This is a genomic window from Absicoccus intestinalis (assembly GCF_033971885.1).
Lineage (GTDB): Bacteria > Bacillota_I > Bacilli_A > Erysipelotrichales > Erysipelotrichaceae > Absicoccus > Absicoccus intestinalis.
In genome coordinates this window covers 1-44,527 of record NZ_JALBUS010000017.1, presented here as the reverse complement: position 1 = coordinate 44,527, position 44,527 = coordinate 1, and the positions used below count along the sequence as shown (strand labels likewise).

Genomic DNA, 44,527 nt, shown 5'->3' with positions numbered 1-44,527 from the left:
TTGACAACCTCCTATATTATTTTGTTTACGGCTGGCGGGCCATATTCATTGTAGTATAGGAGGTTGTCTTTTTTAACACTAAAAGGTCTACCACCACGCACATAGCGCGTGGTATTCGCTACGCAATAAAAAAAAAGCCCAAATGGGCTTTTTCTGTTGATTGGTTCCAAATTAACGTTTTGAGAACTGAGGTGCACGACGTGCTTTTTTCAAACCATATTTCTTACGTTCTTTTGCACGAGGGTCACGAGTAACGAAACCAGCTGCTTTCAATACTGGACGATAATCATCACTTGCTTGCATCAATGCACGTGTGATACCGTGACGCATTGCTCCAGCTTGACCAGTGAAACCACCACCATGTACATTGATCAATACATCAAATTGACCCGTTGTATTGGTAATTTCAAAAGGTGCCTTTACGACCATACGTAAAGTTTCCAATGGAAGATAATCTTCCAAGCTCTTTCCGTTTACTTCAAATTTACCTGTTCCTGGGCGCAAGAATACACGAGCAACAGATTTTTTACGGCGTCCTACGCCATGATATTGAACCATATTGTCTGCCATGATCTATTCCTCCTTATCCTTTCACCTTTAACTCAACAGGTTGTTGAGCTGCATGTGGATGTTCACTACCAGCATACACATACAAATGTCCACGTTGTACATCACCCAAACGAGTATGAGGCAACATTCCTTTAATTGCTCTTTCTACCCATTCTTCTGGATATTTTTCTTTCATTTCTTTTGCGGTACGAACACGCATACCACCAAAGAATCCAGAATGGTTATAATACTTTTCTGTTTGTAACTTGTTTCCAGTCATTTCAACTTTTGCTGCATTGATAACGATCACATAATCTCCACAATCCACATTTGGTGTATATGTAGGTTTATGTTTTCCTCTTAGTACATGTGCAGCTTTGGTAGCTAAACGACCCAAAGTTTCGCCTTCGCCATCAATCACATACCAAGTACGTTTTACGTCAGCAGGTTTTGCCATAGTAGTTTGACGCATAATTAATCTTCCTCCTATTTGAGCATTACCGGGGCTCAAAGGCTGAGATTAGCCAAATAATAGTTTAGTGAAACGAGCCCCAAAAGTCAACGATAAACTTTAATAATTTACTTTCATCAAATATAAACCTTGGGGCTGAGCATTATAACGACAAGCTTCTTTATTTTTTGCATCCAAGATCTTCTTGACATCCAGTGGTTCTAGCCGATGCTTACCCACTTCGATCAAAGTTCCCATCATCATTCGCACTTGATAGCGAAGAAACCCACTGCCTTCAAAAATAGTTCGAATATCCGATCCTTCCACTTGGATCTCAATGCGCGTGATGGTCTTTCGTTTGGGTTTCTTTTCCTCCACACGACTGGAACAAAAACTTGTGAAATCATGTGTTCCCAAAAGATAATGCGAAGCAGCTTTCATTGCTTCAATATCCAGATCCTGCCAAACCAATTGTTTATAACGATAGGAAAAAGGATCCTTGGCATTGGTCGTACAAATAAAGTCATAGCGTTTTGATCGAGCCGAAAAACGGGCATGAAAAGAATCCGGAACCTGTTCAATGGATTGGATCCGGATATCTTTTGGTAATCGCGTATTTAAAGCTTGAAAATAAGCTTGTGGCGACATCGAATCAAGAGGATCAAAGTGAAAGACTTGACCCCATGCATGTACTTTGGCATCCGTTCTCCCACTGGCGATGATCCTTGTTTCTTTTCGATTGATTTGCGATAACGCTTTTTCAATCACTTCTTGAATGCCTAATGCATTGGCTTGTTTCTGCCATCCGGCATAATTCCAGCCATCATAAGCAACAACAGCTTTATAGATCATAGAAGCACTCCGATCGCAATGGTTGCACCCAAAACGATACAGCTGCAGGTCAATCCTACATAATCGAAAGAGGTCATTTTTAATACTTTATATCTAGTTCTTTGTTTGTTGGGATCATATCCACGTGCTTCCATGGCATTGGCCAGCTGATCTGCACGATCAAAAGCCGATACAAACAATGGAACGATCAAAGATAAGATGGCTTTGATCTTTTCTTTGAAGGTACCATTTTCCATATCCACACCTCGACTGGCTTGTGCATTCATGATTCGTTGTGTTTCTTCGATCAAAGTAGGAATAAAACGCAAAGCAATACTGATCATCATCGCAATGATGTGAGCTGGAAGACCCATTTTTTCAAAGGGATGCAACAATTTTTCAATGCCTAACGTTAGATCTAAGGGTTTGGTCGTAGCGGTCAATACCGTCGTGATCACGATCATCATCATCAACCGAACGACAATATACAAAGTTTGATACACGGCTCCCGAATAAATATATACTGGTCCTAAGGTTGCCATTACGTAGCCGGTCCGAATCGCAAAGACGTTGATCACAAACAAAAAGATCATCATCCACATCATTGGTTTCATCGCACGAAAGGCATAACCAATGCTTAATTTTGATAAGACCAAACAAACCGCAATAAAAGCGGCAACGAGTACATAGCCCCAAGCACCAGCAGGAACAAAAATTGCAATCATCAAAAGCAGCATGATCATGATTTTCGAGCGGGGATCCATTTTGTGAACCACAGAATCCAAAGGCATATAACGTCCAAGTGCAATATTATTCATGGGCATTCACCTGCTTTTCTACACAATCCCCTAACGCTTCTAAGGTAAGAACATCGTCGGGAATCGTAAATCCTTTGGCTTGTAACGCCATTTTCAAGCGAATCAAAGCAGGGGGGTCGATGCCAATGCTTATCATCCAATCTGGATGTTCAAAAAAAGTTTTTACATCCGATTTATGTTTTAATTTACCATGATCTAGGACCATGACTTCATCACAATAATTCATGACATGATTCATATCATGGGTAACTAAGAGAACCGTTTTATTCAACTTTCGATTGAGATTCATGAATAAAGTCATCATTTCTTTGGCTCCTTGCGGATCCAGTCCCGCTGTGGGCTCATCCAACACCAAGACTTCGGGATCCAAGATCAAGATCCCTGCAATCGCCACTCTTCGTTTTTGTCCACCACTTAATTCAAAAGGCGAACGATCTAAATACGATTCATCCAAACCAACCAATGGCAAAACTTTTCGAACCAATTTCAATGCTTCTTCTTCAGGAGTTCCAAAGTTTTTCGGACCAAACGCAATATCCTTTTCAATCGTTTCTTCAAACAATTGATATTCAGGAAATTGAAAGACCAGTCCCACTTTTCGGCGTAATTCTTTGATATCTTTGATCTTTAATAAGGGTTGAATATGAAAGCCACAAATATCCAAACTACCACCTGTTGGTACCAATAAACCATTTAAATGTTGAACCAAAGTCGACTTACCTGAACCTGTCTGGCCAATGATCGCGGTTACTTTTCCTTGAGCAATGCTGCAATCAATGCCTTTTAAAGCGGCATGCTCAAAAGGCGTATTGGGATTATATACATGTTCTAATCCATTGATTTCAATTGACATAGAGCATCCACCACCTTATCTAATGTTAAAATATCCTCATGCAAGATTCCTTTGGATTGAAGATATTTGGAAAACTTTAACGCAAAGGGAATATCCAACTGCATGTTCTGTAATACAGACGGATGAGAGAATATTTCTTCTGGTGTTCCTTCCATCTCGATCATGCCTTGATTCATGACAATGACATGTTCGGACTGTGCGACTTCTTCCATATCATGGGTAATCGATAGAATCGTGATATCCCGCGAATGATGCAAATGATTGATTTCTTGATTAATGCTAGCCTTTCCTTGCGGATCCAACATGCTCGTTGATTCATCAAAAATGATAATTTCCGGTGCCATCGCAAGAATTCCGGCAATGGCTACGCGTTGTTTTTGTCCACCGGATAAATGCGTGGGCTCGGCATCTAAAAAATCAGTCATCCCCACAGCAGCAGCACTTTTTTCAATCAAATCTTGCATTTGTTCCTGGGGGACGCAATGATTCTCTAAACCAAAAGCAATATCATCAGCAACGGTAGAACCAATAAATTGATTATCCGGATTTTGAAAAACAATCCCAACATGGGATCGTAATTCATAAATGGTTTTTGGAGAAACAATTTGATCCAAGATCTTGATCGTACCACCTTTGGCCCCCAATAAACCAATGATCAATTTCGCAATTGTACTTTTTCCCGATCCATTATGACCAATGATGGTTGTATAACTACCCTTGGGAATGGTAAAAGAAACATCCTTTATCGTTTCCGTTTCTGAGGTATAGGCAAAGGAAAGATGAGATACTTCAATAGCATTTTCCATGGGACATCTCCTATCTATGCATAGCTTATTTATTATAAATAAAAAAAAGGGATAAAACAATATCCCTTAATCGTGCATTTCTTTAAAAGTTGCCTCCGCCTGCAAACTAATTTCTCCCAATTGTACCTGTAATAAGTTCAAATCATCTTCATCGAAATTGCCATTGTATTCAATTTCAACTTCTTGTTTTTCACTATCATACGAACTGGAAAGATCCAATTCTGCAGCTGCTTTTTGGAAAGTATGTGCATGATCCGCATCGGCAACCGTAAACGCGAAATATTTTGTTTGAGGTTCATGATTCTCCAAGCTATGAATCGCTTCTTTCATCTTATCGTCAGTACGACTTGGTACATCATAAACTATTGGTTCATCTTGATTGGGAACTAGAAATTCATCCAATTCCTCTTTCTTCGCTTTTTCTTTTTTTACTTTTTGGCTTACCGCAACACCAGCACCAGCTACGGCAGCCAATGTAACGATCCATTTTAAAAATTTCATTATGATTTACCCTTCTTTCGTTTTGTGATGGCTATACCATCGCCCTGATCATATAGTTTCGTTTCATAATCCGATAAAGCCATCAAGAACTCTCGATATCCTCTTATTTTTCGAACCAGTGCCTTTGTATTTCGATTGTGTGTCAGTTCTGGATGATCAACAAGACCATGAAAGTTCATGTTATCTGATACAATTATACCATTCTCTGATAATAAAGGACAAAATTTTGTAAAAAAACGAATATATTGGGCCTTGGCTGCATCGATAAAAATACAATCAAATGGACCTTTGGGTAGGGGTACTTCTAAGGCATCGCCCTCGATCAGTTGAATATTGGCATGATCTTGAAAATGGGATCGAGCTTGTTCGATCATTTGCGGATCACGTTCAATCGTGACTACACGCATAGGATCAACCAGATTGGCAATCACCAATGCAGTTCGTCCAATGGCAGTACCTATTTCTAAAAAAGAATGACAATCATATTCAATGATTTTTTGTTTCAGTAATTCTAAGCCTTCATCTTGAATAATGGGTACACCATGTTCCATGGCATATTGTTCTAACTCTTTGATTTCCGACATAATACCTCCACTTAAAAAAAGTGAAGTAGAAAGATCTACTTCACCAATTCAACGATGGCCATTGGCGCTGCATCGCCACGACGAATTCTCGTTTTGACAACGCGTGTGTATCCACCATTACGATCTGCATACGCAGGTCCAATTTCGTTAAACAATTTTTGTAAAGCGGTTGTTCCATTGTCATCCACTTCGACATCGCGAACATAAGCTGCGGCTCTACGACGAGCAGCCAAATCATTTTGTTTCGCTAATGTGATCAAGTGATCCATGACAGCAGATAATTCTTTCGCTTTCATTTCTGTCGTTTCTAATTGTTCTGCTTCGATCAAAGAAGTAGCCATGTTGCGCAACAAAGCCTTACGATGATCCGCAGTACGACCCAATTTACGATTCTGCATCGTGATCCTCCTATTTATTCATTGGATGCTCGGAAGCTCAATCCCAAAGCAGCCATTTTATCTTTCACTTCTTGAAGTGATTTTTTACCCAAATTACGAACATGGATCATTTCTTCTTCGGTTTTTTGTGTTAATTCATCCACCGTCGTAATACCAGCACGTTTTAAACAATTATAGGAACGAACACTCAATTCCAGATCTTCGATCATTTTCTGTTGCGCTGGATTGGCTTGTGTTTCCACTTCGATTTCTGGTGTTTCTTCTAAGTCGATGGTATCCTCATCCACATCGCGAATGATAGCTAAGTGATCACGCAAGATCTTACTAGCGATGGCCAAAGCCTCTGAAGGCTTTAATGTACCATCGGTCGTAATTCCCATCGTTAACTTATCGGCTTTTACACCATCAACATCCATTGTATCCACATGATATTCTACATTGGATACCGGTGCATACAATGAATCTGTATAAATCAAACCTAGAGGTTGATTATCCCCTTGATAAAGGTGTTTATTTGCTTCCGCACCGACATAACCACGACCTAATCGTGCTTGCATCGTTGCATAAATAGAACCACCATCAGCCACTGTACAAATATATAGATCCGGATTTAAGATGCTAACGCCGGTTGGACATTCAATGTCACGAGCATATACTTTATAAGGACCTTTTTTGTCAATGCGCAATGTGTAAATATCATTGTCATGCATATCGATTTTCAAGATCAATTGTTTTAAGTTTAAAATAATAGCGGATGCATCTTCCGTCACACCTTCGATTCCGGTAAATTCATGGTAAATACCATCAATCTGCAGATTGAAAATGGCTCCACCAGGAACGGAAGAAATCAATACACGACGTAATGCATTGCCTAATGGTCTTCCAAATTGATATTGAACTGGCTCAAAAACAAACTCTCCCTTGGTATCGTTTTCTTGAATGGTTTGAATGGTATAGTTTGTTGTCACAAGGGTACCTCCTTATTATTGATTCTTATCCACGAGGTCGTTTTGGTGGACGACATCCATTGTGTGGAATTGGTGTAACATCATTGATCATCTTGATCTCAAGTCCAGCAACTTGCAATGCTCGCACAGCCGCTTCTCGTCCTGGACCTGGTCCTTTGATCTCTACACTCACCGTCTTCATACCATGATCAGCTGCTGCTTTACCAGCGGCTTCACCAGCCAACTGAGCAGCATATGGTGTGCTCTTGCGGCTGCCTTTGAATCCTAAGGCTCCTGCACTGGACCATGATACCGCATTTCCTTGTTCATCTGTGATCGTTACGATCGTGTTATTGAAAGTTGAGTGGATATGTGCAACTCCACGCGCAACATTCTTTTTTGCACGACGTTTCGCTTTGGTTTTCTTCTGTGCCATACTCTACGCAACCTCCCTATTTCTTCTTGTTTGCCACTGTCTTGGCTTTTCCCTTACGCGTACGCGCATTGGTCTTCGTTCTTTGTCCTCGTACGGGCAATCCTTTTCTATGACGGATACCACGATAACAACCAATCTCCATCAATCGTTTGATGTTCAATTGAACTTCGCGTCGAAGATCTCCTTCGACTTTGATGTTGTCGATTTCTTTACGAATCGCATTCATCTGCTCATCGCTCAGATCTTTTACACGAATATCTTCACTGACTTTTGCGTTTTCCAATACTTTCTTCGCTGTACTGTTTCCAATGCCATAAATATAGGTCAATGAAACAACGACGCGCTTATTGTTTGGAATATCTACACCTGCAATACGTGCCATTTCTTCCTCCTGTTAGTTTCCTTGTCTCTGTTTGTGCTTAGGGTTCTCACAGATTACCATGACTCTTCCCTTACGTCGAATGACTCGACATTTATCGCACATTGGTTTTACGGATGGTCTTACTTTCATTTTTGTTTCCTTTCCAACCACATATTTATGCCCTGTTAAAATGCGTATGAATTCATGCGGATTTTAATAGAAATGTGGTAATTACTAAAACGCAAGAATTGCGCTTATATATTATAAGCGCAATCATTTAGATATTCAAGACTTTTTTAATTCGCGTCCAAATTTCATCTTTATCGCCCCATGCATCTACATGAGTAACCAATCCTTTTTCTTCATAGAAGCCAATGACTGGTTCGGTATTCTTTGCATATTCATCCAAACGCGTCTTTAATGATTCTTCATTATCATCTTTTCGTTGTGTCAGAGCGGTTCCATCATGATCACAAACGCCTTCGACTTTTGGCGGGTTTGAGTAGATATTGTAAATTTCGCCACATTTTGGACAACTACGACGACCTGTGATACGACGTGTCAATTCTTCAAATGGCACATCCATGACCAAAACCGATTCAACCGCAAGGTCAGTCCCTTTGGTCATTGCTTCAAATGCTATTGCCTGATCGATCGTACGAGGATATCCATCCAATAGATATCCATTCTTTTTATCCGTAAGATTTTCTAAATAGTCTTTGACCATTTTATTTGTGACAGAATCCGGAACTAATTTTCCTTGTTCTGTGTATGACTTAGCTTCCAATCCTAGGGGCGTTCCTTTCGAGATATTCTCACGGAAGATGTCACCTGTAGAAATGTGATTTAAATTTAATTCTTCGCGAAGCAAACGAGAGAATGTTCCTTTACCAGCTCCCGGTGCTCCCATAATCAACATATTCATTGTTCTACTCCTACTACTTGTATTTAGTCTTGATAATATTTTTTGTACGATTTTTGTGTAATCAAACCTTGAACTTGTCGTACTGTTTCAATCGCAACACCGACAACGATGATCAATCCCGTACCACCCAAAGCCATGCTGGATGGCATTTCTGGCCAAAGGATTGGCATGAGATGTGGCATGACCGAAATAACGGCCAAAGCAATGGATCCAAAAACAGTGATACGAGTCAAAATATGATTCACATAGGTTTTCGTTTCAGTGCCCGGACGTACATTCGGAATGTATGCACCCGATTTTCCAAGGTTTTCTGCTAATTTTTCTGGATCTACTTGCATCTTCGTATAGAAGAAGGTAAAGAAGATGATCAATACAACGTAAATCACAAGCGAATACCATGTACTTAATCCTAACCAATCCTGTACGGCATTCACAAAATCGGTCTTATCTAAAAAGGTGGCAATTTGTAGCGGTGCCATCATCAAAGAAGAAGCAAAGATGACTGGAATAACGCTTGCAGAATTGACTTTTAATGGTAAATAGTTTGAATCACTACGCTTGCTTAATTCAATGGAACTCGATGTATATTGAATAGGAATACGTCGTTCCGCCGTATTGATCAACGTGACAAAAATGATGATCAATAAATAAACAACGACATAGCCTACAAACAACCAAACCCCATTTTTTGTATTGGCACCAATCAAAGATTGCCAAGCAGAACTAAATTGACGAGGCATACGCCCAACGATACCTGCCATGATGACCATGGAGATACCATTACCAATACCTTTTAAAGAAATTTGGTCGCCAATCCAAACGAGGAATAAAGAACCGGCAGTAAAAATGGTCGATATATATAAAACTTTACTTAGTGTTACTCCGCCAACGATCAATGTGGTATATGTTTTAGAAAAACCATAAACCAAAGATATCGATTGGACAAATGCAAAGATAACAGCTAAATAACGAGTATATTTATCGATTTTCTTACGTCCTTGCGCACCACTTTTCGATAACTCTGTTAAAGATGGAATGACATCCATGCTCAGCAGCTGCATGATGATCGAAGCTGTGATATAGGGTGTTACACCAAGTGCGAAGATGGAGAATTGATCCAATCCACCACCACCCAAAAGGTTGATCATTTCAAATAAAGAGTTATTTTGTATACCAGCCATTAAATCTGCTGTATTGACATCAGGAATTGTAATGGTTGATCCGAATCGATACACAAAGAAGGCAAAGAGCGTAAACAAAATTCGATTACGAATATCTTTGTTTACTATCATTGCCTTAATGCTTCTAAACATTTTTAGATAACCTCAGCCGTTCCGCCTGCTTTTTCGATTGCTTCTTTAGCTGATGTTGAGAACTTAGCAGCTTGCACTGTCAATTTCTTCGTCAATTCACCATTACCTAAAATCTTCAATCCAGATAATTCTTTTTTGATAACTTTGTCTTCCAATAACAAAGCGGCATTGACAACGGTTCCATCATCGTATTTATTTAAAGTTTCAACATTAACGATCGCATATTCTTTACGATTGAAATTGGTGAAACCACGTTTAGGAAGACGTCGAGCTAATGTTGTTTGGCCACCTTCGAAACCTAAACGAACACCTCCGCCACTTCTTGATTTTTGACCTTTTTGACCACGTCCAGAAGTTTTACCATTGCCACTTCCTGGACCACGTCCCACACGGTTACGCTTGGAACGATGGCCATTTGATTTCATTTCTTCTAATTTCATTTGTACATCCTCCTAATTAACCGCGAATTTCGCTAACTTTCTTACCACGAATAGCTGCTACTTCTTCTACCGTGCGTAAGCTTTTCAAACCCTCAACCGTGGCACGAACCACATTGATTTTGGTACGAGAACCTAAGCATTTTGTGACAACATCACTAATACCTGCCAATTCCATGACAGCACGCGTTGCACCACCAGCAATAACACCAGTACCATCAGCAGCTGGATGCATAAAGACTTCTCCAGCACCGAATTTACCAGTTACAGCATGTGGAATTGTGTTGTTGATAACAGGGACAGTGAATACGTTCTTACGCGCATTTTCACTCGCCTTACGAATGGCATCAGGTACTTCGTTTGCTTTTCCAGTACCCATGCCAACACGACCATTGTGATCGCCCACAACAACCAAAGCAGCAAAGCGGAAACGACGTCCACCCTTAACAACTTTTGTTACACGGTTAATTTGAACAACTTGTTCTTCAAATTCATCGTGGTCTCTTCTTGGTTTTCTATTCATTGCCATGGTGTGACCTCCTAAAATTCCAAGCCTGCTTCACGAGCGGCTTCGGCTAATGCTTTAACACGACCTGTGTAAACATATCCACCACGGTCGAATACAACATGTTTGATTCCTTTTTCTTGGGCACGCTTTGCAATTTCAGCTCCAACTTGACGAGCTGCCTCCACGTTACCACCATTTTCTAATTTCATTTGTACACTGGAAGCACTAACCAATGTTGTGGCATTCACATCATCGATCACTTGCACTTCAATGTTTGCGTTACTTCTGAAAACATTCAAGCGTGGGCATTCAGGAGTTCCGCTAATTTTTGTACGTACACGTTTATGACGACGAATACGTTCTGCATTACGTGATTTTTTATTGACCATTTGTATTTATCTCCTTTCCCACTACTTACCAGCTGTTTTACCTTCCTTACGACGGATATGTTCTCCTTTATAACGGATACCTTTACCCTTGTAAGGTTCTGGTTTACGAGCAGCACGAACTTCCGCAGCAAATTCACCAACTTGTTGCTTATCGATTCCTTCAACTTTGATTTCCGTAGCACTTCCACAAGTACAAGTAATTCCTTCTGGAATATCGATCAATACTTTATGAGAGTAACCAATTTGCATTTCCAATTGTTTACCTTTAACAGCAGCACGGAATCCAATACCAACTAATTCTAAATCTTTGGTGAAACCTTCAGAAACTCCAACAACCATATTGTGCAATAAAGCACGAGTGGTTCCGTGTAATTGCTTAGTGCGTTTTTCATCATTTGGACGCTTTACAGTGACTACACCATCTTCGACTTGAATATCCATCAAATCCGAGAATGTACGAGTTAAAGTTCCCTTAGGTCCTTTAACAGTCACCTCATTCCCTTGGGCAACATCAACAGTTACTTTTTCAGGAATGGTAATCAGTTTATTCCCGATACGTGACATTTATTTTCCTCCTATTGTCTTACCATACATAAGCAAGAACTTCGCCACCAACGTGTTGTTTTCTTGCTTCACGATCTGTCATGACACCATTACTTGTTGAGATAATGGCAATTCCTAATCCGTTCAATACACGAGGCAATTCATCTGCATGTGCATAGACGCGAAGACCAGGTTTTGAAATACGACGAAGACCTGTGATGACACGTTGTTTATCTTCGGTATATTTCAACGTAATTGTTAATTCTTTGAATTGTCCATCTCCTTCGACTGCATAGTCTGTGATGAAACCTTCTTCTTTTAAGATCTTAGCAATTGCTTTCTTTTCTTTTGATACAGGCATGCTTACAACATCATGCTTTTGAACCAAAGCATTACGAATTCTTGTTAGCATATCTGCAATTGGATCTGTCATGTTCATTGCAATTTGCCTCCTTACCAGCTAGCCTTCTTCACACCAGGAATTTGACCTTGGTAAGCCAATTCTCTGAAGCAAATACGACATACTTTATATTTTCTTAATACGGCATGTGGACGTCCACAACGTTCGCAACGAGTATATTCACGAACTTTAAATTTTTGAGGACGTTGTTGTTTATTGATCATTGCTTTTTTAGCCATTTCATCATCCTCCTACTTCTTAAAAGGCATTCCCATACCTTTTAATAATGCCTTTGATTCTTCATTGGTATTGGCTGTTGTAACAATGACAACATCCATACCACGTGTACGATTCACTTTATCAAAATCAATTTCAGGGAAGATAATTTGTTCTTTGATACCCAATGTATAGTTTCCACGACCATCAAAACTTGTATCGCTTACACCACGGAAGTCACGAACACGAGGCAAAGAAATATTGAATAACTTATCTAAGAATTCATACATCTTTTCGGAACGTAAAGTAACTTTGCATCCAATTGGCATACCTTCACGCAGCTTAAAGTTCGCAATGGATTTTTTCGCCTTAGTAACAACAGGTGCTTGTCCAGTGATGGCTGCTAATTCTTCAACAGCTTCATCTAAATATTTTGAATTGGCAATGGCATCACCAACACCAATATTAACAACTACTTTTTCAATCTTAGGAACTTCCATGATTGAAGAATAGTTAAAATCTTTCATCATCTGAGGGACAACTTCATTTGTATATTTTTCATATAAACGATTCATAGATACCCTCCTACTTTACTTCCGCGCCAGTTTTCTTATAGACGCGAACTTTCTTTCCATCTTTTTCTTCCATGCGAATACGACTTGCTACTTTTGCTTTTTCATCGTAAAGCATGACATTGGAAACATGGATCTTTGCTTCCTTCTCAATAATTCCACCTTCAGGATCTTGTTGGGTTGGACGCACATGTTTTTTAACCATATTAACACCTTCCACGATGACTTTATCTTCTTTTGGGAAGGCCTGTGTTACTTTTCCGATTGTGCCTTTGTAAGCACCTGTAATGACCTTAACTGTATCACCTTTTTTAATTCTCACTGGGCACACCTCCTATAGTACTTCCGGCGCTAAGGATACGATTTTCATATATCCAGCATCACGCAATTCACGAGCAACTGGTCCAAAGATACGTGTTCCCTTTGGCGTCTTATCGGCATTAATAATGACTAATGCGTTATCATCAAAGCGAATGTATGTTCCATTTTCACGGCGTACGCCATATTTAGAACGTACGATAACACCCTTTACAACATCACCTTTTTTAACGGATCCACCAGGAGTAGCCTGTTTAACAGTACCTACAACGACGTCACCGATATTTGCTGTTTTTCTAACGCTTCCGCCAAGACAACGGATAACTAATACTTCTCTAGCTCCCGTATTATCAGCGACGCGTAGACGACTTTCATTTTGAATCATAGTTTCGTCTCCTCCTGATATTAAACACGAGCTTTTTCAACGATCTTCACTAAACGGTAACGTTTTGTAGCGGATAATGGACGCGTTTCCATAATTTCTACAATGTCGCCAATGGAAGCTTCATTGTTCTCGTCGTGTGCTTTCAATTTTTTAGAGTATTCTACACGCTTTCCATACAATGGATGCGTTTTCTTTGTTTCAACTTTTACCGTGATGGTCTTATCCATTTTATCGGATACGACACGTCCACGATAAACCTTACGTGCATTTCTTTCCATTCAAAGATCCTCCCTATTCTTGACCTGCATTGGCACGCTCTGTCAATACAGTCTTGATTCGAGCGATGTCTTTCTTAACAGTTTTCAAACGAGCAGTGTTTTCTAACTGACCAGTAGCTTGCTGGAAACGAAGATTGAATAATTCATCTTTGAGTGTACTAATTTGTGCTTGTAATTCTTCATTCGTTTTTTCGCGAATTTCTTTAGCTAACATTATTTCACTTCTCCTTTTCTAGCAAAACGAGTTTTAACTGGTAACTTGTGGGCTGCTAAACGAAGTGCTTCACGTGCTACTTCTTCAGGAACGCCACCAACTTCAAATAAAACTCGACCAGGTTGAACAACGGCTACCCATCCTTCAGGAGCACCTTTACCAGAACCCATACGTACTTCAAGAGGTTTCTTTGTACGAGCCATATGAGGGAAGATACGAATATATACATCTCCACCACGCTTCATATAACGAGTCATGGCAACACGGGCTGCCTCGATTTGACGGTTACTTACATAGTTACCACTTTCAGCAACTAATCCATATTCTCCAAAGTCAATCGAACGTCCAGCTTTGCTACGACCTTCGTAACTTAGACGATGGGGACGACGATACTTTGTTCTTTTAGGCATCAACATTATTCGTTACCTCCTTTTTCAGCAGGTGCAGCTTCTTGTTTTGGTGCACGATTTTGAGGACGTTTATTGTTGAAGTTTTTATTACGACGACGACGAGGACGTTGCTTAGGTGCTTCTGGTTCTTTGACCATTTCACCAGGTAAAACTTCACCACGGCAGATCCATACTTTTACACCAACTTTACCATATTGAGTGGCTGCTTCTTCAATCGCATAATCGATATCACTACGAAGTGTATGAAGAGGAACAACACCTTCTGCATATCCTTCTGTACGAGCCATATCGGCACCACCTAAACGACCAGATACGCTTGTTTTAATACCTTTGGCACCAGCACGCATGGTATTTTGGATGGCTTTTTTCTGGGTAGCACGGAAACTACGACGAGCTTCCAATTGATCGGCGATCCAACGAGCGACTAAACGTGCATCCAAGTTTGGATTGGCAACTTCTACAACATTGATTTGTACATATTTTGCAGAAGTCATCTTTTCGATTTGTTTCTTTAATCCTTCAATGGATTTACCTTCCGCACCAATGACAACACCAGGATGTCCAGTACGAACAATGATCACCAAACGATTTTTGCTGCGTTCAATTTCAATACGCGAAATTTGAGGATCTGCTTTACGACGATCCACAGCTTTATCGGCTAATTTCTTATAGTATTCTTCGATATGTTCACGGATCTTCACATCTTCCATCAATGTGTCACCGAATTTTTTATCGTCTGCATACCATCTTGATTGCCAGTCGCGAATCACGCCAACTCGCATTCCAATAGGATTTACTTTTTGTCCCATAGTTGTCCTCCTATTCCTTTTCAGCCACGACAACTGTAATGTGGCTGGTACGTTTATGAATAGCACTTGCACTACCTTTTGCACGAGGCATATAGCGCTTCATCGTGATTCCTTCATTGGCATAGCATTCTTTGACATAAAGATTGCTTTCATCTAAATCTTCGTTATTTACCGCATTCGCAATGGCAGAATGTAATACTTTGCCGACAAGATATCCACCTTTGTTTGGTGTAAACTTGCAAATTGCTTCGGCTTCTTCTACGTCTTTTCCACGAATCAAATTTAAGACAAGTCTTACTTTTCGAGGCTGAACACGTAGAGTTTTTGCAGTTGCTTTGACTTCCATCGTTTTTCCTCCTCTTACGCCTTCTTGTCATCACCGGAAGTATGTCCAGTGAATTTACGAGTTGGCACAAATTCACCTAATTTATGGCCAACCATATCTTCTGTAACGTATACAGGAACATGTTCCTTACCGTTATAAACCGCAAATGTATGTTCAACAAATGAAGGGAAAATTGTGGAACGACGACTCCAAGTCTTGATGACTTCTTTCTTTCCGCTTTCATTTAATGCTTCAACTTTTTTCATCAAATGATCATCAACGAAAGGTCCTTTTTTCAAACTACGACTCATTTCTCATTTCCTCCTTTTCCTACTTAGCATTACGACGGCGAATGATCAACTTGTCGCTTGCCTTCTTCGTCTTACGTGTTTTCACACCAAGAGCTTTCTTGCCCCAAGGCGTCATAGGTGACTTACGTCCAATTGGTGCACGTCCTTCACCACCACCATGAGGGTGATCATTAGGGTTCATAACTGAACCACGAACAGTAGGTCGAATGCCTCGCCAACGATTACGTCCAGCTTTACCATAGTTAACTAAGCTGTAATCGCCATTTCCAACAGTACCAACTGTGGCACGGCATTCACCTAATACACGACGCATCTCTCCAGATGTCAATCGCAAGATAACATATTTATCTTCAACACCTAAGATTTGAGCAGAAGCACCAGCACTACGTGCCATTTGTCCACCCTTACCAGGCTTTAATTCAACGTTATGTACAATTGTACCTTCTGGCATGTTGCGCATTTCCATGGCATTTCCCACTTTGATGTCGACTTCTTTACCAGAAACGACTTTCATTCCTACTTCCAATCCAGCAGGTGCGATGATGTAACGTTTTTCACCATCGGCATATGTCAACAAAGCGATATTTGCCGAACGGTTTGGATCATATTCGATCGTGGATACCTTTGCAGGAATATCATCTTTATTACGTTTAAAATCAATAATACGGTATGCTTTCTTATGTCCAGCACCTTGATGACGAGTTGTGATTCGTCCTGTGTTATTACGTCCACCCTTGCTCTTTTTAGGGGCTAACAAGCTCTTTTCAGGTTTTGTTGCTGTCAACTCTTCTTTTGTTAAGCTTGTCATGCCACGACGAGCAGGTGTCGTAGGTTTATACTTCTTAATAGGCATAAACTATATTTTCCTCCTTATCGCAATATTTATTCAGGAAATAGCGTCTTCTCCCTGATTATTCTTCACCAAACAAATCGATAGAATCGCCTTCGGCTAATTTAACGATTGCTCGATGACTCGCTTGGGTCTTACCCATATAGCGTCCAACACGACGTGGTTTAGATTTCGTGTTTAACATATTTACTTTAACAACTTTCACGTTGAATGCTTTTTCCACTGCGTTGCGAACTTCAATCTTGTTCACACCCTTAGCAACTTCAAAAGTGACTTTGTTGTCTTCAGCCATCAACTTCATGCTTTTTTCAGTGATAACTGGGCGAATAATGACATCTCTATAGTCTTTCATTATGCCAAAGCCTCCTCAACTTCTTTTACAGCAGCGGCTGTCATAATAACTTTGTTTGCTTTGACAAGATCAAATACATTGATCAAATCACTACGTAACATTTTTGCTTCTGGAATATTACGGCTTGATAAATAAGCATTGTTGGTATCTTCCGTTTTACCAACTACGAACAAAGTCTTCTTTGGTGCATCAATAGCTTCCATGATGCCAATAAATGTTTTTGTCTTAGGAGCATCTACATTCAATTGATCGATGACTGCAAATGCTGTATCTGCAACTTTTTCACTCAATACCGAACGCAATGCTAGATTACGAACTTTTTTATTGACACGATAGTGATAATCACGTGGAACAGCTCCAAATACAGTTCCTCCACCACGGAATTGTGGCGCACGAATAGTACCTTGACGAGCACGTCCTGTTCCTTTTTGACGGTATGGCTTACGTCCACCACCGCTTACTTCAGAACGTCCTTTTGTTTTGGCAGTACCTTGACGCTTACCAGCAGCTTGCATAACTAATACGTCATAGATACATTGTTGATTGGGTTCGATTCCAAATACAACGTCGTTTAATTCCATGGAATCAACGACAGCTCCGGTCTGGTTAATTACATCGATCTTAGCCATTATTGAGCCTCCTTACTGCTATAGTCAACCAAAGTTACTGGTTCGCTATTTCCTTTTGAAGTCTTCGCCGTACGAATCATAACGAATCCTTTCTTAGGTCCTGGCACGTTTCCTTTGATCAATACATAGTTGTTTTCAACATCTACTTTAATTACGGTCAAGTTTTGGTTCGTTGTACGATAACCACCTTCATGACCAGCCATGACAGTACCCTTCATGATACGTCCTTGGCGAGAAGTAATACCATTTGTAGCCAATGAACCAATGTGACGAATGTTCTTGGATCCACCATGACTACGAGGTCCTTGATGTGCATTGTTACGCACGATCGTACCTTGGTATCCTTTACCCTTGCTTGTTCCGATCACATCAACTGTTTCACCAGCTTCGAAGATATCGGCCTTTACAAGATCGCCAACTTTTACATCTAATTCACAATCACGTACTTCACGGATGAAGCGTTTAGGACTTGTGTTTGCTTTGGCACAATGTCCAACAATTGCTTTTGTTGTATTCTTTTCTTTGACTTCGTCAAAACCTAACTGTACGGCATTGTAACCGTCAGTTTCTACTGTCTTCACCTGAAGAACAACATTTGGTGTAGTTTCTACTACAGTTACGGGAATTAATGTACCGTCTTGCGTGAAGACTTGCGTCATTCCTAATTTTCTTCCTAATAGTCCTTTCATTCTCAGACACCTCCATTAAAGTTTAATTTCGATGTCGACACCACTAGGAAGGTCTAATCGTTGTAACGAATCAATCGTTTCCTTTGATGGTGCAACAATCTCAATCAAACGCTTATGCGTACGAATTTCAAACTGTTCACGTGAATCTTTGTATTTATGAACAGCACGTAAAATTGTTACAACTTGTTTTTCCGTTGGTAGCGGAACGGGACCAACTACTTTTTTAGCTCCGTGTTTTGTCGCTGCTTCGACAATTTTCTTAGCACTGTCATCAAGGATGCGGTGCTCATACGCCTTAAGGCGAATTCTCATTGTGTTGTTTGCCATGTTAACTCCTTTCGTTTATTCTAGATAAACATGCTCCATGCGAATTACCTGACGCCACCCATGACAACGCTTTTCAGTGGGTCAGCAACCTCGCACTTCTTCGCAGTGCGGTATGATATTACCATGTTTCATGGAGGGATGCAACCTCTTTTTTTAGAAAAAAAGGCGTTAAAAAAAGCGCATATTGCGCTAAAAACTCTGAAAAATCTTTTCTAGTTTTTTCTTTTGGATCACAAACGAAATGAATAAGAGGATCAGACTGAAATCAAAGACAGGTGGAAACAAGAATTTCAATAAGACACATAATACAAATGAAGCCCCATCGATCATCTGATACCATCGTTTCGTATCCACATATTGATCGATCAAACGATATTTGATATGTAGATTTCGCACCAGGAGTACCAAAGCAATGGCACCTACGATCGCATCCACACTGAAATTGACCACAAAGGATCGTGTGATCACAGCGCGTAAGAAGAATAAAAACAAGGTAGCCATCATCACGATCACAATGCTCGCAATCGTAAATTTATTTTGATCATCATGAACCCTTTGTTCTTTGATCTTTTGATACGCATCCGTACGCATCCATGATCTGATTTCCTTTTGTCGATTTGCTTTCCGTTGCATATGCGGATGTTCAATATAATATTGCACCAACATATTCTTTTGTGCATTGGGGATACGCATCCCATCGATCGTATCCAAAAGCTTGCGACTTTCGGTATTCCAATCAACGGATAAGGATGAATCCAACCACTTCCATTCCCTACTCATCAAATATCACAGTATCTGCTTCTTCAATCATTAAATTGGCATTGAAGAATGCCTGCAAAGCATCGATCGCATAGCTTGTATCCTCTATACCAGCTGTTTCATAACTGGAATGCATGGCTAGTTGTGGCAAGCCAATATCAACGGCATGCACGCTCACTTGGGTATTGGATAAATTACCCAATGTCGATCCCCCAGCCATGTCACTGCGATTCGCAAAAGTTTGTACAGGGATATCCTGCTCTTTACATAGGTATGTAAACAAAGCACGACTAAAGGCATCGGTCGTATATTTCTGGTTGGCTGCTTCCTTGATCACGGGACCTTTATTCATCATCGCATAATTCACGGCATCGGACTTATCTCCATGATTTGGATGAACCGCATGCGCATTATCACAACTTACTAAGAAAGACTTAGAAACGGCTTGATAATAGGCATCGGCATCTTTGCCTAAAGCACTATTGATACGCGTCAAGACATCATGTAAGAACGTCGACATAGCGCCTTGCTTGGTATTGGAACCGACTTCTTCGTTATCAAAGCAACAATATACATTGATACCGTGTACATTATGGGCATGAATAAATCCTTGCAAGGAAACAAAAGCACATTGTAGATCATCTAATTTTGGCGACGAAATAAATTCATCTTGATAGCCCCAGACCACTGGTTTTTGACGATTCACCAAAAATAAGTCTTTCGCTAAAATTTGCGAAGGTTTCACTCCCAATTCCTTGGCAATCATTTCATCAAAAGCTCCTTTTTTCAAGGCACCGGTTGAAAACAGTGGACATAGATCGGTCTTATGATTAAAAGCATATCCTTGATTGATGTCACGATTCATATGGATTGCTAAACTCGGAATCAATAATATATCTTTATCTATATATAATAGTTTCGATTCCATGGCATGTCCCTTTTGAACCAAGACACGACCGGCTACGCTCAATGGACGATCTAGCCAAGTATAATCGATCATTCCGCCATAGCCTTCAACATCCAAGCGAAGATATTCATTGGGCCCACTCAGTTCGGGTACACTTTTTACTTTGAACGTTGGCGAATCGGAATGTGCAGCACTCATTTGAAAATGATAATTGTCAAGTTCTTGACCAATTGTAAAGGCAATAATGCTCGAATGATTGCGAGTTGTATAATATTTACCACCTTTTTCCAATGTCCAAGATCGACCTTCTGCTAGATACATAAATCCCTCATTTTCCAGATCCGTACGAATGGTTTGGATCGTATGGAACATGCTTGGACTTGATTGAATAAAATCAAATAATTGTTGTGAAATTTCCATGTATATTTTCCTCCTAAAAAAGAGAAACCTCTCGGTTTCTCTTGTACGGGCTTATGCCGCTTCTTGATCTTGACGTTTGCGAATCATTGGCAAGATCACACCTAGAGCAACCAATACCACTGGCGTGATCACGTTCAAAGCCATGGTCTTGGCATCTGGAGAGTACATTCCCATGATACAGCAAACAAGCGTTAAAATGAAGCAGAACCATCCAAAGAAAGCCGCCGCTCCTTGGCTTTTCACAAAGCGATATGAGCGTGGGAACTTTTCGCTCTTGCGACGCAACATGATGTATGCAAAGAATACCCATAAATAACGGAATGGCATACATACAGAATTCAATTTATTTAATTGAGCTAATACACCAGCAGCGCCTGGCATAGCGATTTGTACCAAGATAATTGCACCCGACAGGATCACAACCATCCAAATACCATTGATATATGCGCCATATTTGTTTTGTTTCAACAATTGTTTTGGAACATATTGACGAGCATTTTTATCATCCAACAACATACGCAATGGCGCATCAATGCTGACAACCAATGTAGAGAATTGACCAATGGCATTGCATGCAGCATAGATCATCATCAAAGCGTTGCCAATACCATAATATTGTCCAAGTTTTTCGAATGCCCAATAAGAACCATTGGCAATATAAGCCGTTTGACTATCTGCAGAAGCAAATACAACTTTTGGATCAAACATCATACCCATCGCAATGGTACCAAAGATAGCACAAACCATGACCATCACAGCCGCAAAGATCATGCTCTTAGGGAATTCTTTCGAGGCATCGCCTTCCATCTTATTGACATAAGGGGAAATTTTTTCAATTCCACCTACCGCAAAAACCAAGATTGATAAGTTGGTAAAGTACGTTAAATCAAAGGTTGGAATGAGTTTGTGTAAGCTAAAATCCAAATGGACATAACCGCCACCTGGATTGATGGCAGGTGCTGCAAACATCAAGATGATGTATAGGATACTCATCACAAACATACTACTTCCGGCAAGCGTTGCTAATTTTTTCAATGGGTTCAAACCACGACTGGCAACCCAACAGAAGAATAAGAATACCGCTAAGGTAGCCAATTGCACGTATCGAGTTGGGAAGGTATCGTAGGTTTCCGCATTTTGGAAGATCATCCAACTCAATGCTTTCAAACCGCCAGAACCTTTGGATGCGATGTACGTAACGTGACATGCCCAATAGGTCCAACCTGCATAATACGCTAATTTTGAACCGGTGGTTTCCTGTACCCAGGAAGTGACACCTCCACCAAGGTCTTTGAAGGCAGATCCCAATTCACCAACCATCAAAGCATACGGAACAAAGTACAACAAGAACATCCAAATCCATGAAAAAATGACTTGGGTCCCGTTGAAGTACATGTAGCCATTGGCAACATTTCCAAATCCCCAAAGAGTGGAAAAGCACATGAAGGCAAGCATGTACCATTTGATTTTCTTTTCAGAATCCATGATAAATGATAATACTCCTTTTCTCTTCCTTCTTGTCCACCCAAGCATTGTGTTTGCCCGTCAATAATCAACACCTGTTCGCTTGGTGTGTTCAAGTAACGAGTTTATTATTTCATATGTAAAATGATATTTCTACTTTCATTTATTTGAGTGATTTTTTCCTTTTGTTTACACTATTTTCATTTTCCCCTATGTAAGCCCATATTTATAGACTTTTTACTGTACGAAAGTGCTCTTTAGGATACTAAAATGCTTCATTTTTTTAGACAAATAAATTAAATTATTGTTCATTTTTTTGCACAAAATCACGATTCTATCGGTATTTTCTTACGTATTTATGTTTAATATATTGAATTTTCAGAAAGAAAACAAAAAAAAGGAGATCCTCAGATCTCCTTAGATTGGTTCAAAATTAACCTAAGATTTCAGTGACGTTACCGGCACCAACTGTATGTCCACCTTCACGAATAGAGAAACGAGTTCCGTTTTCCAAAGCGATTGGGGCGATCAATTCTACATACATTTCAACGTTGTCACCAGGCATTACCATGTCTGTTCCTTCTGGAAGAGTGATAACACCAGTTACGTCAGTTGTACGGAAGTAGAATTGAGGACGATAGTTCGATACGAATGGTGTATGACGTCCACCTTCATCTTTTGTCAATACATATACTTGTGCTTTAAATTTTGTATGTGGATGAACAGATCCTGGAGCAGCTAATACTTGTCCACGTTGGATTTGATCACGTGCGATACCACGAAGCAATGCACCGATGTTATCTCCGGCTTCAGCAACATCCAATGTTTTGTGGAACATTTCCAAACCAGTAATAACTGTTTTTTGAGTTGGTTTGATACCAACGATTTCAACTTCGTCGTTCAAATGCGCTTGTCCACGTTCAACACGTCCTGTAGCAACAGTACCACGACCAGAAATTGTCATTACATCTTCGACAGCCATCAAGAATGGTTTATCGATATCACGTACTGGATCTGGAATCCAAGTATCTACAGCATCCATCAAATCTAAGATAGATTGTTCAGCAGCTGGATCGCCTTCCAATGCTTTCAATGCAGATCCACGGATGATTGGAGTGTTATCTCCATCAAATCCATATTCGTTCAACAATTCACGAACTTCCATTTCAACAAGGTCGATCAATTCTTCATCATCAACCATGTCGCATTTGTTCAAATAAACAACAATGTAAGGTACACCTACCTGACGAGCCAATAAGATGTGCTCACGAGTTTGAGGCATAGGACCATCAGAAGCAGCTACTACTAAGATTGCACCATCCATTTGGGCAGCTCCTGTGATCATGTTCTTTACATAGTCGGCGTGACCTGGACAGTCAACGTGTGCATAGTGACGTTTTGCAGTTTGATACTCAACATGTGCCGTATTGATCGTGATTCCACGTTCTTTTTCTTCTGGAGCACCATCAATTTCATCATATGCTTCAGCTTTTGCCATACCTTTTTTTGCCAAAACACTTGTGATGGCAGCAGTCAAAGTTGTTTTACCATGGTCAACGTGGCCAATCGTACCAATATTAACATGGACTTTACTTCTGTCAAATTTTTCCTTAGCCATTTTGCTAAATCCTCCTATTTTTTTATACTTTATATCGAATTAATTGTAATTCAAGTGGGTTTGAAAAGCAACTAGTTTTCACTAGAGTTCTCTTCAATGATCTTCTTCGAAATGCTCTTTGGAACTTCTTCATAATGATCAAATTTCATAGAGAAGTTTCCACGACCTTGTGTAAAGCTACGCAAGTCAGTAACATAACCAAACATTTCAGCTAATGGAACCATAGCTCGTACGATTGTAGCATTTCCACGTTCTTCTTGATCCGTAATGGATCCACGACGACTGGAAACATCACCCATTACACTACCCAAGTATTCACTAGGTGCTGTAATTTCTACAAACATGATTGGTTCCAACAATACAGGATCACATTTTTTGGCAGCTTCACGCAATGCAAAACTTGCAGCGATCTTGTATGCCATTTCACTGGAATCGACATCATGATACGATCCATCAAACAAAGTGGCTTTGATATCAATAACTGGATAGCCAGCAATCATACCATTTTGTAAAGCATCTTCCAAACCTTCTTGCGTTGGTTTGATGTATTCACGAGGTACGCTACCACCAACGATGGCATCCACGAATTCAAATCCTTTCCCTTCATTTGGTTCAAATTTGATCCATACATGACCATATTGTCCACGTCCACCAGACTGACGAATGTATTTACCTTCACAGTCTGCTGCTTTACGAATGGTTTCACGATACGCAACTTGTGGTTTACCAATGTTTGCTTCTACTTTAAATTCACGACGCAAACGGTCAACGATGATATCCAAGTGCAACTCACCTACACCAGCAATAATGGTTTGTCCCGTTTCTTCGTTTGTATATGTTTTGAAAGTAGGGTCTTCTTCGGCCAATTTTTGTAAGCCCAAGCCCATCTTGTCTTGGTCTGCTTTGGTTTTTGGTTCCAAAGACATTTCGATCACTGGTTCTGGGAATTCCATGGATTCCAAGATCACTGGTGCATCTTCTGCACACAATGTATCACCAGTTGTCGTTACTTTCAGACCAACGGCAGCGGCAATATCACCAGCATACACTTCATCGATCTCGTGACGGGCATTGGCATGCATCTGTACGATACGACCAAAACGTTCTCGTTTGTCTTTGCTTGAATTTAATACATAGCTTCCTGCTTTTGCGGTACCGGAGTACACACGGAAGAAAGATAATTTTCCAACAAATGGATCGGCGGCAATCTTAAATGCCAATGCAGCAAATGGTTCTTTGTCGCTTGGATGACGTTGTACTGGATTACCATCTAGATCGGTACCATTGATCGAAGGTACATCCACTGGACTTGGCAAATAATCAACAACTGCATCCAATACTTCTTGAACACCTTTATTTTTATATGCAGATCCACATAATACAGGGAAGAAATCACCTTTACATACGGCAATTCGCAATACACGTTTGATTTCTTCGACGGATGGTTCTTCACCTTCCAATACTTGCATCATGAAATCTTCATCGTAGTCTGCTAAGTATTCCAATAACTTCGTACGATATTCTTCCATTTGATCTTTTAGATCATCAGGAACCGGACCTTCTGTTACGATACGTCCATAATCTCCTGAATAATGATAAGCAGTACGTTTGATGATATCAACGATACCTTCAAAATCGCTTTCTGCCCCAATTGGCAACTGAATAGGGCAAGATTTTGCACCTAAACGATCAATGATCGTGTTGCATGACATGATGAAATCGGCACCCGTAGCATCCATTTTATTAACAAATACGATACGAGGTACACCATATGTCGTTGCTTGACGCCAAACCGTTTCGGTTTGTGGTTCAACACCGGCTTTGGCATCCAATACAGTTACGGCTCCATCCAATACACGCAAAGAACGTTCTACTTCAACAGTGAAGTCTACGTGTCCTGGTGTATCGATGATATTGATACGACATTCATGACCAGTGCCATCTAATTTCTTCCAATGGCATGTTGTGGCAGCAGAAGTGATCGTAATACCACGCTCTTGTTCTTGCTCCATCCAGTCCATCGTACTCGCACCATCATGGGTCTCACCAATTTTATGGTTGACACCTGAATAATACAGGATACGTTCCGTGGTCGTCGTTTTACCAGCATCGATGTGAGCCATGATTCCGATATTACGAGTATCTTCCAAGGCATAATCTCTAGGCATATTGAGATGTCTCCTTTCCTACCAACGGTAGTGAGCAAATGCTTTATTTGCTTCAGCCATTCTATGGGTATCTTCACGTTTTTTTACGGAAGCACCAGTACCGTTGGATGCATCGATGATTTCTGCAGCCAGGCGCTGTTCCATAGTTTTTTCATTTCTTAAACGTGCATAATTTACGATCCAACGAAGACCCAAAGTTAAACGACGTTCGTCACTTACTTCAACAGGTACTTGGTAGTTGGCTCCACCTACACGTCTTACTTTCAATTCCAACTGAGGCATGACATTTTCCAACGCTTTTTCAAATACAGCCATTGGTTCTTCCCCAGTCTTAACTTTTACGATATCAAACGCATTGTACAAAATCGTTTGTGCAACTCCTTTTTTACCATCTAACATGATTTTGTTGATCAAACGAGTAACCAACTTGGAGTTATAAATAGGATCGACAAGTACATCACGTTTGGCAATGTGTCCTTTTCTAGGCATTTAGTTTCCTCCTCTCATGTTTGAATTAGTTTTTAGGTTTTTTCGTTCCATATAACGAACGACTTTGTTTACGATCAGTAACACCAGCACAGTCCAATGTACCACGAATAATATGGTAACGAACACCTGGCAAATCTTTGACACGTCCACCACGAATCAATACGACACTATGTTCCTGCAAGTTATGTCCAATTCCTGGAATATAAGCAGTAACTTCCATGCCGTTTGATAAACGAACACGGGCATATTTACGCAATGCAGAGTTTGGTTTCTTTGGTGTCATGGTACCAACACGAGTACAAACACCACGTTTTTGTGGGCTAGATACATTGGTTGATCTAGACTGCAATGAGTTGTAACCACGATTCAAAGCAGGTGACTTTGATTTAGCTTTGCTGGCCTTACGACCTTTACGAATCAACTGGTTGATTGTAGGCATAAGAACACTCCTTTCACTTCTTCACAAACACACACTTCCGGGTGTGTCTTTTCCATCCGTTAAATAAATGGGCATACCAATGCCCAAATTACGCATGCATTTATAATTTACTCATCTTTATCATATTTGTCAATTCTTTTTTGTATATTTCTTGTATAATGATTTTGAGGTGAAACAATGAAACATAAAATCGTATTTTTTGACATGGATGGCACCCTTTACCAAACCGAAAATGATATCGTTCAGCCTTCTACCATCGAGGCGATTCAAGAATTGCGCAAACGAGGATATATGGTATGCGCCGCAACAGGACGTCCCCTAAATCAAATGGACAGTATCCTCAAACATGTTCAATTTGATTACTATATCTTGATCAACGGTTCCTATATCTTGGATGGCGCTTTTGAAGAAGTAGATTCAAAACCCATTTCCACGCAAACAGTGAAAGATATCGTTGAATTTTGTGGTCAAAACGAATTGGGACTCATGTTCCATTTTGGCGATGCCACCTATATCTATAATAAATTTTATCCTATGTATGACTTCTGCAAATACTGCAATGTCTTAAATTCTTTATTTTATGATCCATCCCAATCGTATCATCGAAGACATCGTGCCTATAATGCGGTGATCTTGACCAGAGAGAAAAAAGAAATTGATGACTTTATGGCTGCCCATCCGGATCTAAGGGCCGACTTGATCAATGTGAAATCCGATGGCTTCATGTTTGATGTCTTCAATAGTGGTAATGATAAATCCGTTGGTATTGAATTGATGATGAAACATGTCAACTTCACATGGAAAGATACCATTGCGTTTGGTGATAGTACCAACGATATTCACATGCTGCAAAAAGCCGATATAGGTGTAGCCATGGGAAGTGCAACCGATTATGTCAAAAGCTTTGCGAATTTTTCAACAACCAGTGTTTATGACAATGGCATCTATAATGGTTTGAAAAAAATCCTGGATGATCAGGAAGAGTAAAATATGCGGTGGAATTCACCGCATATTTTTTATATAGGAAAGAAGAACTTATTTTTCACCAATTGGAACTTGATGGGCTGTGATTTCATACAATACCCATTCGGCAATATTGGTCGCATGATCACCAATTCGTTCATAATATTTGGCAATCATCAATAGATCCAAAGCTCGACGATCGATGCCTTTGGTTGCCAAATCATTGTAGATCGTTTCAAAATATCCATCGATGATATCATCTTCATCGATCACTTGTTTAGCTAAAACACGATCATTATTTACAAAGGATTGAATCGCTTCGTCGACCATCTTGATAGCTTGTTTGACCATATCTCGTAGTGGTAATTGTTCAACCATTTCACTCAAATCGTTGTTCTTTTTGACAATGTCAGCAATATCATAGGCTTGATCACCAATTCGCTCCATATCCGTGACCATTTCTAGAGCACTGGAAACTTGACGAAGATCTTTCGCAACAGGTGCTTGCAACAACAATAAAGCAATGCATTGATTTTCGATTTCACGTTCACTATGATTGATTTTATTTTCTTTTTTACGAATGCCCTCGACAACATCTAGATCATTTTTGATCAATGCTTGGTACGTATCACGAATGATATCTTGGCAATCTTGGCCCATATCTATCAACGAAATATGTAGCTCTTTTAATTTTTTTTGGAATTCGTTTCGCATTTTATCCAAACCTTCCTGTGATATATCTTTCTGTTCGTTCATCTTGTGGATCCGCAAACAATTCAGGTGTAGATCCATATTCCACCATTTCCCCTAATAAGAAGAAAGCGGTCTTATCACTGATACGTGCTGCTTGTTGCATATTGTGCGTGACCATAACAATGGTATAGTCTTTTTTCAATTCAACTGCTAGATCCTCGATTTTATTGGTTGAAATAGGATCCAAAGCACTGGTAGGCTCATCCATCAAGATGACTTTCGGTTGAACAGCTAACGTACGAGCAATACACAAACGTTGTTGCTGTCCTCCTGATAATCCTAAAGCGCTTTTATTTAATCGATCTTTTAGTTCATCCCAAATAGCAGCTTGCCGCAAGGAACGTTCCACAATTTCATCCAGTTCTGCTTTTTTCTTGATACCAAAAATTCGTGGTCCATAGGCTACATTATCATATACACTTTTGGGAAATGGGTTGGGCTGTTGGAATACCATGCCCACTTCATGTCGAAGTGAGATACCATCCATATCCTTATAGATATCGACACCATCCATTTCAATTTTGCCATCGATCACACAATCTTCGACAAAATCATTCATCCGATTCAATGATTTCAAGAAAGTGGATTTACCACATCCAGAAGGACCGATAAAAGCGGTGATCTCATTGGCATAGATTTTCATATTAATATCTTTTAGAGCATGGAAATTACCATAATGTAGGTTGATATGCTCTACGTTAAATTTTACTTCACTCATACGCTATGCTTTATCTCCTTGATTCTTTGCTTGAATATGTCTAGACAATACGTTGGCGGCAATACTGAAGATCAATACCAAGATCATCAATACGGCCGATGCCAAGTTGGCTAGATCTGGATTTTGTCCATTGACCTGCAAGTTCCAAATTTGAATCGACAACGTTTCCGCAGGTCGGAACAATGATAATGGACTTGTCGGACTGGTAAAGCTCCAATTGCGCCAATTCAACATGCTTCCGGAACCGGCTGTATACAATAGAGCTGCTGCTTCACCAAAACCACGACCAGCTGCTAGAATGACACCGGTCATGATACGTGGTAGACAAGCAGGCAACAAAACATGGAATACCGATTGCCATTTAGTCGATCCCATACCCAATGCCCCCTGTAGATAACCAGCAGGTAAACCACGAATTGCATCTTCCGTTGTGGTCGTCAATAAAGGCAACGTCAAGATGGAAATGGATAAGGCACCAGCCAACAAACTCTTGCCCATTCCAAGGGTAACCAAGAAAACCAAATAGCCAAACAAACCAACAACAATGGATGGTAAAGAAGAAAGGGTCTCAATACACATGCGTAAGAACTTTGTGAAACGTCCTTGACGAGCATACATAGCTAAATAGATTCCGGCAAATATACCAATGGGTACCGAAACCAATAACGAAATAAATACCAGGTAGATGGTATTCCATAATTGGTTACCAATGGATCCGCTCATCGCAAATTGGAACATTTCTGGTGTAGCTCCCAAAAAGCCACCAATAATAACTTTACCAGCAAAGCCGAACAATAAGATAAAGAACATCGCAGCAATGATCGTAAAGATAACCGTTGCGATCTTATCCGCGCGTTTGGCACGTACAACTCTTTCGTTCATATTAGTCTTTTGCCTCCCTATTTATACGATGAATGATCCAAATAAATAACAACGAAATCAAGAACAACAATAAAGCCAATGTCCATAGTGCTGTTTTCAATTCACCGCCTTCCATCGCATTTCCCATTTGGGCAGCAATTTCCGTCGTAATGGTTTTGGATCGAGACAACAACCCCTTTGGCATCGCAGTTGTTTGGCCAATGACCATAGCTACGGCCAAGGCTTCACCAAAAGCACGAGCTAGTCCCATGATGATCGATGAGATAATACCAGATTTCGCGGCTGGGACAATGACACGATAAATGGCTTGCCAACGGGTTGATCCTAATCCATAGGCACCATCTCGATTGGTTTTGGGAACAGCCGCAATCGCATCACTAGCCATACTGGTGATCGTTGGGAAAATCATAACGGCTAACACGATACAGGCAGCTAAGATGGATTGTCCAACTTGCACATGGAAAACAGATTTAATAGCAGGTACCAATACGGTCAAACCTACCCATCCATAGACAACAGATGGAATACCTGCAAATATTTGTACAACAGGGCGGAAGAATTTTTCACCAAATTTTGGTGAGATCTCAGTCATGAAGATAGCGGATCCCAAAGAGAGTGGAGTGGCGATCAAAAGAGCTAAACCACAAGTTGCTAATGAACCACAAATGAAGATCAAAGCACCAACGGTTCCTCCGCCACCGGAGTTATCAACGGGTCCCCAATTGGTAGATCCAATAAATTCGGAAAGCGTATGTTTGAAAATCAGGAAAGTTCCACTGCCTTTATAAACAAGAAATGCTCCTATCACCAGGGTCAATCCAATGACGAACACTCCGCCAATCGTGGCAAGTCCTCGCCAGGCATATTCTTTGGCAAACATTCCTTTTTGTTTCATATGAATGTCTCCTTTCAAAAATGAAGCGGGCTAGGCCCGCTCAATACTAATGATCTAAGCTTTTCATCTTGCTGACTACGCCATATCCAAGTTTTTCGGTTGTTTTAGCGAAGTCATCCGATACAATGTATTTAATGAATTCTCGATCTGCTTTTTTACCTTTTCCTTTGGTGTACATATGTTCGGTTGCCCAAACTTTCCAATCACCACTGTAAGTGTTTTCCAAAGTAGGTTCTACGCCATCAATCGATACAGTACTTACATCATTGTTGTCTACCAAATAACTTAAGGCAACATATCCAATGGCACCTTTTGTATCTGATACGTTTTTCAAAAGGACACCTGAATCATCGGTTTCCATAGATTGGTTTTCAGCTTCTGTGTTACCATCTAATGCATATTTTTCAAACGTTGCACGAGTTCCTGAAGAAGATGGACGAGTCACTAATACGATGGATTCATCCGGTCCGCCAACATCTTTCCAGTTTGTGATCTTTCCAGTGAAGATGTCGATCAATTGTTGTTTTGTCAAATTATCAACGCCACCTTCTTTTACATCTTTATTGACGATTGGTGCCATTGTAACAATAGCGACTTGATGGTCAGTCAACTCTTTGGCTTTGTCTGCGTCTAGTTTTTCTTCCGCAGCCACATCGGAGTTACCAATTGTAACGGTTCCTTCCGATACTTGTTTCAAACCTTCACCAGATCCACCAGCATCAACCGTGATCGATACGTTTGGATATTTTTCGATGAATTTATTGGCAGCCTCATCTACCAATGGTTTTAATGCAGATGAACCTGCGGCTGTAATTGTTCCTTCCAAATCACTTGAACTCGAAGAAGATGATGAACTTCCTCCACCACAACCAGTCAATAGACCAGCTGTCATTGCAGCAGCTAAAAATAATGAAGCTACTCTTTTCATACTGTTTTTTCCTCCCTGTTTATTTACATATTCATCCTACTCAATGACTGTCAAAGAAATATGACGGTTGTTTCAAAGATTTGTAAAGTTACACGCAAACGTTCTTTACGAAAAATATCGCCATGAAGGCATAAAAAAAAGCCCTTAAATAAAGGGCTTCGAAGTGTAAATGACTACTTAACTTCAACAGTTGCTCCAGCTTCAACCAATTTGTTTTTGATTTCTTCAGCTTCTTCTGGATCAATGTTTTCTTTAATTGCACTTGGAGCAGCATCAACCAATTTCTTAGCATCAACCAATCCTAAACCAGTGATTTCACGTACAGCTTTAATGACTTTAACTTTTGTTTGTCCAATGTCAGTCAAAGTAACGGTTACTTCGCTTGGTCCTTCATCAGCAGCTTCAGCAGCAGCTGGTGCAGCAACAGCAGCAGCAGCGACAACACCAAATTTGTCTTCGATTGCTTTTACCAAGTCATTTAATTCTAAAATAGTAGCTTCTTCTAAGTAAGCTAAAATATCTTCTTGTGTCAATTTTGCCATGATTTTTTCCTCCTCATTATTCAGCAGCTGCTTCGGCTGGTGCTTCTTCAGCTGGTGTAGCAGATGCTTCTTCGGCAGCTGCTTCTTTGACAGTTCCATTTTCTTTTGCTTCTGCTAATGCCTTGACTGTCATAGCGAATTTGATAACTGGGGCATTTAATGTAGAAGCAAAGCGTGCCAACATACCTTCTTTGTTAGGTAATGAAGACAATTGTTTGATGACGTCTTCGTCAACCATTTTTCCGTCAACAATTCCCGTTTTCAAAACCAAGTTTTCGTGATCTTTCGCAAATTTTGCTAAAACACGAGCTGGTGCAACAGGATCTTTACCAAAAGCTAAGGCGTTTGGTCCGACTAAAGTTTTACTAAAATCATCATAACCTAATTTTTCAGCAGCACGACGAGATACGGCGTTTTTGCAAACTTCGAAATCTACATCTTCAGCACGTAAGTTACGACGAAGTTCAGTGGCTTCAGCAACGTTTAATCCACGATACTCAACCAAAACAATGGAGCTAGCTGCTTCCATCTTTTCAGCAAGAGCATTGACCTTGGCTTCTTTTTGAGCAAGTATTTCCTTGTTCATTTGGTCCACCTCTTCTTTCTTTATTGCCACAATATTCAAAGAAAAAGCCCGTACCAAAGCACGGGCTAAAAATGAGCATCATAAAACATATGCATCAACCCTAGGTAACATAATTAAGTCATTCGACCGTTACTGTCTTTGGAATATTGATAACAAGCGAATTTTAAATCGTTCTCTACAATTTGTCAACTATTATTCCATAACGATATGGATAGCTGGACCCATTGTAGAAGTCAATACACAATTACGCATATACGTACCCTTTACTGTAGAAGGACGCGCTTTGGCAATACGTGTATAAATAGCCTTGAAGTTTTCAACGATCTTTTCATCTTCAAAACTTACTTTACCAATCATGATGTTCAAATTGCCATCACGATCAACACGATAGGTTACTTTACCTTTTTTGATTTCATCAACGGCATTCGCAACATCCATCGTTACAGTACCACTCTTAGGGTTTGGCATTAATCCTTTAGGACCTAATACACGTCCCAAACGACCTAATTTACCCATCAAGTTTGGTGTAGCAACCAATACATCAAAATCAAACCAACCACCAGAAATTTTGTCGATCAGATCTTGTCCACCAACGAAGTCAGCTCCAGCATCTTGTGCTTCTTTTGCTTTGTCGCCTTCTGCAACAACCGCAACGGTTTGACTTTTTCCGGTTCCATTTGGTAAAACCAACGCACCACGGATCAATTGATCCGCATGACGAGGGTCTACATTTAAGTTAAAACATACTTCAACAGACTCATCCATTTTAGATGAAGCTGTTTGCTTTAATAAAGCAACTGCTTCTTCGATTGCATATTTTTTTGAAGAATCAACCAATTTAGCAGCTTCTTGATAACGTTTACTTCTCTTTGCCATATTGATTTATCCTCCTATTCAAATCCTTCAATCTTAATTCCCATATTACGTGCAGTACCTGCAACAATACGCATTGCAGCTTCTACATCATTGGCATTCAAATCTGGCATCTTGTATTCCGCAATTTCTTTCAATTGATCAACAGAAATGGTACCAGCAACTTGTTTCTGGTCTCCAGATGCTTTTTGAATGTTTGCAGCCTTTTTCAACATTTGAGCTGCCGGTGTTGTTTTGGTAACAAAATCAAAGCTCTTGTCTTCATATGCCGTAATTACGACAGGGACAATTTCGCCACGACGATCTTTTGTTGCATCATTGAATGCAGTACAGAACTGAGGCATGTTGATTCCAGCACTTGCCAAAGCAGGTCCTGGTTTTGCTTGTCCGGCCATGAATTGCAATTTGCAGATTTTTGCTACTTTTGCTTTCTTTTTTGCCATAAGACTTCCTCCTATTTTATGTCTTATGCAGTGGTCATAATGAGTGTTAGCATCACTCTGCCACGCATACTCACTAATAATAGGTGAATCCTTAAAAAAACGCAACTCTTTTTTTGATTTTTTACTTGCACGCCAAAAAAAGTCATGCTATAGTGTATTAGCACTTAAACATGGCACGTTGGAGAAACGGTTAACTCACATGCCTTTCACGCATGCATTCACGGGTTCGAATCCCGTACGTGTCACCATTGAAAAGATACGCACTTCGGTGCGTTTTTTTTATACAATAAGAGTAGGAGGTGACCATCATGATCTATGTGACGGGAGATATTCATGCTTGGATCGACATTAGCAAATTAAATCGATGTCCCGCAAAAGCCAATGACTATTTAATCATTTGTGGAGACTTTGGTTTGATCTGGGATCCTTTTTCTACCAAAGAAGAAGAGTACTGGTTGGAATGGTTGCATAAAAAACCTTGGACCACCTTGTTTGTCGATGGCAACCACGAAAACTTTGATCGCTTAGGCTCCTATCCCAAAGAAGAAAAATTTCAAGGAACCGTTCAACCCATTTATCCCGATATTTATCATTTATTACGCGGTGAGATCTATACCATTGAAAATCATACCATTTTTACTTTTGGTGGTGCTTTTAGTCATGATCGAGACTATCGCATCGAAGGCAAAAGCTGGTGGCCTCAAGAATTACCCACACAAAGAGAATGTCAACATGGACTTGATAATTTAAAAAAGTATGATGATATCGTTGATATCATCATCACCCATGACGCACCAAAAAAGGTTGCCTTGCGACATGGCTTTGATCGTGAAGCCATGGACAATGGCTATCCAGCCAATCGAGTCAATATATTGACCTATCTCGAACAAATCTATGAAACCATCACCTATCAACAATGGTATTGTGGTCATTATCACATCGATGAAGATGATTCTTCTTCTTTTCATTTTCTCTATCAAGATATCTACCCTATTCTATGTTAGAATAGGGTCATGTTTATTTATCTATTCGCACTTTTATTTCTTTTGCTTCTTATTGGCTTGATCAAAATTGGTTGGAAGATTTTTAAGTTCTTCCTCTATATTTGGCTCATTGTTTTCTTTTTCTCTCTATTTCTGTCGATTTTTTAGTTTGTGGTTGCATCTCCATTCGAACCGTGGTATTATGCTTGAGCACGGCACGTTGGAGAAACGGTTAACTCACATGCCTTTCACGCATGCATTCACGGGTTCGAATCCCGTACGTGTCACCATGAAAAAGATACGCACTTCGGTGCGTTTTTTTTATAGAAAAACAGACCGATGTGGTCTGTTTTTGTTTATGGAAAGACAATCTTCATCTGTCCATCTTCATTCATTTCTGGATCACCAAGAAAGAAGTTTCGTGTAATATTTCTTTTCATCGTTGTCTTCATATCTTCAAATGAATGATAGGCTTCTCGACTGTATTCAAATATAGGATTTCGCTGGGCTGTACCACGCGTGGTGATCGCATATTGTAACTGTTGTAAATAATCAACCTCTTCGACCCAGCCATCATCCAATGCATTTAAAATGCATTGACGAATATATTCTTGTAACTGTTCGGCATTTTCAAAAGACTTCACTTTGCGATCATAGAGTTTTGCCGCATACTTTTCCATGCGTTCAAGCAATTGTTTCGAATCTTTTTCCAGCGCTAAAATTTCTGGATCCAACTCATAAGACAAGTTATCTAATACATATCGATGGAGTTCATGAGACTGCAAGTTCGGATGCGTCTTCACAAAAGTCAGTAATGTATCATTGACAATGTCTTGCATCGTTCCTTTATCAATTTGCGCTTGATCAAGTAGCCGATCTCTCGCATTGTAAAGAATCTCACGTTGACGGCGTAAGATCTCATCATAGCGTACTGCTTGTTCCCGCGAAGAAATTCCTTGTTCTTCCATGGTCTTTTGTGCATTGTTGATAATGTGTTTAAGCTTTCGATGTGAAATCGACCGATTGCCATCAATATATTCTTCTGCTTTTTCGGCATACATCGTCATGACAATATCGTCTTCCAAGGAAACAAAAAATTGAGAAGAACCGGGATCACCTTGTCGTCCCGCACGGCCTCTGGCCTGTCGTTCCAAACGAACATTTTCCATCCGGCCAATACCAATAACAGCTAATCCACCTAGTTGAGCAACTCCTTTTTCCAATTTAATATCGGTGCCACGCCCAGCCATGCCCGTTGAAACGGTTACGGCATTGCGCATCCCGGCAGCCGCAATGATCTCGGCTTCCCAATACGCATTATCGGCATTTAAAACACTATGGGGAACACCTTTATCTACCAACATTCGTGAAAAAATCTGGGTATCTTGGATCGTTGCCGTAACAACCAAGACTGGCTGTCCTTTTTTATGACAGTGTAAAGTCTCTTCCAGAGCGGCTTCATATTGTTCTTCGGCACTCACAAAATAGCGATCTTTTCGATCGATGCGTTGTAATTTTTTATGTGGTGGTACAACCACAACTTTTTTATGGTAAACCGAACGCAATTCCCTTCGAGCATTCGAAATCGTACCACTCATCCCACACATTTTGGGAAACATGATGAAAAGATTTTGATACGTGATCGAAGCAATGGAGCGTTGTTCTTGCGTGAGTTCCAAATGCTCTTTTTGTTCCAGAGCTTGATGTTCTCCCCCACGTAATTTCATGCCCGGAAGACTTCGTCCCGTTCCATTGTCCAATAAGACAATTTCGCCTTGATCCGAAACCATATAATCTTCTTGTCGTTTTAACAGGACATGAGCACGTAATGCCAAGGTGACATGGCGATTGAGTTCAAAATTTTCATGGGCATAAAAGTCTTGGATTCCAAAGAAACGTTCGGCATAAGCCACTCCTTGATCAGTCAACCATACCGCTTTGTCTTCGGTTTCATAGTCTCGATCCGCTTTTAGGGTGGATACAAAAAAGTCAGTCATCGCATAGAGATTGGATTGCACCCGAGGAGAACCAGAAATGACCAATGGCATTTGGGCACCATCCAATAAGACAGAATCTGCTTCGTCAATGATGATAAAATAAAACTTACGCAGAAAACGGTCTTCCGCTCGCATCACTAAGTTATTCAATAAATAATCAAAAGCTAAAACACCATGTGTCGTATAAAGAATATCTGCATTGTAGTTTTCACGTTTTTGATCATTGGTCAAAAAGCCATCGGGTTGTCGTGAAACCCCGGCTCTTTCATTCATTCCCATAAACGCAAAGACTGGTCGCATCTCAGCTGCATCACGATATGCCAAATATTCATTCGCTGTTACAAGGATCGTACTTTTTTCCGTGAGTGCATTTAAATACAAAGGCATGGTCGCTGTCAGTGTTTTTCCTTCTCCCGTATTCATTTCTACCAAATGGCCATGATGCATCGCAATGGCACCAAAGATCTGATTATCATAGGGATACTTACCGAGAATACGTTTGTCGGCTTCACAAATAGCAGCATAGGCTTCGGGCAAAATTTGCTCCAAGGTCTTCCCACTCTTCAACAATGATTTCAATTTGGGAGTTTCGGCCTGCAACTGTGCATCACTCATACGAGCCATTTTTTCTGCATAAACTTTTACTTTGCTAACTGTATCATTTAATCGTTTATTTCTCATTTTTATCCCGTTCTTTCTGAAATCGTAAAAGAGTGAAAATGAAAGGTATGTCCTCCGGCACAAATCAACTCTGCTTTATAACTATAGGTCTTTAAAGGACATTGAAAATCCATTTCTGGCTGATCCACAATGAAACTACCAGCTTCTTCGCCATTTTTTCCTAAAAAAACCAATCGTAAAAAGATTCCCTTTGGTATATCGCTATCTAGATCTACCACAATATGATACTTTCCCTCCCCATCAATGATAGGAAGCGTCGGCTCAATTCTTCCGGCTTGAAAATTGACCATCGAATACCATGTTTTTATGGCCGTTCCCGGCGGAATCAGCGCATTTTGAAAGACTACATCATCTTGTGAGCGAAATTCGATTTCACTTCCATATAAATATGTATCACTGGCATATTCATTCCAATAGATCGTCCATTGTTTTTCTTGTTGCGCCATATATTTCCTACTTTCTACCAAAGCCGTCTCGAAGAACGCGTCGATATTGTCTTAAAAACCAATGAACGATGCCCGATGTATCATCGTTGTGACGGCCATGCAATCCTTTCCCAATGATTCGCGCCCCTCGACCTTGCATATGTGAGATCAATTTGGCATACGCATCGACATCATAATCATCTTCGATCATATAAGCCACATAGAAGGCTCGTCCCGTCCAATCGGCCTGATCAAACTTCTCCCAAAAATGTTGATTCATTTGATTGATTGCCTCTTGATCCAGATGATGATATTGTTTCCACAACACATCTAACGAAGTGGGAAATCCACCGGGCCGTTCAATACGTTCGGCTTTGGCCATACTACCAAGATTGACCAATGGCTTACCAACAATGATATAGCCAGGACGAAGCATCGTACCATAATATAAAGCTCCAAACGTTCCCATGGAAAGACCTGACAGCACCACTTGATCGTGAGTAAAGCCCAATTCTTGCATAGCTTTTTCAATTACTTCTTTTAGACAATTTTCAAATTCTTCATTGCCAAGATAAAAGCCTCCACCTTCTAATCGTGCTTCACTGATCAATAAAAAGGGGGTGCCCATTCTTCGCATCATGTGATAGCCTTCAAACCCTTCCATGGTCTTATAACCAGAAAAATAGACACAAAGTGGTGGTTTTAGATCACCTGGATCCAAATAAGCAAAAATTTCTTCACGATTGCTCGTAACGATTCGTTGACTTCCTGGTAAAAAAAGCCCTACACCACGACGTGAATAACGATCATGCAAAGCAATCATATGAAGTTTGCCCTTTCCTTTTGCGTTCAAGGAAATAAAGACGGGTCCATCTTGTTTCTTATTTTCAATCGTGACCGGATGTTGTAATGTCTTTTCATCAAACGTCCAAATTTTTTGGATAGAAGCTACACTACCCGAAACAAATTGTACGATTTGAAGTTCAATTTCAATATATCCACTCGTTTCATATTCCAACCATAAATCAATGGCTTGTCCTGCTTCCACAGGAATATTGCCACGCCAATACAGGGCTTGTTTCATCTGCGATCCAAAATCCCCTTCCATAACGGTTTCGGTAAATCCATTCCAATATACGCGTCCTTGAAAACCGGGTGTGATCGCAATCGTATGGGGATCAAATTTTTCGCCATAAGGACGTCCAAAATAATTGAGGATCTGCTTTTCCAAAAAAGAAGGCAATTCATTTCGGGCAATTTTTTGACCACATCGACTTTTCATCATATACATCATTCGATCACTCAAAAGAACATCATCCAAAACAAATAGACTATGGGCTCGTACGATACGAGCCAAAATATTGGCTTCTTGGTCATTGAGTTTTCGATCGATGATGGCTATATCATATTCGGCATCCGCCATATCCAATGTGGGTTCATAATTCCATTCTATATCTGGGCTAAGGGTAAACTCTCTTGAAAAATCGATGTTGCCCAGTTGCAATGCTCTAATGTTCAATGTCCTCAATGACCTCCTTCCATGATTGTACGAGCTGACGCGTCGTAAATTGACTACCTAGCTCATACGAAGCAATTTGTGCTTGGTTAACATGCGCAATACTGCTCAAATAATAATGTAAGGCATCGGGCAAATCCGAAAGATCCTGAATCAGGATCCCATTTTTGCCATCTACCATATAGTCCGTTTCGCGTACCGTAATTTGGGGAATGCCCATGCTCATAGCTGCAATTTGTAAGAACTGATCCGGAATAGCTTGCAAATCCACTACGATTCGTTGTTCCCGCAAAGTTTGGCTTACACTCATTTCGTCCACACACTGGGAAACCGAAAAAATGGATCGTACTCGTCCTTGTCGGTCAATCTGACTTTCCGTCACACCACTTTCTTCTCTTGCCAGTTCGGGATCCAGATGAGCAGCTCGCAAAGCCGTACGTGCTTTATGCATCAATCGTCCTTTTCGATTGTAGGCCGAAGAGCGTGTAAACATACAAACGCGTGCTCGATGATTGACAGTCAAAATATAGTATGCCAATAATTCAACAAGGGTATTGAAATCGTTATCGGCAATTTGATCGACTGCTACTAAGATATTCTGTACGGGAAGATGAAGACTATTGCCAAATTCTTCTCGCGAATCATATGGCGTAATAACGCGAATGGCTTTTTGACTTCCGGTTTGTTCTTGAATTCGCAAAGCGGTTGCTTGCTTATCGGCCACGATCACATTGGCCTCTTCTATCAATTGCTGATCCATATCATGAATGCCATTTTCTTCTAAACGACGAGCAAAGAATGAAAGAACTGTTTTTCGGTTTTTCAATGTTTGTGCAAGAACGCACGAATGCAATGGATGCATCGCAATCATAAAAATATCTGTATCCGGAATTGTTTTTAGATTTTCACGCAGTACCTCTGCAATCATCGCATCCACATTGACATATTCTAACTTTTGATAGGTCTTTTGTTGCTTTTCTTGACCTAAGTTTACATAATACCAATTGTTTTTGGGATTGACCAAAACATGGCCATCATGCATAAATCGAGCAAATTTCCAAACACCATCGGCATTAAAATATTGTTCTCGATAGGCGATGCCATCTTGATAGACAATCTGACAAGACATAAAGCCGCGATCATCATAATAATTTGTGCATGTACGAATATCGTTTCGAAACATATCAACACGAAACATATTGCCGTCTTCCGCAAATTCAATTTGAGCATACTTTTTTTGATTCCGTTGAACGATCACAGCAAATGGCGAATAGATGAATTCGACATCGTCTGGCCAGGAAAGATCATGAAAAGAAAAGAGCATCATGCGATCGAGATCAATGCCTTGCATCGCATCAAAACAAGACCAATAGGGTACATGATAGACTCCTTGACGATGGAGAAAATGACGAAAATTGGGTGAAAATCCCAATAACAGGATTTTGAATGGAGATACGTGTTTTCGAAAAAATAATTGAATTTGTTTCACTGTATCATCAAACTCAGTTACCGTTCGAGATCGGTACCAAACTTGTTCGTTTTCTTTCCAATCGCCGTTTTGATACCAAGCTGGAATAAAATACTGCATATGTCTTCTCCCTTTCTTACATAAAAAAGCGATAGGCATCATATCGATAGTAGTTTTCAATTTCTTGAACCAAACTACAAATGATGCTCACTAAGATCATACCGGATGATGGAATCAAGGCCAACGGTGTTGGTATGGCATGATGCATCGCTAAAATTAAAGTGATCGACATACAGCCTGCCTGTATCAGTCCGCTAATGATGCTCCATTTTAAAACAATTTTCACAAGATATTGTTTGGTTTTTTCTCCCGCATAGATGCCAATGATACTATCCCCATTGTGTTGAAGCTGTCGTGCACTTTCGGCTGGATTCAACATGATAAAAGAAAATACAATGGATAAAGTGAAAATAATGATCAAATAGATTCCAATTCCCAACGGTTTTGTCATCAACATATTCTGACGAAGATGAGCCAACACTTGGCTGGTTGGTAAGAGATAGGTCAAAAACCGAATGAAATAGCGCAAAATAATAAACACCGAAGTCGCAAACATCACAGGCATGATACCAACTGGATTGCGTTTGTAAGCAATATAATTTTGATCTGCATGGATGTTATGAATGGATACACGTTGTAATGGCACTTTAATAAAAGAATTTTCCAAATAGAGTGTACCAACCATGATGGCTACACTAATCATAGCTAAGATAGGATACGAATAAAAATGATAGATGTTCATATTCGTTGCCAATGCAGTCAAAACATTCAATAAAATAATGGGCATAGAAGCACCAATTCCGTGTTTTTCATTGGTCTTGCATAAAAAATAGGTCACCATGGCTCCACCCATTAATTCAATAGTGACAAACAATCGAACCCAAAATACCGGTCCAGCTGATGATTGATAGGTCAAATTGGCCGATTGCATGAGTGCCATAAAAATCGTGAAGATGATCGCGGTGATCAACATCCACCGATCTTGTTTTTGTTTCGAGATCTTTGTGCGGCTATTTGCATTTTTGAGTGATGAAATGACCTGAACAAGAAGAGAAGCATTGATATAGGGCATGATTCCTAATGCCATGATGGTGCGTTGATAGCGATCCCCACTCAACATTGTCGCAACAATGGACTGAATGGTCCCTGCCGTAGGTCCCATATCACTGGATACCCCATAAAGAAGGATACTTCTACCCATTAGATATATGATCAATATCAATAGCGAAAACCCAATTCGCTTATATAATTCATACGGTTTTTTGATGTCCATATCGCTACATCCTTCCCTCTATCATCTTAACCAATTAAACAAAGAAGGAGCAATACCCCTTATTCGTAAACAGAGATATTGCTCGAATTATTAATGTTACCAATCAAATTACATTCTATTCGTGTTTGATAACCTGTAAAGGAACGACACTATCTAGTAAATCCATTTCCGTTGTAGATGCGGCACCATTTTGTGCACTACCTTCTACTGAATTAGCCATCAGGGCTGCACTTGTTCCTGTTCCCGAAGTCATTGTATTACCACTGGCAGCATTACTGGATAAAGCACTCAGCGAATCTTCCAAAGATACACTTAAACTATTGGAAATGCTATTGCTATTTTCGGTTTCCGATTCCGAAGCGGCCGTTGATGCAGAAGCTGATTTACTTTCACTTGCCGCAGCACTGGCACTGTCACTTGAACTTGCTCGTTGACTGGCTTTTGTTGATTCATCTATCGAAGTCGATGTACTCTCACTCGTTGAAGTGGATGCACTCTCCGATGTTGAAACCGTTGTGGTCGAAGCAACAACGCTTGCCGATACAGAAGCCGATACGCTTCCATTTACACTAAGTGATGTAACAGTCGATTGACTACTTGAAGTAGAAGCAGAATTACTTAAGTTTAAGGAAATTGAATCACTCGTACTAATGGAAACCGATGTACTTACACTAGCTGATTCACTTGTACTTATTGATTCTGAAGTACTTGCGGACTCGGAATTGCTTGTACTTTCTGACTCAGATTCGCTAACTGATGTACTTTCCGATTCACTCTCACTCACGGATTCGCTTGCTGATTCACTTTCTGATTCACTCTCAGAGTCACTGATTGATGTACTTTCCGATTCACTTTCGCTAGTCGATACACTTTCAGATTCCGATTCACTACTGCTTGTAGATTCGGATTCACTGGCACTTGTGGACTCAGACTCACTAATGCTTTCGGATTCACTGATTGAAGTGCTTTCCGATTGGCTAACTGATGTACTTTCCGATTCGCTCTCACTCGTGGACTCAGATTCGCTGGCACTTTCAGAGTTGCTAATTGATGTACTTTCAGACTCAGACTCACTTGTGGACTCAGACTCGGATTCACTAATGCTTTCTGATTCAGATTCACTTGCACTTTCCGATTCACTTTCGCTTACGCTTGTAGATTCAGATTCACTTACTGATGTGCTTTCCGATTCGCTCTCACTCACAGACTCGCTTTCACTAGCCGATGTGCTTTCTGACTCAGACTCACTTGCGGATTCGCTTTCACTAGCTGATACACTTTCAGATTCTGAAATACTTGTGGACTCGGATTCACTCTCACTTGTGGACTCAGATTCGCTCTCACTTGTGGACTCAGACTCGCCTGCGGATTCACTGATTGAAGTGCTTTCCGATTGGCTAACTGATGTACTTTCCGATTCGCTCTCACTTGTGGACTCAGATTCGCTGGCACTTTCAGAGTTGCTAATTGATGTACTTTCAGACTCAGACTCACTTGTGGACTCAGACTCGGATTCACTAATGCTTTCTGATTCACTTTCGG

60 protein-coding genes, 2 tRNA genes and 1 other annotated feature are annotated in these 44,527 nt (G+C 40.3%); of the genes, 4 read left to right on the top strand and 58 right to left on the bottom strand.

Annotated elements, in window-relative coordinates; all coding sequences use genetic code 11:
• Nucleotides 1–171 precede the first annotated feature (171 nt).
• The 42 genes from rpsI to rpsL all read right to left on the bottom strand — a co-directional run bounded on the left by rpsI (nt 172) and on the right by rpsL (nt 26,999).
• The gene (rpsI, locus tag MOZ64_RS09690; protein WP_320326348.1) at nt 172–570 is read right to left on the bottom strand and encodes a 30S ribosomal protein S9; all 399 of its coding nucleotides are present in this window, start codon (nt 568–570) and stop codon (nt 172–174) included.
• Nucleotides 571–583: 13 nt separating this feature from the next.
• Nucleotides 584–1,021, bottom strand: a complete 438-nt coding sequence (rplM, locus tag MOZ64_RS09685; protein WP_320326347.1) for a 50S ribosomal protein L13 — start codon at nt 1,019–1,021, stop codon at nt 584–586.
• A 99-nt stretch (nt 1,022–1,120) separates the two neighbouring features.
• Complete coding sequence (gene truA / locus MOZ64_RS09680) at nt 1,121–1,852, bottom strand: tRNA pseudouridine(38-40) synthase TruA (RefSeq protein ID WP_320326346.1); 732 nt, start codon at nt 1,850–1,852, stop codon at nt 1,121–1,123.
• On the bottom strand, nt 1,849–2,649 hold the full coding sequence (locus tag MOZ64_RS09675) for an energy-coupling factor transporter transmembrane component T family protein (RefSeq protein ID WP_320326345.1): 801 nt from the start codon (nt 2,647–2,649) through the stop codon (nt 1,849–1,851). The genes truA and MOZ64_RS09675 overlap by 4 nt, the downstream gene beginning before the upstream one ends.
• Nucleotides 2,642–3,502 carry an energy-coupling factor transporter ATPase gene (locus MOZ64_RS09670; protein ID WP_320326344.1) on the bottom strand — a complete coding sequence of 287 codons (861 nt, stop codon included), beginning with the start codon at nt 3,500–3,502 and terminating at the stop codon, nt 2,642–2,644. The genes MOZ64_RS09675 and MOZ64_RS09670 overlap by 8 nt, the downstream gene beginning before the upstream one ends.
• Complete coding sequence (locus MOZ64_RS09665; protein WP_320326343.1) at nt 3,478–4,308, bottom strand: energy-coupling factor transporter ATPase; 831 nt, start codon at nt 4,306–4,308, stop codon at nt 3,478–3,480. The genes MOZ64_RS09670 and MOZ64_RS09665 overlap by 25 nt, the downstream gene beginning before the upstream one ends.
• A 66-nt stretch (nt 4,309–4,374) precedes the next feature.
• Complete coding sequence (locus MOZ64_RS09660; protein ID WP_320326342.1) at nt 4,375–4,809, bottom strand: hypothetical protein; 435 nt, start codon at nt 4,807–4,809, stop codon at nt 4,375–4,377.
• The gene (locus MOZ64_RS09655) at nt 4,809–5,393 is read right to left on the bottom strand and encodes an O-methyltransferase (protein ID WP_320326341.1); all 585 of its coding nucleotides are present in this window, start codon (nt 5,391–5,393) and stop codon (nt 4,809–4,811) included. The genes MOZ64_RS09660 and MOZ64_RS09655 overlap by 1 nt, the downstream gene beginning before the upstream one ends.
• Before the next feature lie 35 nt (nt 5,394–5,428).
• Entirely contained in the window at nt 5,429–5,791 is a 363-nt protein-coding gene (gene rplQ / locus MOZ64_RS09650; RefSeq protein ID WP_320326052.1) for a 50S ribosomal protein L17, read from the bottom strand.
• A 14-nt stretch (nt 5,792–5,805) separates the two neighbouring features.
• Nucleotides 5,806–6,759 carry a DNA-directed RNA polymerase subunit alpha gene (locus tag MOZ64_RS09645; protein WP_320326340.1) on the bottom strand — a complete coding sequence of 318 codons (954 nt, stop codon included), beginning with the start codon at nt 6,757–6,759 and terminating at the stop codon, nt 5,806–5,808.
• 25 nt (nt 6,760–6,784) lie between these two features.
• The gene (gene rpsK / locus MOZ64_RS09640) at nt 6,785–7,174 is read right to left on the bottom strand and encodes a 30S ribosomal protein S11 (RefSeq protein WP_128519440.1); all 390 of its coding nucleotides are present in this window, start codon (nt 7,172–7,174) and stop codon (nt 6,785–6,787) included.
• A 16-nt stretch (nt 7,175–7,190) separates the two neighbouring features.
• Nucleotides 7,191–7,556 (bottom strand): 30S ribosomal protein S13, encoded by a 366-nt coding sequence (gene rpsM / locus MOZ64_RS09635; protein WP_320326054.1) that lies wholly within the window; start codon nt 7,554–7,556, stop codon nt 7,191–7,193.
• Between the two features lie 12 nt (nt 7,557–7,568).
• Nucleotides 7,569–7,685, bottom strand: a complete 117-nt coding sequence (rpmJ, locus tag MOZ64_RS09630; protein WP_081637596.1) for a 50S ribosomal protein L36 — start codon at nt 7,683–7,685, stop codon at nt 7,569–7,571.
• 127 nt (nt 7,686–7,812) lie between these two features.
• Nucleotides 7,813–8,460 (bottom strand): adenylate kinase, encoded by a 648-nt coding sequence (locus MOZ64_RS09625; RefSeq protein WP_320326339.1) that lies wholly within the window; start codon nt 8,458–8,460, stop codon nt 7,813–7,815.
• Between the two features lie 23 nt (nt 8,461–8,483).
• Nucleotides 8,484–9,752 carry a preprotein translocase subunit SecY gene (gene secY / locus MOZ64_RS09620; protein ID WP_502547947.1) on the bottom strand — a complete coding sequence of 423 codons (1,269 nt, stop codon included), beginning with the start codon at nt 9,750–9,752 and terminating at the stop codon, nt 8,484–8,486.
• Between the two features lie 23 nt (nt 9,753–9,775).
• A complete protein-coding gene (gene rplO, locus MOZ64_RS09615; RefSeq protein WP_320326337.1) occupies nt 9,776–10,213 on the bottom strand; it encodes a 50S ribosomal protein L15 in 438 nt (145 codons plus the stop codon).
• Between the two features lie 16 nt (nt 10,214–10,229).
• Nucleotides 10,230–10,733, bottom strand: coding sequence for a 30S ribosomal protein S5 (gene rpsE, locus MOZ64_RS09610; protein ID WP_320326350.1), 504 nt, complete (start codon nt 10,731–10,733; stop codon nt 10,230–10,232).
• A 17-nt stretch (nt 10,734–10,750) separates the two neighbouring features.
• On the bottom strand, nt 10,751–11,107 hold the full coding sequence (rplR, locus tag MOZ64_RS09605; RefSeq protein ID WP_320326336.1) for a 50S ribosomal protein L18: 357 nt from the start codon (nt 11,105–11,107) through the stop codon (nt 10,751–10,753).
• Nucleotides 11,108–11,128: 21 nt separating this feature from the next.
• Nucleotides 11,129–11,671 carry a 50S ribosomal protein L6 gene (rplF, locus tag MOZ64_RS09600; RefSeq protein WP_320326335.1) on the bottom strand — a complete coding sequence of 181 codons (543 nt, stop codon included), beginning with the start codon at nt 11,669–11,671 and terminating at the stop codon, nt 11,129–11,131.
• Nucleotides 11,672–11,690: 19 nt separating this feature from the next.
• Complete coding sequence (gene rpsH / locus MOZ64_RS09595; RefSeq protein ID WP_320326334.1) at nt 11,691–12,089, bottom strand: 30S ribosomal protein S8; 399 nt, start codon at nt 12,087–12,089, stop codon at nt 11,691–11,693.
• 14 nt (nt 12,090–12,103) lie between these two features.
• The gene (locus tag MOZ64_RS09590) at nt 12,104–12,289 is read right to left on the bottom strand and encodes a type Z 30S ribosomal protein S14 (protein WP_128520170.1); all 186 of its coding nucleotides are present in this window, start codon (nt 12,287–12,289) and stop codon (nt 12,104–12,106) included.
• Nucleotides 12,290–12,301: 12 nt separating this feature from the next.
• Nucleotides 12,302–12,841 (bottom strand): 50S ribosomal protein L5, encoded by a 540-nt coding sequence (gene rplE, locus MOZ64_RS09585; protein WP_320326333.1) that lies wholly within the window; start codon nt 12,839–12,841, stop codon nt 12,302–12,304.
• A 10-nt stretch (nt 12,842–12,851) separates the two neighbouring features.
• On the bottom strand, nt 12,852–13,160 hold the full coding sequence (gene rplX / locus MOZ64_RS09580) for a 50S ribosomal protein L24 (protein WP_320326332.1): 309 nt from the start codon (nt 13,158–13,160) through the stop codon (nt 12,852–12,854).
• Nucleotides 13,161–13,172: 12 nt separating this feature from the next.
• Entirely contained in the window at nt 13,173–13,541 is a 369-nt protein-coding gene (gene rplN / locus MOZ64_RS09575) for a 50S ribosomal protein L14 (RefSeq protein WP_320326331.1), read from the bottom strand.
• Nucleotides 13,542–13,561: 20 nt separating this feature from the next.
• Nucleotides 13,562–13,819 (bottom strand): 30S ribosomal protein S17, encoded by a 258-nt coding sequence (gene rpsQ / locus MOZ64_RS09570; RefSeq protein WP_128520174.1) that lies wholly within the window; start codon nt 13,817–13,819, stop codon nt 13,562–13,564.
• 13 nt (nt 13,820–13,832) lie between these two features.
• Nucleotides 13,833–14,033, bottom strand: coding sequence for a 50S ribosomal protein L29 (rpmC, locus tag MOZ64_RS09565; protein ID WP_128520175.1), 201 nt, complete (start codon nt 14,031–14,033; stop codon nt 13,833–13,835).
• Complete coding sequence (gene rplP / locus MOZ64_RS09560) at nt 14,033–14,449, bottom strand: 50S ribosomal protein L16 (RefSeq protein WP_320326330.1); 417 nt, start codon at nt 14,447–14,449, stop codon at nt 14,033–14,035. The genes rpmC and rplP overlap by 1 nt, the downstream gene beginning before the upstream one ends.
• Nucleotides 14,449–15,252: a 30S ribosomal protein S3 gene (rpsC, locus tag MOZ64_RS09555; RefSeq protein ID WP_320326329.1), complete on the bottom strand. Its 804-nt coding sequence runs from the start codon at nt 15,250–15,252 to the stop codon at nt 14,449–14,451. Before rpsC ends, rplP begins: the two co-directional genes overlap by 1 nt.
• A gap of 10 nt (nt 15,253–15,262) precedes the next feature.
• The gene (rplV, locus tag MOZ64_RS09550; protein WP_128520178.1) at nt 15,263–15,598 is read right to left on the bottom strand and encodes a 50S ribosomal protein L22; all 336 of its coding nucleotides are present in this window, start codon (nt 15,596–15,598) and stop codon (nt 15,263–15,265) included.
• Nucleotides 15,599–15,612: 14 nt separating this feature from the next.
• Nucleotides 15,613–15,888 carry a 30S ribosomal protein S19 gene (rpsS, locus tag MOZ64_RS09545; protein ID WP_128520179.1) on the bottom strand — a complete coding sequence of 92 codons (276 nt, stop codon included), beginning with the start codon at nt 15,886–15,888 and terminating at the stop codon, nt 15,613–15,615.
• Between the two features lie 19 nt (nt 15,889–15,907).
• Nucleotides 15,908–16,741, bottom strand: coding sequence for a 50S ribosomal protein L2 (rplB, locus tag MOZ64_RS09540; RefSeq protein ID WP_320326328.1), 834 nt, complete (start codon nt 16,739–16,741; stop codon nt 15,908–15,910).
• A gap of 58 nt (nt 16,742–16,799) precedes the next feature.
• The gene (gene rplW, locus MOZ64_RS09535) at nt 16,800–17,090 is read right to left on the bottom strand and encodes a 50S ribosomal protein L23 (RefSeq protein WP_320326327.1); all 291 of its coding nucleotides are present in this window, start codon (nt 17,088–17,090) and stop codon (nt 16,800–16,802) included.
• Nucleotides 17,090–17,719: a 50S ribosomal protein L4 gene (gene rplD / locus MOZ64_RS09530; RefSeq protein ID WP_320326326.1), complete on the bottom strand. Its 630-nt coding sequence runs from the start codon at nt 17,717–17,719 to the stop codon at nt 17,090–17,092. Before rplD ends, rplW begins: the two co-directional genes overlap by 1 nt.
• On the bottom strand, nt 17,719–18,408 hold the full coding sequence (rplC, locus tag MOZ64_RS09525) for a 50S ribosomal protein L3 (RefSeq protein ID WP_320326325.1): 690 nt from the start codon (nt 18,406–18,408) through the stop codon (nt 17,719–17,721). Before rplC ends, rplD begins: the two co-directional genes overlap by 1 nt.
• A gap of 15 nt (nt 18,409–18,423) precedes the next feature.
• A complete protein-coding gene (gene rpsJ, locus MOZ64_RS09520; RefSeq protein ID WP_022093647.1) occupies nt 18,424–18,735 on the bottom strand; it encodes a 30S ribosomal protein S10 in 312 nt (103 codons plus the stop codon).
• A gap of 189 nt (nt 18,736–18,924) precedes the next feature.
• Nucleotides 18,925–19,515: a hypothetical protein gene (locus tag MOZ64_RS09515; RefSeq protein WP_320326324.1), complete on the bottom strand. Its 591-nt coding sequence runs from the start codon at nt 19,513–19,515 to the stop codon at nt 18,925–18,927.
• On the bottom strand, nt 19,508–20,821 hold the full coding sequence (locus MOZ64_RS09510) for a M18 family aminopeptidase (protein WP_502547946.1): 1,314 nt from the start codon (nt 20,819–20,821) through the stop codon (nt 19,508–19,510). Before MOZ64_RS09510 ends, MOZ64_RS09515 begins: the two co-directional genes overlap by 8 nt.
• A 51-nt stretch (nt 20,822–20,872) precedes the next feature.
• Entirely contained in the window at nt 20,873–22,306 is a 1,434-nt protein-coding gene (locus MOZ64_RS09505) for an APC family permease (RefSeq protein ID WP_320326323.1), read from the bottom strand.
• Between the two features lie 412 nt (nt 22,307–22,718).
• A complete protein-coding gene (gene tuf / locus MOZ64_RS09500) occupies nt 22,719–23,903 on the bottom strand; it encodes an elongation factor Tu (protein WP_320326322.1) in 1,185 nt (394 codons plus the stop codon).
• A gap of 71 nt (nt 23,904–23,974) precedes the next feature.
• Complete coding sequence (gene fusA / locus MOZ64_RS09495) at nt 23,975–26,071, bottom strand: elongation factor G (protein ID WP_320326321.1); 2,097 nt, start codon at nt 26,069–26,071, stop codon at nt 23,975–23,977.
• 18 nt (nt 26,072–26,089) lie between these two features.
• Nucleotides 26,090–26,560 carry a 30S ribosomal protein S7 gene (rpsG, locus tag MOZ64_RS09490; protein ID WP_128520189.1) on the bottom strand — a complete coding sequence of 157 codons (471 nt, stop codon included), beginning with the start codon at nt 26,558–26,560 and terminating at the stop codon, nt 26,090–26,092.
• Between the two features lie 25 nt (nt 26,561–26,585).
• Nucleotides 26,586–26,999 (bottom strand): 30S ribosomal protein S12, encoded by a 414-nt coding sequence (rpsL, locus tag MOZ64_RS09485; RefSeq protein ID WP_320326320.1) that lies wholly within the window; start codon nt 26,997–26,999, stop codon nt 26,586–26,588.
• Nucleotides 27,000–27,176: 177 nt separating this feature from the next.
• Here rpsL and MOZ64_RS09480 point away from each other — a divergent pair, with 177 nt between their 5' ends.
• Nucleotides 27,177–27,986 (top strand): HAD family hydrolase, encoded by an 810-nt coding sequence (locus MOZ64_RS09480; RefSeq protein ID WP_320326319.1) that lies wholly within the window; start codon nt 27,177–27,179, stop codon nt 27,984–27,986.
• A 48-nt stretch (nt 27,987–28,034) separates the two neighbouring features.
• Here MOZ64_RS09480 and phoU read toward each other — a convergent pair whose 3' ends face one another.
• From phoU to rplK, 9 genes are all read right to left on the bottom strand, one after another.
• Nucleotides 28,035–28,676, bottom strand: a complete 642-nt coding sequence (phoU, locus tag MOZ64_RS09475) for a phosphate signaling complex protein PhoU (RefSeq protein ID WP_320326318.1) — start codon at nt 28,674–28,676, stop codon at nt 28,035–28,037.
• 1 nt (nt 28,677) lies between these two features.
• The gene (gene pstB, locus MOZ64_RS09470; RefSeq protein ID WP_320326317.1) at nt 28,678–29,433 is read right to left on the bottom strand and encodes a phosphate ABC transporter ATP-binding protein PstB; all 756 of its coding nucleotides are present in this window, start codon (nt 29,431–29,433) and stop codon (nt 28,678–28,680) included.
• A gap of 3 nt (nt 29,434–29,436) precedes the next feature.
• On the bottom strand, nt 29,437–30,315 hold the full coding sequence (gene pstA, locus MOZ64_RS09465; protein WP_320326316.1) for a phosphate ABC transporter permease PstA: 879 nt from the start codon (nt 30,313–30,315) through the stop codon (nt 29,437–29,439).
• Between the two features lies 1 nt (nt 30,316).
• The gene (gene pstC, locus MOZ64_RS09460; RefSeq protein ID WP_320326315.1) at nt 30,317–31,210 is read right to left on the bottom strand and encodes a phosphate ABC transporter permease subunit PstC; all 894 of its coding nucleotides are present in this window, start codon (nt 31,208–31,210) and stop codon (nt 30,317–30,319) included.
• A gap of 46 nt (nt 31,211–31,256) precedes the next feature.
• The gene (locus MOZ64_RS09455) at nt 31,257–32,138 is read right to left on the bottom strand and encodes a phosphate ABC transporter substrate-binding protein (RefSeq protein ID WP_320326314.1); all 882 of its coding nucleotides are present in this window, start codon (nt 32,136–32,138) and stop codon (nt 31,257–31,259) included.
• A gap of 173 nt (nt 32,139–32,311) precedes the next feature.
• Nucleotides 32,312–32,680, bottom strand: coding sequence for a 50S ribosomal protein L7/L12 (gene rplL, locus MOZ64_RS09450; RefSeq protein ID WP_128520195.1), 369 nt, complete (start codon nt 32,678–32,680; stop codon nt 32,312–32,314).
• A 16-nt stretch (nt 32,681–32,696) separates the two neighbouring features.
• Entirely contained in the window at nt 32,697–33,266 is a 570-nt protein-coding gene (gene rplJ / locus MOZ64_RS09445; protein WP_320326313.1) for a 50S ribosomal protein L10, read from the bottom strand.
• 31 nt (nt 33,267–33,297) lie between these two features.
• Nucleotides 33,298–33,426, bottom strand: a sequence feature (ribosomal protein L10 leader region).
• 32 nt (nt 33,427–33,458) lie between these two features.
• The gene (gene rplA, locus MOZ64_RS09440; protein WP_320326312.1) at nt 33,459–34,142 is read right to left on the bottom strand and encodes a 50S ribosomal protein L1; all 684 of its coding nucleotides are present in this window, start codon (nt 34,140–34,142) and stop codon (nt 33,459–33,461) included.
• 14 nt (nt 34,143–34,156) lie between these two features.
• The gene (gene rplK / locus MOZ64_RS09435) at nt 34,157–34,582 is read right to left on the bottom strand and encodes a 50S ribosomal protein L11 (protein ID WP_320326311.1); all 426 of its coding nucleotides are present in this window, start codon (nt 34,580–34,582) and stop codon (nt 34,157–34,159) included.
• 172 nt (nt 34,583–34,754) lie between these two features.
• Here rplK and MOZ64_RS09430 point away from each other — a divergent pair.
• From MOZ64_RS09430 to MOZ64_RS09420, 3 genes are all read left to right on the top strand, one after another.
• Nucleotides 34,755–34,830, top strand: a tRNA-Glu gene (locus MOZ64_RS09430).
• A gap of 60 nt (nt 34,831–34,890) precedes the next feature.
• Nucleotides 34,891–35,586 (top strand): metallophosphoesterase family protein, encoded by a 696-nt coding sequence (locus MOZ64_RS09425; protein ID WP_320326310.1) that lies wholly within the window; start codon nt 34,891–34,893, stop codon nt 35,584–35,586.
• Nucleotides 35,587–35,779: 193 nt separating this feature from the next.
• Nucleotides 35,780–35,855: transfer RNA gene (locus MOZ64_RS09420), tRNA-Glu, on the top strand.
• 66 nt (nt 35,856–35,921) lie between these two features.
• Here the strand turns inward: MOZ64_RS09420 and secA2 are convergent.
• The 7 genes from secA2 to MOZ64_RS09385 all read right to left on the bottom strand — a co-directional run.
• Nucleotides 35,922–38,243 carry an accessory Sec system translocase SecA2 gene (secA2, locus tag MOZ64_RS09415; RefSeq protein WP_320326309.1) on the bottom strand — a complete coding sequence of 774 codons (2,322 nt, stop codon included), beginning with the start codon at nt 38,241–38,243 and terminating at the stop codon, nt 35,922–35,924.
• 2 nt (nt 38,244–38,245) lie between these two features.
• Entirely contained in the window at nt 38,246–38,689 is a 444-nt protein-coding gene (gene asp3, locus MOZ64_RS09410) for an accessory Sec system protein Asp3 (RefSeq protein ID WP_320326308.1), read from the bottom strand.
• Between the two features lie 7 nt (nt 38,690–38,696).
• Nucleotides 38,697–40,187, bottom strand: coding sequence for an accessory Sec system protein Asp2 (gene asp2, locus MOZ64_RS09405; protein WP_320326307.1), 1,491 nt, complete (start codon nt 40,185–40,187; stop codon nt 38,697–38,699).
• The gene (gene asp1 / locus MOZ64_RS09400) at nt 40,177–41,772 is read right to left on the bottom strand and encodes an accessory Sec system protein Asp1 (protein ID WP_320326306.1); all 1,596 of its coding nucleotides are present in this window, start codon (nt 41,770–41,772) and stop codon (nt 40,177–40,179) included. Before asp1 ends, asp2 begins: the two co-directional genes overlap by 11 nt.
• Nucleotides 41,773–41,788: 16 nt before the next feature.
• On the bottom strand, nt 41,789–42,985 hold the full coding sequence (locus MOZ64_RS09395; protein WP_320326305.1) for a hypothetical protein: 1,197 nt from the start codon (nt 42,983–42,985) through the stop codon (nt 41,789–41,791).
• A 115-nt stretch (nt 42,986–43,100) separates the two neighbouring features.
• Nucleotides 43,101–44,189: a hypothetical protein gene (locus MOZ64_RS09390; protein ID WP_320326304.1), complete on the bottom strand. Its 1,089-nt coding sequence runs from the start codon at nt 44,187–44,189 to the stop codon at nt 43,101–43,103.
• Nucleotides 44,186–44,527 (bottom strand): hypothetical protein (locus MOZ64_RS09385; RefSeq protein ID WP_320326303.1); only part of this gene is annotated, 342 nt, incomplete at its 5' end. The genes MOZ64_RS09385 and MOZ64_RS09390, both read right to left, overlap by 4 nt.

Bases quoted from the DNA above. Each gene is read 5' to 3' on its own strand.
- tuf (WP_320326322.1), bottom strand. From the start codon at position 23,903: ATGGCTAAGGAAAAATTTGACAGAAGTAAAGTCCATGTTAATATTGGT.
- secY (WP_502547947.1), bottom strand. From the start codon at position 9,752: ATGATAGTAAACAAAGATATTCGTAATCGAATTTTGTTTACGCTCTTT.
- rplC (WP_320326325.1), bottom strand. From the start codon at position 18,408: ATGAAAGGACTATTAGGAAGAAAATTAGGAATGACGCAAGTCTTCACG.
- rpsM (WP_320326054.1), bottom strand. From the start codon at position 7,556: ATGGCACGTATTGCAGGTGTAGATATTCCAAACAATAAGCGCGTCGTT.
- rplD (WP_320326326.1), bottom strand. From the start codon at position 17,719: ATGGCTAAGATCGATGTAATTAACCAGACCGGAGCTGTCGTTGATTCC.
- rpsK (WP_128519440.1), bottom strand. From the start codon at position 7,174: ATGGCACAGAAGAAAACCAAAGCGAAACGTCGTGCAAAAAAGAATGTT.
- MOZ64_RS09510 (WP_502547946.1), bottom strand. From the start codon at position 20,821: ATGGAAATTTCACAACAATTATTTGATTTTATTCAATCAAGTCCAAGC.
- rpsQ (WP_128520174.1), bottom strand. From the start codon at position 13,819: ATGGAAAGAAATGCACGTAAGGTTTATCGTGGACGTGTCGTATCCGAT.
- MOZ64_RS09455 (WP_320326314.1), bottom strand. From the start codon at position 32,138: ATGAAAAGAGTAGCTTCATTATTTTTAGCTGCTGCAATGACAGCTGGT.
- rpmC (WP_128520175.1), bottom strand. From the start codon at position 14,033: ATGTTAGCTAAAGAAATTCGCGAAAAAACGAATGAAGAATTACAAGCA.
- rplW (WP_320326327.1), bottom strand. From the start codon at position 17,090: ATGAAAGACTATAGAGATGTCATTATTCGCCCAGTTATCACTGAAAAA.
- MOZ64_RS09675 (WP_320326345.1), bottom strand. From the start codon at position 2,649: ATGAATAATATTGCACTTGGACGTTATATGCCTTTGGATTCTGTGGTT.
- asp3 (WP_320326308.1), bottom strand. From the start codon at position 38,689: ATGGCGCAACAAGAAAAACAATGGACGATCTATTGGAATGAATATGCC.
- rpsJ (WP_022093647.1), bottom strand. From the start codon at position 18,735: ATGGCAAACAACACAATGAGAATTCGCCTTAAGGCGTATGAGCACCGC.
- rpsC (WP_320326329.1), bottom strand. From the start codon at position 15,252: ATGGGACAAAAAGTAAATCCTATTGGAATGCGAGTTGGCGTGATTCGC.
- MOZ64_RS09660 (WP_320326342.1), bottom strand. From the start codon at position 4,809: ATGAAATTTTTAAAATGGATCGTTACATTGGCTGCCGTAGCTGGTGCT.
- rplO (WP_320326337.1), bottom strand. From the start codon at position 10,213: ATGAAATTAGAAGAAATGAAATCAAATGGCCATCGTTCCAAGCGTAAC.
- rplF (WP_320326335.1), bottom strand. From the start codon at position 11,671: ATGTCACGTATCGGGAATAAACTGATTACCATTCCTGAAAAAGTAACT.
- rplK (WP_320326311.1), bottom strand. From the start codon at position 34,582: ATGGCAAAAAAGAAAGCAAAAGTAGCAAAAATCTGCAAATTGCAATTC.
- rplP (WP_320326330.1), bottom strand. From the start codon at position 14,449: ATGTTGATGCCTAAAAGAACAAAGTATCGTCGTCCCCATCGTCTAAGT.
- rpsG (WP_128520189.1), bottom strand. From the start codon at position 26,560: ATGCCTAGAAAAGGACACATTGCCAAACGTGATGTACTTGTCGATCCT.
- phoU (WP_320326318.1), bottom strand. From the start codon at position 28,676: ATGCGAAACGAATTCCAAAAAAAATTAAAAGAGCTACATATTTCGTTG.
- asp1 (WP_320326306.1), bottom strand. From the start codon at position 41,772: ATGCAGTATTTTATTCCAGCTTGGTATCAAAACGGCGATTGGAAAGAA.
- rplM (WP_320326347.1), bottom strand. From the start codon at position 1,021: ATGCGTCAAACTACTATGGCAAAACCTGCTGACGTAAAACGTACTTGG.
- MOZ64_RS09590 (WP_128520170.1), bottom strand. From the start codon at position 12,289: ATGGCTAAAAAAGCAATGATCAATAAACAACAACGTCCTCAAAAATTT.
- secA2 (WP_320326309.1), bottom strand. From the start codon at position 38,243: ATGAGAAATAAACGATTAAATGATACAGTTAGCAAAGTAAAAGTTTAT.
- MOZ64_RS09670 (WP_320326344.1), bottom strand. From the start codon at position 3,502: ATGTCAATTGAAATCAATGGATTAGAACATGTATATAATCCCAATACG.
- pstA (WP_320326316.1), bottom strand. From the start codon at position 30,315: ATGAACGAAAGAGTTGTACGTGCCAAACGCGCGGATAAGATCGCAACG.
- MOZ64_RS09395 (WP_320326305.1), bottom strand. From the start codon at position 42,985: ATGGACATCAAAAAACCGTATGAATTATATAAGCGAATTGGGTTTTCG.
- rplV (WP_128520178.1), bottom strand. From the start codon at position 15,598: ATGGAAGTCAAAGCAACTGCAAAAACTCTACGTGTTCAGCCTCGAAAA.
- rplQ (WP_320326052.1), bottom strand. From the start codon at position 5,791: ATGCAGAATCGTAAATTGGGTCGTACTGCGGATCATCGTAAGGCTTTG.
- rplJ (WP_320326313.1), bottom strand. From the start codon at position 33,266: ATGAACAAGGAAATACTTGCTCAAAAAGAAGCCAAGGTCAATGCTCTT.
- MOZ64_RS09480 (WP_320326319.1), top strand. From the start codon at position 27,177: ATGAAACATAAAATCGTATTTTTTGACATGGATGGCACCCTTTACCAA.
- rplE (WP_320326333.1), bottom strand. From the start codon at position 12,841: ATGAATCGTTTATATGAAAAATATACAAATGAAGTTGTCCCTCAGATG.
- rpsL (WP_320326320.1), bottom strand. From the start codon at position 26,999: ATGCCTACAATCAACCAGTTGATTCGTAAAGGTCGTAAGGCCAGCAAA.
- rplL (WP_128520195.1), bottom strand. From the start codon at position 32,680: ATGGCAAAATTGACACAAGAAGATATTTTAGCTTACTTAGAAGAAGCT.
- rplR (WP_320326336.1), bottom strand. From the start codon at position 11,107: ATGGTCAATAAAAAATCACGTAATGCAGAACGTATTCGTCGTCATAAA.
- MOZ64_RS09625 (WP_320326339.1), bottom strand. From the start codon at position 8,460: ATGAATATGTTGATTATGGGAGCACCGGGAGCTGGTAAAGGAACATTC.
- fusA (WP_320326321.1), bottom strand. From the start codon at position 26,071: ATGCCTAGAGATTATGCCTTGGAAGATACTCGTAATATCGGAATCATG.
- rpmJ (WP_081637596.1), bottom strand. From the start codon at position 7,685: ATGAAAGTAAGACCATCCGTAAAACCAATGTGCGATAAATGTCGAGTC.
- MOZ64_RS09515 (WP_320326324.1), bottom strand. From the start codon at position 19,515: ATGAGTAGGGAATGGAAGTGGTTGGATTCATCCTTATCCGTTGATTGG.
- rplA (WP_320326312.1), bottom strand. From the start codon at position 34,142: ATGGCAAAGAGAAGTAAACGTTATCAAGAAGCTGCTAAATTGGTTGAT.
- rpsH (WP_320326334.1), bottom strand. From the start codon at position 12,089: ATGAACATGACAGATCCAATTGCAGATATGCTAACAAGAATTCGTAAT.
- rplN (WP_320326331.1), bottom strand. From the start codon at position 13,541: ATGATTCAAAATGAAAGTCGTCTACGCGTCGCTGATAATACGGGAGCT.
- MOZ64_RS09655 (WP_320326341.1), bottom strand. From the start codon at position 5,393: ATGTCGGAAATCAAAGAGTTAGAACAATATGCCATGGAACATGGTGTA.
- truA (WP_320326346.1), bottom strand. From the start codon at position 1,852: ATGATCTATAAAGCTGTTGTTGCTTATGATGGCTGGAATTATGCCGGA.
- rpsI (WP_320326348.1), bottom strand. From the start codon at position 570: ATGGCAGACAATATGGTTCAATATCATGGCGTAGGACGCCGTAAAAAA.
- rplB (WP_320326328.1), bottom strand. From the start codon at position 16,741: ATGCCTATTAAGAAGTATAAACCTACGACACCTGCTCGTCGTGGCATG.
- rpsS (WP_128520179.1), bottom strand. From the start codon at position 15,888: ATGAGTCGTAGTTTGAAAAAAGGACCTTTCGTTGATGATCATTTGATG.
- MOZ64_RS09425 (WP_320326310.1), top strand. From the start codon at position 34,891: ATGATCTATGTGACGGGAGATATTCATGCTTGGATCGACATTAGCAAA.
- pstC (WP_320326315.1), bottom strand. From the start codon at position 31,210: ATGAAACAAAAAGGAATGTTTGCCAAAGAATATGCCTGGCGAGGACTT.
- MOZ64_RS09505 (WP_320326323.1), bottom strand. From the start codon at position 22,306: ATGGATTCTGAAAAGAAAATCAAATGGTACATGCTTGCCTTCATGTGC.
- rpsE (WP_320326350.1), bottom strand. From the start codon at position 10,733: ATGAATAGAAAACCAAGAAGAGACCACGATGAATTTGAAGAACAAGTT.
- pstB (WP_320326317.1), bottom strand. From the start codon at position 29,433: ATGAGTGAAGTAAAATTTAACGTAGAGCATATCAACCTACATTATGGT.
- MOZ64_RS09665 (WP_320326343.1), bottom strand. From the start codon at position 4,308: ATGGAAAATGCTATTGAAGTATCTCATCTTTCCTTTGCCTATACCTCA.